Origin of the sequence: Pseudomonas sp. NY15356, from assembly GCF_048068175.1 — a bacterium.
Taxonomy (GTDB): domain Bacteria; phylum Pseudomonadota; class Gammaproteobacteria; order Pseudomonadales; family Pseudomonadaceae; genus Aquipseudomonas; species Aquipseudomonas putida_K.
This window is the reverse complement of record NZ_JBLUPW010000033.1, coordinates 1-56,200: the sequence shown is the minus strand read 5'-3', so window position 1 is coordinate 56,200 and position 56,200 is coordinate 1. Positions and strand designations below refer to the sequence as shown.

General features: G+C 61.6%; 51 protein-coding genes. 22 read left to right on the top strand and 29 right to left on the bottom strand.

Annotated elements, in window-relative coordinates; genetic code table 11:
* Positions 1–367: 367 nt before the first annotated feature.
* From ACNFCI_RS20930 to ACNFCI_RS20915, 4 genes are all read right to left on the bottom strand, one after another.
* On the bottom strand, positions 368–2,011 hold the full coding sequence (locus ACNFCI_RS20930; RefSeq protein WP_368829428.1) for an acetolactate synthase large subunit: 1,644 nt from the start codon (positions 2,009–2,011) through the stop codon (positions 368–370).
* Between the two features lie 104 nt (positions 2,012–2,115).
* The gene (locus tag ACNFCI_RS20925) at positions 2,116–3,567 is read right to left on the bottom strand and encodes an aldehyde dehydrogenase family protein (RefSeq protein WP_196155162.1); all 1,452 of its coding nucleotides are present in this window, start codon (positions 3,565–3,567) and stop codon (positions 2,116–2,118) included.
* Entirely contained in the window at positions 3,564–4,532 is a 969-nt protein-coding gene (locus tag ACNFCI_RS20920) for an NAD(P)-dependent oxidoreductase (RefSeq protein WP_368829429.1), read from the bottom strand. The genes ACNFCI_RS20925 and ACNFCI_RS20920 overlap by 4 nt, the downstream gene beginning before the upstream one ends.
* A gap of 17 nt (positions 4,533–4,549) precedes the next feature.
* Complete coding sequence (locus ACNFCI_RS20915; protein WP_196155164.1) at positions 4,550–5,941, bottom strand: NAD(P)/FAD-dependent oxidoreductase; 1,392 nt, start codon at positions 5,939–5,941, stop codon at positions 4,550–4,552.
* A gap of 281 nt (positions 5,942–6,222) precedes the next feature.
* Between ACNFCI_RS20915 and ACNFCI_RS20910 the strand changes: the two genes are divergently transcribed.
* Positions 6,223–7,194 carry a GlxA family transcriptional regulator gene (locus tag ACNFCI_RS20910; RefSeq protein WP_230381109.1) on the top strand — a complete coding sequence of 324 codons (972 nt, stop codon included), beginning with the start codon at positions 6,223–6,225 and terminating at the stop codon, positions 7,192–7,194.
* Between the two features lie 62 nt (positions 7,195–7,256).
* On the opposite strand, the gene ACNFCI_RS20905 is transcribed toward ACNFCI_RS20910, so the two are convergent.
* The 10 genes from ACNFCI_RS20905 to ACNFCI_RS20860 form a co-directional block, all read right to left on the bottom strand.
* Positions 7,257–7,601 (bottom strand): RidA family protein, encoded by a 345-nt coding sequence (locus ACNFCI_RS20905; protein WP_196155166.1) that lies wholly within the window; start codon positions 7,599–7,601, stop codon positions 7,257–7,259.
* Positions 7,602–7,610: 9 nt separating this feature from the next.
* Positions 7,611–7,961 carry a cupin domain-containing protein gene (locus ACNFCI_RS20900; RefSeq protein WP_196155167.1) on the bottom strand — a complete coding sequence of 117 codons (351 nt, stop codon included), beginning with the start codon at positions 7,959–7,961 and terminating at the stop codon, positions 7,611–7,613.
* Positions 7,962–7,996: 35 nt separating this feature from the next.
* Positions 7,997–9,346 (bottom strand): MFS transporter, encoded by a 1,350-nt coding sequence (locus ACNFCI_RS20895; RefSeq protein WP_196155168.1) that lies wholly within the window; start codon positions 9,344–9,346, stop codon positions 7,997–7,999.
* A gap of 206 nt (positions 9,347–9,552) precedes the next feature.
* Positions 9,553–10,332, bottom strand: a complete 780-nt coding sequence (locus ACNFCI_RS20890; RefSeq protein WP_196155169.1) for an NAD(P)-binding domain-containing protein — start codon at positions 10,330–10,332, stop codon at positions 9,553–9,555.
* Positions 10,333–10,342: 10 nt separating this feature from the next.
* Positions 10,343–11,662, bottom strand: coding sequence for an NAD(P)/FAD-dependent oxidoreductase (locus ACNFCI_RS20885; RefSeq protein ID WP_196155170.1), 1,320 nt, complete (start codon positions 11,660–11,662; stop codon positions 10,343–10,345).
* Between the two features lie 176 nt (positions 11,663–11,838).
* Positions 11,839–12,891, bottom strand: coding sequence for a proline racemase family protein (locus ACNFCI_RS20880; protein WP_196155171.1), 1,053 nt, complete (start codon positions 12,889–12,891; stop codon positions 11,839–11,841).
* Between the two features lie 15 nt (positions 12,892–12,906).
* Positions 12,907–14,535, bottom strand: coding sequence for a BCCT family transporter (locus ACNFCI_RS20875; protein WP_196155172.1), 1,629 nt, complete (start codon positions 14,533–14,535; stop codon positions 12,907–12,909).
* 187 nt (positions 14,536–14,722) lie between these two features.
* Positions 14,723–15,856 (bottom strand): hybrid-cluster NAD(P)-dependent oxidoreductase, encoded by a 1,134-nt coding sequence (locus ACNFCI_RS20870; RefSeq protein WP_196155173.1) that lies wholly within the window; start codon positions 15,854–15,856, stop codon positions 14,723–14,725.
* Positions 15,857–15,861: 5 nt separating this feature from the next.
* Positions 15,862–17,118 carry an aromatic ring-hydroxylating oxygenase subunit alpha gene (locus ACNFCI_RS20865; protein WP_368829430.1) on the bottom strand — a complete coding sequence of 419 codons (1,257 nt, stop codon included), beginning with the start codon at positions 17,116–17,118 and terminating at the stop codon, positions 15,862–15,864.
* A gap of 109 nt (positions 17,119–17,227) precedes the next feature.
* A complete protein-coding gene (locus ACNFCI_RS20860; protein WP_196155175.1) occupies positions 17,228–18,184 on the bottom strand; it encodes a LysR substrate-binding domain-containing protein in 957 nt (318 codons plus the stop codon).
* Positions 18,185–18,669: 485 nt separating this feature from the next.
* On the opposite strand from ACNFCI_RS20860, the gene ACNFCI_RS20855 reads away from it, so the two are divergent.
* The 10 genes from ACNFCI_RS20855 (at position 18,670) to ACNFCI_RS20810 (ending at position 31,440) form a co-directional block, all read left to right on the top strand.
* On the top strand, positions 18,670–19,830 hold the full coding sequence (locus ACNFCI_RS20855) for a glycine betaine/L-proline ABC transporter ATP-binding protein (protein WP_368829431.1): 1,161 nt from the start codon (positions 18,670–18,672) through the stop codon (positions 19,828–19,830).
* Between the two features lie 22 nt (positions 19,831–19,852).
* Positions 19,853–20,806, top strand: coding sequence for a glycine betaine/L-proline ABC transporter permease ProW (gene proW, locus ACNFCI_RS20850; protein WP_196155177.1), 954 nt, complete (start codon positions 19,853–19,855; stop codon positions 20,804–20,806).
* Positions 20,807–20,862: 56 nt separating this feature from the next.
* Positions 20,863–21,891: a glycine betaine/L-proline ABC transporter substrate-binding protein ProX gene (gene proX / locus ACNFCI_RS20845; RefSeq protein ID WP_196155178.1), complete on the top strand. Its 1,029-nt coding sequence runs from the start codon at positions 20,863–20,865 to the stop codon at positions 21,889–21,891.
* Between the two features lie 116 nt (positions 21,892–22,007).
* Complete coding sequence (gene dddP, locus ACNFCI_RS20840; RefSeq protein ID WP_196155179.1) at positions 22,008–23,336, top strand: dimethylsulfonioproprionate lyase DddP; 1,329 nt, start codon at positions 22,008–22,010, stop codon at positions 23,334–23,336.
* Between the two features lie 29 nt (positions 23,337–23,365).
* Positions 23,366–24,568 (top strand): formaldehyde dehydrogenase, glutathione-independent, encoded by a 1,203-nt coding sequence (gene fdhA / locus ACNFCI_RS20835; protein WP_196155180.1) that lies wholly within the window; start codon positions 23,366–23,368, stop codon positions 24,566–24,568.
* A 161-nt stretch (positions 24,569–24,729) separates the two neighbouring features.
* Positions 24,730–25,647 carry an ornithine cyclodeaminase family protein gene (locus ACNFCI_RS20830; protein WP_368829432.1) on the top strand — a complete coding sequence of 306 codons (918 nt, stop codon included), beginning with the start codon at positions 24,730–24,732 and terminating at the stop codon, positions 25,645–25,647.
* A 53-nt stretch (positions 25,648–25,700) separates the two neighbouring features.
* Positions 25,701–26,318: a transcriptional repressor LexA gene (gene lexA / locus ACNFCI_RS20825; RefSeq protein ID WP_324817564.1), complete on the top strand. Its 618-nt coding sequence runs from the start codon at positions 25,701–25,703 to the stop codon at positions 26,316–26,318.
* The gene (gene imuA / locus ACNFCI_RS20820; RefSeq protein ID WP_084857612.1) at positions 26,318–26,938 is read left to right on the top strand and encodes a translesion DNA synthesis-associated protein ImuA; all 621 of its coding nucleotides are present in this window, start codon (positions 26,318–26,320) and stop codon (positions 26,936–26,938) included. Before lexA ends, imuA begins: the two co-directional genes overlap by 1 nt.
* A gap of 6 nt (positions 26,939–26,944) precedes the next feature.
* Positions 26,945–28,363: a Y-family DNA polymerase gene (locus tag ACNFCI_RS20815; protein ID WP_416768167.1), complete on the top strand. Its 1,419-nt coding sequence runs from the start codon at positions 26,945–26,947 to the stop codon at positions 28,361–28,363.
* Positions 28,360–31,440, top strand: coding sequence for an error-prone DNA polymerase (locus tag ACNFCI_RS20810; RefSeq protein WP_416768166.1), 3,081 nt, complete (start codon positions 28,360–28,362; stop codon positions 31,438–31,440). The genes ACNFCI_RS20815 and ACNFCI_RS20810 overlap by 4 nt, the downstream gene beginning before the upstream one ends.
* Positions 31,441–31,530: 90 nt before the next feature.
* Here the strand turns inward: ACNFCI_RS20810 and ACNFCI_RS20805 are convergent, their stop codons facing one another.
* Together ACNFCI_RS20805 and ACNFCI_RS20800 are read right to left on the bottom strand one after the other, a co-directional pair.
* Positions 31,531–32,352 (bottom strand): aldo/keto reductase, encoded by an 822-nt coding sequence (locus tag ACNFCI_RS20805; RefSeq protein ID WP_084857617.1) that lies wholly within the window; start codon positions 32,350–32,352, stop codon positions 31,531–31,533.
* Positions 32,340–33,245, bottom strand: coding sequence for a LysR family transcriptional regulator (locus ACNFCI_RS20800; RefSeq protein WP_084857619.1), 906 nt, complete (start codon positions 33,243–33,245; stop codon positions 32,340–32,342). Before ACNFCI_RS20800 ends, ACNFCI_RS20805 begins: the two co-directional genes overlap by 13 nt.
* A 118-nt stretch (positions 33,246–33,363) precedes the next feature.
* On the opposite strand from ACNFCI_RS20800, the gene ACNFCI_RS20795 reads away from it, so the two are divergent.
* The 3 genes from ACNFCI_RS20795 to ACNFCI_RS20785 all read left to right on the top strand — a co-directional run bounded on the left by ACNFCI_RS20795 (position 33,364) and on the right by ACNFCI_RS20785 (position 36,338).
* Positions 33,364–34,062: a CoA transferase subunit A gene (locus ACNFCI_RS20795; RefSeq protein WP_043215587.1), complete on the top strand. Its 699-nt coding sequence runs from the start codon at positions 33,364–33,366 to the stop codon at positions 34,060–34,062.
* A 35-nt stretch (positions 34,063–34,097) separates the two neighbouring features.
* The gene (locus tag ACNFCI_RS20790; protein ID WP_023380384.1) at positions 34,098–34,754 is read left to right on the top strand and encodes a CoA transferase subunit B; all 657 of its coding nucleotides are present in this window, start codon (positions 34,098–34,100) and stop codon (positions 34,752–34,754) included.
* Between the two features lie 165 nt (positions 34,755–34,919).
* Positions 34,920–36,338, top strand: a complete 1,419-nt coding sequence (locus tag ACNFCI_RS20785; RefSeq protein WP_084857621.1) for a short-chain fatty acid transporter — start codon at positions 34,920–34,922, stop codon at positions 36,336–36,338.
* A 139-nt stretch (positions 36,339–36,477) separates the two neighbouring features.
* Here ACNFCI_RS20785 and ACNFCI_RS20780 read toward each other — a convergent pair whose 3' ends face one another.
* Together ACNFCI_RS20780 and ACNFCI_RS20775 are read right to left on the bottom strand one after the other, a co-directional pair.
* A complete protein-coding gene (locus ACNFCI_RS20780; RefSeq protein WP_084857623.1) occupies positions 36,478–37,401 on the bottom strand; it encodes a dihydrodipicolinate synthase family protein in 924 nt (307 codons plus the stop codon).
* 34 nt (positions 37,402–37,435) lie between these two features.
* Positions 37,436–38,218: an aldolase gene (locus ACNFCI_RS20775; RefSeq protein WP_084857624.1), complete on the bottom strand. Its 783-nt coding sequence runs from the start codon at positions 38,216–38,218 to the stop codon at positions 37,436–37,438.
* Between the two features lie 164 nt (positions 38,219–38,382).
* Between ACNFCI_RS20775 and ACNFCI_RS20770 the strand changes: the two genes are divergently transcribed.
* Both ACNFCI_RS20770 and ACNFCI_RS20765 read left to right on the top strand, forming a co-directional pair.
* Positions 38,383–38,925: a helix-turn-helix domain-containing protein gene (locus ACNFCI_RS20770; protein WP_084857626.1), complete on the top strand. Its 543-nt coding sequence runs from the start codon at positions 38,383–38,385 to the stop codon at positions 38,923–38,925.
* Between the two features lie 10 nt (positions 38,926–38,935).
* The gene (locus tag ACNFCI_RS20765) at positions 38,936–39,712 is read left to right on the top strand and encodes an AraC family transcriptional regulator (RefSeq protein WP_084857627.1); all 777 of its coding nucleotides are present in this window, start codon (positions 38,936–38,938) and stop codon (positions 39,710–39,712) included.
* Between the two features lie 11 nt (positions 39,713–39,723).
* Here the strand turns inward: ACNFCI_RS20765 and ACNFCI_RS20760 are convergent, their stop codons facing one another.
* A complete protein-coding gene (locus ACNFCI_RS20760) occupies positions 39,724–40,308 on the bottom strand; it encodes a LysE family translocator (RefSeq protein ID WP_368829435.1) in 585 nt (194 codons plus the stop codon).
* Between the two features lie 296 nt (positions 40,309–40,604).
* Here ACNFCI_RS20760 and ACNFCI_RS20755 point away from each other — a divergent pair, with 296 nt between their 5' ends.
* Positions 40,605–42,176, top strand: a complete 1,572-nt coding sequence (locus tag ACNFCI_RS20755) for a TerC family protein (protein ID WP_084857631.1) — start codon at positions 40,605–40,607, stop codon at positions 42,174–42,176.
* Here the strand turns inward: ACNFCI_RS20755 and rarD are convergent.
* Together rarD and ACNFCI_RS20745 are read right to left on the bottom strand one after the other, a co-directional pair.
* Positions 42,139–43,026: an EamA family transporter RarD gene (rarD, locus tag ACNFCI_RS20750; RefSeq protein WP_084857633.1), complete on the bottom strand. Its 888-nt coding sequence runs from the start codon at positions 43,024–43,026 to the stop codon at positions 42,139–42,141. The two genes, ACNFCI_RS20755 and rarD, sit on opposite strands and share 38 nt — an antisense overlap.
* Before the next feature lie 32 nt (positions 43,027–43,058).
* Positions 43,059–44,642 carry an EAL domain-containing protein gene (locus tag ACNFCI_RS20745; RefSeq protein ID WP_368829445.1) on the bottom strand — a complete coding sequence of 528 codons (1,584 nt, stop codon included), beginning with the start codon at positions 44,640–44,642 and terminating at the stop codon, positions 43,059–43,061.
* Between the two features lie 305 nt (positions 44,643–44,947).
* Between ACNFCI_RS20745 and hppD the strand changes: the two genes are divergently transcribed.
* Positions 44,948–46,024 carry a 4-hydroxyphenylpyruvate dioxygenase gene (gene hppD / locus ACNFCI_RS20740; protein WP_084857636.1) on the top strand — a complete coding sequence of 359 codons (1,077 nt, stop codon included), beginning with the start codon at positions 44,948–44,950 and terminating at the stop codon, positions 46,022–46,024.
* Positions 46,025–46,042: 18 nt separating this feature from the next.
* On the opposite strand, the gene ACNFCI_RS20735 is transcribed toward hppD, so the two are convergent.
* From ACNFCI_RS20735 to ACNFCI_RS20720, 4 genes are all read right to left on the bottom strand, one after another.
* Positions 46,043–46,849: a CSS-motif domain-containing protein gene (locus tag ACNFCI_RS20735; protein ID WP_368829436.1), complete on the bottom strand. Its 807-nt coding sequence runs from the start codon at positions 46,847–46,849 to the stop codon at positions 46,043–46,045.
* A gap of 129 nt (positions 46,850–46,978) precedes the next feature.
* Entirely contained in the window at positions 46,979–47,668 is a 690-nt protein-coding gene (locus ACNFCI_RS20730) for a type 1 glutamine amidotransferase domain-containing protein (protein WP_084857640.1), read from the bottom strand.
* Positions 47,669–47,798: 130 nt separating this feature from the next.
* Positions 47,799–49,388 (bottom strand): ATP-binding protein, encoded by a 1,590-nt coding sequence (locus tag ACNFCI_RS20725; RefSeq protein ID WP_084857641.1) that lies wholly within the window; start codon positions 49,386–49,388, stop codon positions 47,799–47,801.
* A gap of 85 nt (positions 49,389–49,473) precedes the next feature.
* The gene (locus ACNFCI_RS20720) at positions 49,474–50,529 is read right to left on the bottom strand and encodes a tetratricopeptide repeat protein (RefSeq protein ID WP_368829437.1); all 1,056 of its coding nucleotides are present in this window, start codon (positions 50,527–50,529) and stop codon (positions 49,474–49,476) included.
* Positions 50,530–50,663: 134 nt separating this feature from the next.
* On the opposite strand from ACNFCI_RS20720, the gene ACNFCI_RS20715 reads away from it, so the two are divergent.
* From ACNFCI_RS20715 to ACNFCI_RS20705, 3 genes are all read left to right on the top strand, one after another.
* On the top strand, positions 50,664–50,984 hold the full coding sequence (locus ACNFCI_RS20715; protein WP_084857645.1) for a YbjQ family protein: 321 nt from the start codon (positions 50,664–50,666) through the stop codon (positions 50,982–50,984).
* A 134-nt stretch (positions 50,985–51,118) separates the two neighbouring features.
* The gene (locus ACNFCI_RS20710; RefSeq protein WP_368829438.1) at positions 51,119–51,307 is read left to right on the top strand and encodes a hypothetical protein; all 189 of its coding nucleotides are present in this window, start codon (positions 51,119–51,121) and stop codon (positions 51,305–51,307) included.
* Positions 51,308–51,502: 195 nt separating this feature from the next.
* Positions 51,503–51,808, top strand: coding sequence for a hypothetical protein (locus ACNFCI_RS20705; RefSeq protein WP_084857649.1), 306 nt, complete (start codon positions 51,503–51,505; stop codon positions 51,806–51,808).
* Here ACNFCI_RS20705 and ACNFCI_RS20700 read toward each other — a convergent pair.
* From ACNFCI_RS20700 to ACNFCI_RS20685, 4 genes are all read right to left on the bottom strand, one after another.
* Positions 51,799–52,221, bottom strand: coding sequence for a group II truncated hemoglobin (locus ACNFCI_RS20700; RefSeq protein WP_084857651.1), 423 nt, complete (start codon positions 52,219–52,221; stop codon positions 51,799–51,801). The two genes, ACNFCI_RS20705 and ACNFCI_RS20700, sit on opposite strands and share 10 nt — an antisense overlap.
* Positions 52,222–52,310: 89 nt before the next feature.
* The gene (locus ACNFCI_RS20695; RefSeq protein WP_084857653.1) at positions 52,311–52,643 is read right to left on the bottom strand and encodes a hypothetical protein; all 333 of its coding nucleotides are present in this window, start codon (positions 52,641–52,643) and stop codon (positions 52,311–52,313) included.
* Between the two features lie 297 nt (positions 52,644–52,940).
* Positions 52,941–54,086, bottom strand: coding sequence for a class C beta-lactamase (ampC, locus tag ACNFCI_RS20690; RefSeq protein WP_368829446.1), 1,146 nt, complete (start codon positions 54,084–54,086; stop codon positions 52,941–52,943).
* 24 nt (positions 54,087–54,110) lie between these two features.
* Entirely contained in the window at positions 54,111–54,905 is a 795-nt protein-coding gene (locus tag ACNFCI_RS20685; RefSeq protein WP_084857655.1) for an AraC family transcriptional regulator, read from the bottom strand.
* Positions 54,906–54,985: 80 nt separating this feature from the next.
* Here ACNFCI_RS20685 and ACNFCI_RS20680 point away from each other — a divergent pair, with 80 nt between their 5' ends.
* Positions 54,986–55,972: a bile acid:sodium symporter family protein gene (locus tag ACNFCI_RS20680; RefSeq protein ID WP_084857657.1), complete on the top strand. Its 987-nt coding sequence runs from the start codon at positions 54,986–54,988 to the stop codon at positions 55,970–55,972.
* Positions 55,973–56,200 lie beyond the last annotated feature (228 nt).

Genomic DNA, 56,200 nt, shown 5'->3' with positions numbered 1-56,200 from the left:
CAAATGCCCCATCGAGGTGATGGGAGAGGTCATGCAAAATGCCATGGCAATGCGGCATGATGCTCCGGCTTCAATTCAATAACCGTGTTGCACTCAGCTCCTGCAACCGCCGTGGTTATGGGCGGAATCTGGTCGGTCACACGCAGTTGGACGCCCGAGAAATGCAAGTAACCATTTTCGAAGCCGGATAACTGGGATTATGGTTGTGGGTCGGGTGTCATGTGCAGAAAAACGGGCGCTAAGCGCCCGCGTCCCAAGAGAGACTAATTGCCACCAGAGTCCATTACATATGATCTTGATGCCAAGAAGCATATATTTAATTTCAAAACAGTTTTCAATGCCGGACTGAAGACTTCGTTATTTTTCCTTAGACAGCTGCGCTACGCTCGCGCAGGTCCATATTCAGGATGCGGTCGTTCTCGCTGTAGTCCACCGGGCAGTCGATCACATGCACACCGGGGTTGGAAATGCAGTGGTCCAGCAGGGGCAGCAAGGCATCCGCGCTTTCGACCCGATAGCCATTGGCACCGTAGGCTTCGGCGTATTTGACGAAGTCCGGGTTGCCATAGTCCAGACCGAAATCGGTGAAGCCCATGTTGGCTTGCTTCCAGCGGATCATGCCGTAGCCGTCGTCACGCAGGATCACCACGGTGATGTGCATGCCCAGGCGTACGGCCGTTTCCAGCTCCTGGCTGTTCATCATGAATCCGCCGTCTCCGCATATCGAAATCACCGGGCGGTCCGGGTGCACCAGGTGCGCGGCCATGGCCGATGGCAGGCCGGCGCCCATGGTCGCCAGGGCGTTGTCCAGCAGCACGGTGTTCGGCTTGTGAGCCTTGTAGTTGCGGGCGAACCAGATCTTGTAGATGCCGTTGTCCAGGGCCACGATGCCCTCGGACGGCAGTACGCGGCGGATGTCGGCGACCACGCGCTGCGGGTACACCGGGAAGCGGTCGTCGTCGGCGCCTTCGGCGATCTGCGCTTCGTTGGCCTCGCGGATGGCCAGCAGGCGGGTGAAATCCCAGTGCGAAGTGTCGTTCAGCGCTTCGCCAATCTGCCAAACGGCGTTGGCGATGTCGCCGATCACTTCGACCTGCGGGAAGTACACGGCATCGACTTCGGCTGAGCGGAAGCTGATGTGGATGACTTCGGTGCCGCCACGGACCATGAAGAATGGCGGCTTCTCGATCACGTCGTGGCCGATGTTGATGATAAGGTCGGCTGCTTCAATCGCACGATGTACAAAATCGCCGGACGACAGCGCAGCGTTACCCAGGAAGCGCAGGTGGCGCTCGTCGACCACGCCCTTACCCATCTGAGTGGTGATGAATGGGATGCCGGTCTTGTCGATGAGCTGCTTGAGAACCTTGGCGGTCATCTTGCGGTTGGCCCCGGCACCGATCACCAGGATCGGGCTGCGGGCGGCCTGCAGCTTTGCCACGGCTGCCTCGATGGCCTTGTGTTCTGCCAGCGGACGGCGATGCAGGCTCGGCGGGATTGGCAGCGAGTCGGTCTGTTCGGCCGCGATGTCTTCCGGCAGTTCGAGGTGCACGGCACCGGGCTTTTCTTCTTCAGCCAGACGGAAGGCTTCGCGCATGCGCGCCGGGATGTTGTCGGCCGATGCGAACTGGTGGGTGTACTTGGTGATGGGGTCCATCATGCCGCACACGTCGATGATCTGGAAGCGACCCTGTTTGGACTTCTTGATCGGCTTCTGGCCGGTAATCATCATCATCGGCATGCCGCCCAGGTAGGCATAGGCACTGGCGGTCACCAGGTTGGTGGCACCCGGGCCGAGGGTCGACAAGCTTACGCCGGTCTTGCCAGTCAGACGGCCATAGGTGGCGGCCATGAAGCCTGCAGACTGCTCATGACGGGTCAGGACCAGCTTGATCTTCGACTTGCGCAGGGATTCCAGCAGGTCGAGGTTTTCCTCACCGGGAATGCCGAATACATACTCGACACCTTCGTTTTCCAGGCATTGCACAACGACATCGGCGGCCTTGGCCATCTTGCTAACTACCTCAAAGTCATAATTGTTCGTGCAGCAGGTTTCACGAGACCGACTCCAGGGTCGATCTCGCGAATGAGCAGCTTGCGCTTGAACGGGGGACGTCAGGCCAATTGGTACGTGGTCTTGACGCGGGTGAAGAACTGCCGGGCGTGCGTGCCTTGCTCGCGAGAACCCAGGCTTGATGCACCGTTACCACCGAACGGTACGTGATAATCCACGCCAGCGGTCGGCAGGTTGACCATTACCATGCCCGCCGTGCTGTTTCGCTTGAAATGTTCGGCATGGCGCAGCGAGGTGGTGACGATTCCCGCCGACAGACCGAAGGCGGTGTCCTCGGCAGCGACAAAGGCTTCTTCGTAATCTCGCACCTTCAGCACGCTCAGTACTGGCCCGAAGATCTCCTCGCGATAGATGCGCATATCCGGAGTCACCTCGGTGAACAGTGCCGGTGTGAAGAGATAGGCGCCTGCCTGGTTTTCGATGCGCTCACCGCCACATACCAACCTGGCACCTTGTTCACGTCCGCTAGCTACGTAGGACAGGTTCTGCTCCAACTGTCGACCGTCAACCACAGGGCCGATATCGGTGGAGGCTTGCAGTGCGTCGCCTACTTTCAGCGCTTGAGTGCGCTCGGCCAAGCGCGCCACGAATGCGTCATGAATGCCCTCAGTGACGATAACGCGAGAACTTGCAGTGCAACGCTGGCCAGTGCTGAAGAACGAGCCATTGAGCGCTATGTCCACCGCCTGCTCCAGGTCGGCATCGTCCAGCACGATCAGTGGGTTCTTGCCGCCCATCTCCAGTTGCACTTTCTTCATGCCTTCAGCAGCCAGTTTTGCGATCTGACGACCCGTGTTTTCCGAGCCGGTGAAGCTGATACCGTCGACTTCTGGCGAGCGAATGAGGGTATCGCCCACGCTGCGACCCGGGCCAATAAGCATGTTGAACACGCCAGCGGGCAAGCCAGAGCGGCTGATGATTTCGGCCAAGGCCCAGGCCGAGGATGGAACCAGTTCAGCGGGCTTGAATACTACGCAGTTGCCGAAACACAGTGCTGGCGCGATCTTCCAGGCGGGGATGGCAATCGGGAAGTTCCACGGCGCAATGATGCCAATGACACCCAGCGGTTGAGTGAATACGTCAATGCCAACGTCTTGGCGCACTGATTGATATTTCTCACCCTCGGCACGCAGCGCCTCCTGGGCATAGAACTTGAACGAACGCCCGGCGCGGTCGACCTCACCCAGCGCTTCGCGAACGATCTTGCCTTCCTCGCGGGCGAGGAGGGTGGCTAGCTCTTCACGGCGTGCAAGGATTTCGGTACCGATAAAGTCCAACGCATCGGCACGCTGTTGCGGGTTGCTGCGTGCCCATGCCGGCTGTGCGCGGCGCGCGGCTGCGATTGCCTGCTCTGTGAGAAACCGGTCAGCACGCACAAAGCATTCGATCACTTCACCTGGGTTGGATGGATTGCGGTTTTCGAGGATATCGGTGCCGCTTTCCAGGGCAACGAAAGCGCCGTCGACGAAGCTGCTTTTGGTGGCGATGGTCATGCGGTGCGAGTCCTTTTCTGAGTATTGTGGCGGGCAACGAAATCGGTGATGTTGTCGACGGCGCGATCCATCAATTGCTGCATGGCATCTTCACTGCTCCAGGCGATGTGCGGGTTGAGGATGAAGTCGTCGCGATCGATAAGCTGGAACAGCGGGTTGCTTGGGTGCAGCGGTTCAACCTCAACCACGTCGAGTGCTACACCACCCAGGCGACCATGTTGCAAGGCGTCAATCAGCGCTGCCTCGTTGACGATGCCGCCGCGGCCGGTGTTGATGACCACCGCGTCGCTTTTCATGAGCGCAAGCTTCTTGGCATCGATCATGTTGTAGGTTTCTGGCGTCAAGGGCGCGTTGATCGACAGGACATCGCAACTCTTGAGCAGGCTGTCCAGCGGGCGGTTGTCCGGCCCCGGGCGTTTACCACCACGGTCTTCGAACAAAACTTCCATACCGAATGAGCGAGCTAGAGCAGCCAGGCGGATAGCGATCGGGCCGCTGCCGATGATCGCCATCTGCTTGCCTCGCACATCACGGATGCGGTGATCGAAGTAGATATTCTTGTACTCGGCCTGCCCGGCATGCACCTTACGCATCAGGCGGCTGAAGGCGGCCGGGCGACGGAACAGCTCAAGCATCATTGCCATACTGTGTTCGGCGACGGTGTTCGCGGCATAGCCAGGTACGCTGGATACCTCGATGCCGTGTGCATCGCAGTAATCGACGTCGACGATGTCGCGGCCGGTGAGTGCCAGGGAAATCATCTTCAGTTTTGGTAACTGACGCAGGTGCTCTTCACGCAGCGGCACGCTGCACGTCAGCGCTATGGTGGCGTCCTTCAGGTGCTCAAGCACTTGGTCGGGATTGGTATAGGCAAACTGCTGCCAGCTATGCTCGCAGTCAGGGCGCTTGAGTTGCGTCGACGCGGCAAGGCCGTCGTCGTCGAGGAAAACAATATGCTCACTCATGATCCTGATCCTGATACTTATTTCTTCTGGGCAGGGACATAGCCGGCGGGAGCCATCGAAACCAGCTGACGGGTGATGAAACCCGCGTCCTGGTCGTGATCCTCAAGGGATTCTTTGCGCACCAGTGCATCACGCACCATATGCGCGCCGAAGAAGCGGAAGGGCTCTGGCGGCAGCAACTTCATTTTCTGATTGACCAGGCCACAGTTGGCCCACTCATCATTGGCGTGAGTGGCCAACGACTTGATGATACGGCTGGCAAAGACTGTGGTGGCCACGCCGTTGCCCGAGAAGCCGATGCCGTAGCTGACGGTCTGGTAATGGTCGAGGTAGCCGAAGTTCGGTAGGCCTTTCATGGCGCGGTCGATCGGGCCGGTCCAGCTGCTGACCACCGGCACGTCCTGCAATTGCGGGTACAGGCGGCGCAGCTCGGCAGCGACCTTGTCGGCGGCTGGTGATGGCTTTTCGTAAAGGTTGCCGATGCGACCGGCGTAGGCGAACTGGCCCAGTGGCTTGCCGAACACCACGCGACCATCCGGGGTGTTGCGCCAGTAGTTGAGCACGGTGCGTGAGTCGGTCATGCACTCTCCGCCGCTGAAGCCGATGGCATCGAGCTTGGCTTTGACCGGCGCGGTAGCCACCATGTCGCTGGACATGATCGCAATCATGCGACGCAGCTCTGGGAACTGTGCGCCCCAAGCGTTAAGTGCGAGCACTACGTGATTTGCTTTCACCCGACCCATGGCTGTGTGCACCACCGGGTTCTTGCCACGTTCCAGGTGAGTGAACGGAGATTTCTCGAAGATCTTCACCCCGAGCTTCAGGGCTACCCGGCGAAGACCGCGAGCCAGCATTGCGGGCTGAACAGTGGCGGCGTTAGGGTCGTAGATACCACCTAGAACCAACGGCGAGCCCACGCGACCGCGAATGGTCTCTCGATCCAGCTCCTGGAATGGATTGACATCGAGCTTCTGCAGGCCGTCGGTCAGCACCTTCCAGGAGCCCATCTGCCGCTGGTTAGTGGCAGTCCACAACCAACCGTCTTTACGGTACTGGGCATCGATACCGTGCTCCTGGCAGAAACTGCCAATTTCATCGATGGCCGACTCAGCCGCTTCGCAGATGCGCCGCGCTTCGACGTCACCGCAGATGGTGCGTACCGACAGATATTTGCCCCACCAGTTCGTGGCGATACCACCGTTACGTCCACTGGCACCGGACCCGCAACGGTCGCGCTCGACGATAACGATGGTTTTTTCCGGGTGCGCCTGCTTCAGACGGATGGCCGACCACAGACCAAGGAAGCCGCCGCCGACGATGCAGACATCCGCTTGAATCGTATCCTGCAGAGCAGGGGCCAGATCGCTGTCCAGGTCGAGTGCCTGGGCATACCAGAATCCACGGTACATAGTGAGTGCCTTTGAGCATGTTGGTTTTTGTCAACATGATGCTCAGTAAACGGCTGCCTAGATATTACGCTCATGACAATTGATCGTACGCTTGCGCTTATTCGTGCCGGATGTCCTAAACTTCCTATTAGCTGAGATCGATATGATATGTAGGACCGAAGGGGTGCTTTAGAATTGAGCAGTCCAACACGCCGAGGTGATTCGCAGTGGTCCGGGGATCCGAAGAACAAAGCAGCGTTCCTGCCTCCATCAAGCCAGAGTTGAGGGTCGGCTTTGTCTTGATGAATCACTTCACCTTGGTACCCGTTGCCGGGCTGGTGGATTCCTTGCGCTTCGCGGCGGACAAGTCCTTCCGCAGCCAGCAGGTGTTTTGTCAGTGGGACTGGATGACGCTGAATGACCAGCCCATTGTGGCCAGTTGCGGCATGCCTATCTCACCGACCAAGCCCCTGAACCTCTGGGCCCAGTATGACTACATCGTGATTGCCGGGGGGCTGCTCGGAGAGACGCGCAACCCGCCGGACTGGCTGCTCGACGCGCTACGGGATGTGCATGCTGCCAATATTCCGATCATCGCGCTGTGCTCCGGTTCTTTCGTGCTGGGCAAGGCGGGGCTGCTGGATGGCAGGCGCTGTGCGCTGCATTTCACCCTGCGAGAAGAATTCAAGGAGCGCTTCCCGCTGTCCACTGCGGTGATCGACAAGAACTATGTCGATGATCGGGGGATCATCACCTGTCCCGGTGGCACCGCCATTGACCTGGCAGCCAGCCTGATACGCCGCCACTGCGGAGCCGTTCGGGCACAGAAGGGCCTGGAGTACCTATTGGTCGAGGAGCGAAACGAAGAGGAGGCGACGGGACCAGAAGGGGGGGTCTATCAAAACGACCGCGTGCAACGAGCCATCGCTTTCATGCGCGAGAATCTGGGGTCAGCCCTTACGATCCAGGCGGTTGCGAGTGCTGTCGGTACGCATCCTCGACAGTTGCATCGTGAGTTCGTAGCCAATACGCAAGAACCTCCTGCCAACTATTGGCGCAAGCTGCGTCTGGATCACGCCAGGCGCTTGCTGGTCAATACCAGTCAGAACATCACGACCATTGCGTTGGCCTGCGGTTTCTCGGACGCTTCCCATTTCATACTCTGGTTCCGCAAGCAGTACGGCGAAACGCCCTACAGCTTTCGCAAGCGTCGGCACGAGGTGGAGCGCTTTGAATGGAGCAATGAACGGGTCGGGCTGGATCCTGAGTTGTAAGTTCAGCGCAAAAAAACGCCGCAGTTTGTGGCTGCGGCGATTTCCGAGCGAACAGGCCGGTGTTACGGCATCTCGCCGAAAGCCTGGATCTCGATGAGGTATTCAGGCGCGGCCAGTTGCGCGCCTACACACGCACGTACCGGCGGCTCGTCGCCGACCCAGGCGTCGTAGACCGTATTCATGGCGGCGAAGTCGTCCATGTTGGCCAGCCAGATCTGAATGCGCGAGATGTTTTTCTTGCAAGCGCCTACTTCTGAAAGCCAGCGCTCGAGCTGGGCCAGCACGCATTGCGTTTGCTCGCTGATACTGCCTTGGGGCGCTTCGGCGACGATGCCTGAAGTTTCAATGCGTCCATTTATGAGCACCATCTGGCTGGCACGAGCGCCAGGCTTGATCCTTTCGATCATGAATCCTCCTTAGAACAGCACGTAGGTTTTGCGCAGAGGTTCGCGAATGTCCCAGACGCCTTCACAGTTCTCCGGGAACAGCACGGCATCACCCGCGTGCAGCTCGACAGGCTCGCCGCCGTCTGGGGTAAACGTGCACCAGCCGCTAACGATGTGGCTGAATTCGCGGTTCTTCAAATGGCGGCGGAAAACACCGACGCTGCTCTCCCAGACGCCGATACTGGCCCCGACCGCTTCATCGGTCTGTGCCTGGCCGGTGGCGGCGACGGCGACGATTTCGCCGATTGGCAGCTTGGCTGGGGAGGTTTCACCCAGCGCCGATTCAACAGCGTTTCGTACAACGGTAAGAACTTGGGTCATCAGGTGCTCCTTGGTGTCTCGGTGGATCAGGATAATTAGTAGCTGCCTGCTTTGGCGGCGGTCAGTGAAGAAGCCTGTTGCAGATCGAGCTTGCTCGTCTCAGGGGCCAGCCACCAGGAGATGAGCGCGCCGAACAGCGAAATGACAGCCGCTGCGAACATGGTGTTGGCAATGCCCAGCGACGCGAGAGAAATTGGCACCAGGTACGTTCCAACTGCGGCACCAATTCGTGATAGCGACGTTGCAAGCCCCACGGCAGACGCGCGGATCTCGGTCGGGAAGAGTTCATTGGGGTATACATATTCCAGTACCTGAGCCCCGCCGATCATGACCGCGTACCCGCCAAACAGGATAAGCACCAAGGTAGGAGAGGCATCTGGGAACATGCCCAGCAGCAGCAGGGACAAGCCTGACCATAGGAAGCTGTGGATCAGCATCTTGCGCCGACCCATGCGGTTGATCAGCTTGGTTGCCAGTAGGCAGCCCAAGGTAAACAGGAACGTAATGGCAATGGAGCCGTAGCTGGCCCAGTCACCTGTGAGTTTCAATGCTTGCAGAACTTTGGGGGCAAACGCATAGATGGCGAACAGGGGGACAATGGCGCAGGTCCAGAACAGGGTGATGAATGCCATGCGCTTGCCGTAGCCGGAGTGGAACAGCGACCACACGGAAGTTGGCTTTTCGCTTACGGCTTCTGGCAGATCACTAATGGAATATGAGGACCCGTATACCTTCTTGATCACCGCATCTGCTTCAGCCACGCGCCCTTTGTTCAACAACCAGCGTGGTGACTCCGGAGTACCGGAGCGAGCGATCAGGAACAGTGCGCCTGGTACCACCGCACTTGCCAAGACCCATCGCCAACCATCATCACCCATGACACGGAGCAAGAGTTCACCCACCAGATAGGCGACTGCGGCGCCTGCGAACCACATAAGCACCATTGCAGCCAGCAAGGGGCCACGATGCTTGCGGGGCAAGAACTCGGCCAACAGGGATGTGGCGATCGGGTAGTCAGCGCCGACAGCGATACCGATTAGCAAGCGCCAGGCAAACAGCGCCCACGCAGACTCGACCCAGAACTGCGCGACCGAAAGGCCTACGATGGCGATCAAATCAACAAGATACAGAATCTTTCGACCGTACTTGTCAGTGAACCATCCACCCAAGAAGCCACCTAGAAAGACACCAATCAAGGCGGACGCTGCAATCAGGCCTTCCCAAAAGGCAGTAAGGGAGAGGGCGCCTGAAATCTGCACCATGGCAACGCCGATAATGCTTAATACATAGCCGTCAAGAAACGGACCACCCGATGAATACACCGCCAGTTTGCGGTGAAATGCATTTAGCGGAGCATCCTCAACAGAGCGTTTTGAAACTGACATTTACCACCTCTTGTTTTTATTGCGCGCACAGTTACCGGCCGCGATGGCGGGTTAACTATGCGGGTTATAGCGAGCGGGGGAGGCGCCTTGCCCAATCGGTGACTTGCGCACCTTGGCATCCTGCCGTGCGTCACTATGGCATCGATTGCTAACAGGCCATATAACGCACAGGACAAGTCATAACAGTAATCGGGCTTTTCGATGCTTTACCGCGGAGGTCGAGTTCGAGTCAGAAGTGCGTCCAATACAACTTCACAGGCAGCCCCCCAATTGGCACTTACCGGTTGATGCATCAACACGGCCAGCCCTTCTGCAGAAAACGTCCCCGGAGTGGCGATCGCCCAGCCCAGCGACTGGAGACTCTTGCCGGGATTGGATTCCGCAGAACCTACACAATCTTTGATATTGCCTAGCACCAGGGCGCGAGCCTCATCAGCGGGCAAACCTTTTTCGCTCAACCATTGCTCCAGATCGTGCAGCAAGAAGTAAAACCAGCTGTTCATGCACGCCGCGACAGTTGCAAGTTCGAAAGAATCTTCATCTTTCAGAATCACCAGCTGGCCCAACGTTTCGAGAGCGTTCGCTGTCGCCGCATCAGGCGGGCAGATGACAACCGTCGAGTGGTTGAGCTTGGCTGCGCATGAGAGCATTGCCCGCACGCAGTCGGCTTGCGGGAAGTCGGTGCGCAGCTGCTTCAGGCTTATGCCTGCCGCAAGCGAGATCAGCTTTTGCCCGGGCTTCAGATGGACTTCTTTTGCCACGCTCCCGATATGTTCTGGCCGGACGCCGAGGAGCACGATTTCGCTGCAGTCAACGACCGCCTGATTGTCTTGCAGAACCTGGCACGCGCAATCTGCAGCCAGAGACTGGGCGCGTTCCGTGTTTCGCGGAGACACCATGATCACGCCGGTAAACCCGCCTCTGCGCAATCCGCGAACGATGCTTTCAGTCAGTTCACCTACACCGATAATGCCCAGGCTCTGCATGTCGTCCCCTTTAGCTTTCCATTCCCGCGCGGTGCTGGCCCCAGCGCAGATTCAAGTTGACGCCAACGCTCAGAAACGGTTCGGGAGGGTTGCGATTCGGCCCTTCGGCACTCAACAGGAAATCAATCAGCTCATCGCGTTCGCCAGCGAGCCAGTTGGCCAGCAAGGTGCCGGTCACGGTGCCCCGGGTGATGCCCAGGCCGTTGCAACACAGAGCCCCATGTACATTGCGCGCCAGTGAGCCGAAGTGCGACATGTGATTACGCGACAAGCACATGGAGCCACCCCAGGTGTACTCGAACGGCAGGCCTGAAAGCATCGGAAAACGTCGTTCGAACGAGTCCCTGTGCTGGCGCCCGGCACGATCCAGATAACGCTGGTGGGCACGACCATCGGCATTGAAACTGAAGCTGTTGCGCACGAGCAGGCGTTGATCGGGGGTACGACGTAATGTGCTACCGAACGGATCTGCGGGGATCACGCCCCAGGTTTCCTTGCCGCCAAGTCGCTGCTGCTCCTCTGCCGTCAGAGGGCGAGTCATGCTCGCGTAGGTGAAGATAGGCAGCAGGCGGCCCGGCAGGAAGCCGAAGTGCGAAGCAAAGGCGTTATTGGTGAGCAGCAATTGGTCGGCGATGATCTCGCCGGCATCGTGCCTCAGCGTGACGCGGTCGCCCTGTTCGATAGAGGTGATGACCGTGCCCTCGTAGAGGGTAACGTTGGCCGGCAGCGTCTCTGCGAGCCCTTTGGCCAGGGCCGCTGGCTGAAGTAGTTTGGTGCCGGGGGTATACAACGCTTTTTTGTAGAATGATGTACCCAGATGATCAGGAAGATCTTGTGCGTCGATCATTTCATAGGGTTGGTCAAGCTTTTCGAGGCCACTGCGATACGCCTCCAACACCGCAAGCCCCTTGGCTTCCACGGCAGCTTGATACTTGCCATCTGGCCTTATCTGGCAATCGATGCCGTGCTCTTTGATCAATTGTTCAAGGATGCCCTGCGCCCGAAGATTAAGCTTCAGATTCATCCGGGCAGTCGGCAGCGGTCCAATATAGTCCGCAGCACCAATGTCATGAGGCAGATCGATGGCGAAGCCGGAGTTGCGCCCGGACGCACCGAACCCCACGACTTGGGCCTCGATCAGAATGATTTCGTCTGCTGGATAATGGAAGGCGAGTTGGCGTGCCGCAGCGAGTCCGGTGAACCCTGCGCCCAATACAACCCAGCGTGCAGAGCTACGACCTTTATGGCTGGGTTTTGGCGTGCGGGCTGGGCTCAGGTGGAACCAGCCACAGCCGTTGTCATCCGCGGGGGTGGAGGTGCTTCTGTACATGCGAATCTACTTTTAAGTGTTGTTTGAATCACTATCGCACCCCTTGCCGCGGGAAAATATAACGGCCGGGACGACTCATGGAACGTTCTGGCTGCGCCTGCATTGCGCCCGGCTGCAAGCACGCCGCGGTCCAATCGGGTTCGCGGCGTGCCCACCTGAAAGCTTGAAAGTTGCTGTCAGGCCCAGATGTCGCCGATGGTGAATCCTTCGGTGAATGGATCGTCATGATCCAGTACGAAAGTGTTCAGGCCGTAAATCCAGCTTTTACCGGTAATAGTCGGAACCACCGCTTTATGACTGCCGATGGTCGTTTCGTCGATCAGGCGACCGGTATAGATGTTGCCGATGATGCCCTGGTGCCGGAAGTCTTTGTTGAGCGGTAACTCGCCTTTGGCGTGAAGCGTCGCCATCTTCGCGCTCGTGCCGGTTCCGCATGGACAGCGATCTAGGGCACCGGTCCAAGTAGCCGGGTCATCCCAGGAGAAGTCACCCGAAGCCATGGTCACGACGTTCTTCCAATCGGCTTTGGGGTCATCGGTAGGCCCCGACAACTGCGAGATGGTGATGCCTACACCTGGATAATCGGGATGCGCCACCGGCAATTGCTCGATGGCCGCTTCCCTGATCATCGAAGAAATGCGCGCGATCTCACCGCCGTGCTGTGGAATCAGCTCGAGCCCCTTGAATTGACGTACGTCCGCGATCACGTAGAACATGCCACCCCAGCCAACATCGACCCTCACTTTGCCCAGGTGCGGAACGTCGATGACAGCGTCCAGGTGCGCAGCGAAGGCCGGCACGTTCTGGAAAGTAACGCCTTTGACCTTGCCGTCCTTGCACTCTGCTTTGATGCGAATCAGCCCAGCCGGGGCTTCGAGCACAAGTTCGGTCAAGGGCTCTTTCATGGGCAGCAAACCCATTTCCAGCAATACCGTTACGACAGAAATGGTATTGCCGCCAGACATGACCGGGTACTCGATCTGCTCCATGATCACGTAGCCCGCATCGGCTTCCGGATGGCAAGGCGGAACGATGATATTGCAGCAGTGCGCAGGGTAGCCACGAGGCTCACGCAACATCAGTTTGCGCAGCTGGTCGTCATTTTCCTCAAGCCACTTCATCTTTGCATACACAGTGTCGCCGGGCACATGAGGTACGCCGCCTGTAATCACCCGCATTGGGGTGCCGGCGTGAGTGTCTACCGCGTGAATCGTTCGCTTGAAAGACATGATGGGTATTCCTTGTTATTGGCTAACGCGTTTCGGGGAGCGACGACGGTTGGTCTCGACGACTGCGGGGGCGTCGATCACGTCCTTGTTCGAGAGCAGGCTGCGGCAAAGTGTGTAGGCGGTGAGCAGCATGTACACAGCGATCGGCAGGCCTACCACGATACTGGCCATTTGAATGGCCAGGAGCCCGCCCGCAATGATCAGGCTGCCCGCGATGGCACCTTCAAGTACGCACCACATGATCCGTATCCACTTGGGTGGGTGTAGCGACCCAGAGGAGTTCAACGTCGATATCACCTGCGTCCCGGCATCGGCAGCGGTGACGAAGTGCACGGCAAGCAGCAGGCATACAACCACGCTCAGGATGCCGCCCACGGTTGGACCGTCCAGTCTTCCCAGGAACGTGAACATGGCGGTGGTGGTTTCGCGACGGGTTTCTTCAAGGATCGGGCCGCCTTTGAACGCACCGGCTGCGGACTGCTCCGCTACTGGCAGGTTGGCGTAGGCATGGCGCGCCTGTTGTTCGTCTTTCAGGGCCGTGCCACCAAATACCGACATCCAGATGAGTGTGACAATGGTGGGCACCAGTAGCGCGCCGAAGACCAGTTCTCTGACGGTGCGGCCTCGCGAAATCTTGGCGATGAACAGCCCCACGAACGGCCCCCATGTCATCCACCATGGCCAGTAGAACGCGGTCCAGGTTTTCTGCCATTCGCTACCGGCTTGAGCGTCAGTCCAGAAACTCATGCCTACGATGTTCTGCAGATAATCACCGGTCGTTTCGAACAGCAGGTTCATGATGAAATTGGTTGGTCCCAATGCCAGCACCACTGCGACCAGCGCCAGAGAAATCCACATGTTCAAGGTGCAGAGGCGTTTCATCCCCTTGGACACACCCGCAATCAGCGATAGGGATGCGATGATCGTCACCACGACGATGATCGACAGCTTGAAGGTCAGGCTGACGGGGAACCCGAAGACGTGGTGGAGCCCCATGTTGATTTGCTCGACACCGAGGCCGAGTGCCTGGGAAACACCGAAAGCTGTGACGACAGCGCCCACGATATCGACCGTGTGACCAATCGGGCCGTAGATCCGGTTACCGATCAAGGGATAGAGAATCGAGCGCAGCGCCAAGGGTAGGCCTTCGCGGTAGGCAAAATACGCCAGACCCAGCCCAATGATGGTGAAGATCGACCACGGATGTAGGCCCCAGTGCAGCATGGTGATGCGCATCGCCATGCTGGCAGACGCATCAGTGAACCCTGGGGTGAACGGGTTGCTCGCATAGTGCAGGACAGGTTCGGCTACCGACCAGAAGATAAGGCCTACACCCATGCCGGCACTGAACAACATGGAGATCCATGCCGCGAAGCTGTATTCCGGTTTCTCGTCTGGGCGCCCGAGGCGCAGCGTGCCGTATCGGCTCATGGCCAACACCGCCAGCACCAGCAAAACGCCGCTTACCAGGGAGATATAGAACCATTTGAAGTTATCAAGGATGGCGTCCGAGGCGAGTTTGAAAACGCCCGTGGCTGATTCTCCATAGATACCGCAGAAAATGACGAACGCCATGACCAGGGCAAGTGACCAAACGGTCACGGTGGGATTCAGGCCTTTCAAAAGGCCTTGTTTTGCACGCATCGGCTATATCCTTTTTATTCTTGAAAGCTGCAAGTCAGCTCGGCATATCGATGATCGAAACGTAATGAAAAAAGCTGATGCGCGGCGCTCGCCGCGCACCAGCCAAAACCAGGATCTCCTGGAAGGTTGATGATCAGAGTTTCCAGAAAGGGGCGCCGCTGTTTGGCAGGACGGCATCCGGTCAGTGTCAGAGGTCGACAACCAGGTTGGATGTCGGTCGGCTGCAGCAAAGCAAGCGCAGGCCTTTATCAATTTCGCGTTGACGGATGCCACCGTTGTGGTGCATCTCCACAGTGCCTTCCAGAACGGCGGTCTTGCAGGTGCCACATACGCCCTGACTGCATGACGACGGCACCACTGCACCCGCCTTTTTCGCAGCAGCGAGTACGGTTTGGTCGGCGGTCATGGTGAATTCCTTGCCTGACCGTGCGAGGCGCACTGTGAAGGTGTCCGTCCCGGGTGCAGCTTCGACCGACGCTGTAGTTTCAGCGCCCACCACGACTTCGGCGTTGATATCGAAGCTTTCCTGATGGTAGTGGCTCATGTCGAAGCCGCCGGTTTGCAGCAGAGCCTTCACTGCGTCCATGTAGCCTTTCGGGCCGCAGGTGAATACTTCCCGCTCGAGGAAGTCTGGGACCAGCTGTCGGAGTTGCTCTACCGACAACCGGCCCGTTGGCCCCTGCCAGTCAGGTTCGTCCCCATTGCTCTCGCAGAAGAAGAAAGTCTTCAGACGTGGCATGGATCGTTCGAGGCGCGACAACTCATCGCGGAAAATGATGTCTTTCGGGGTGCGGGCGCTGTGCACGAACACGATGTCCAGGTCGGCGTGCAAATCCGCAGCGGCGCGGGTCATGGCCATCACCGGCGTTACGCCCGAGCCCGCCGAGAGGTATAGCAACTTTCTGGCAGGCGCGGCTACGGGCGTGAAGATGCCGGCCGGGCCGGAAGCCATGAGCGCATCACCGGCACGCAGGTTGTCATGTAGCCAGTTGGAGACGATGCCACCCGGCACCCGCTTCACTGTGATGCTGAAGGTGAATGGGCGCGTCGGCGTCGACGAGAGGGTATAGCACCGGGAGATGCTTTCGCCGTTCACGACAGGTGACACCGTGAGGAACTGCCCTGGTTCGTATGCCAGCGCGTGGTAATCAGGGCAATGGAAGACAAATGTTTTGACATCGTGGGTTTCGTCCACGACGGTCAAGCATTCGATCCGTTTACTTTCACCGCTCGCCCACTGGACGCCAAACGTCGCCCAGTGGTCAGTGTCGGCAAAGCGCTGATCAGCTCGCAGGCTGGCAATATTCTCGATCATGCCCATCACCGTTAAATCCCGTGAGCCGCGAGGCGAGTGGAGTACCAGCGTGCAAACTGGTCAACATACGGCTCGGTGAATTGAGAGTAGGGCCCAGGTACGAATGCCGGATCTTGAGTGCCGCTGTGCGTGATCGCGACGAGGCTTGCGTCCTGTTGGGTCGTAGCGACCCAGACTTCGGTCAGGCGCTGGAGATCGTAATCGACGCCTTCGACCGCATCCTTGTGAACCAGCCATTTGGTGCGGACCAGGGTCTTGTCCGGCGACAGTGGGAAGATCCAGCTGATCATGGCGTGGTCGCTCATCACATGGGTCCAGGCGTTGTTGCCCCACATATGGGTGTCGCCCAGATCCTTGCGGGTGAGGTTGCCAAGCAGCTTGGTGCACGCCACCTTGGTGTCGAGGGTTTGCGACTCGCCGGAACCCGCGATGATCATGCGCTGAGTGCGGAATTGGGTAGGGGCATCGTCTGCCAGGTGTTCTACCGTGGCATAGAGCAGGCCGTCGCTTTCCCAGTTGGCTTCGATACCTGCTTTACGAATCTGATAGGCATCGTAGGAAGCCCGCTGCTCTTCGGTCATTTCCTCCAGGCTTACACCCAGGTCTTCCGACTGGTAGGAAACGATCAATTCAGGGTGAGTCCCTTCACAGTGATAGCATTCCCGGTTGTTCTCCATGACCAGTTTCCAGTTCCCGTTCTCGACATAGTCGAGTTCATAGGCAATCTTGGTATTGGTCAGGTCAAAGGGTTCGAAGCGTGGGCGCATGGTGTCCGCCAGGACCTTGATGTCCTCTGGCGGTGTATCGCTCAGGCAAACGAACACGTGGGTGCCAATCACTTCGCAGTTGACGGGAATCAGGCTTCGGCATGAAGGATCGAAATCGGTGCCCATGTGCTTGGCGTGCTTGAGGCTGCCGTCCAGGTCATAGGTCCACTGGTGGTAAGGGCAGACCAGCATGCCGACTGTGGATTTGCCGGCCTCTTTCAGACGTGCACCGCGGTGGCGGCAAACGTTGCGGAATGCACGGACCTGCTCGTCATCATCACGCACGACAAGGATCGACGCTTTGCCGATATCAACCGTGTAAACATCGCCAGGCTCAGCGACGTCAGCGGTAACGGCAACCAGAATCCAGTGCTTATGGAAGAAGACTTCAAGATCGTTTTCAAATACGTCCTGGCGACTGTAGAGTTCGCCAGGCATACCGAAACCAGGCTTGCGCGAGTCCAACAACTCACGATGCGTTTTGATAGGGGAAGTGCTCATTGTAATCCTCACGGGCTCTTATTTTTAGTTCGCCATGAACGCCAGTGAATTATTTGAGCACTCCCATATCTCGTCAACGCACCAATTCTTACGCTTGCATAACCCTAAGTTATTCAGTGACGATTTTCTTGGTAGGTGGCACCGCTTTACTCTGCAGCCACTGCACCACGGCGGTCACGTTCGCTGTTACGGGACGACCTTTTGGAACGATGAGGTAGTACGACTTCTTGGGCCTGACGACGAAAGGTTCAAGTTTGACCAGTTCACCGCTGTCAATCAGGTGATCGACCATCCTTCCCCACCCCAGTGCGATGCCGTAACCGTTGACTGCAGCTTGAATGGCATCGGTGTAAAGGCTGCAACGCAGGTTAATGGTCAGCTTCGAGTAGCTGGCGCCCAGCTCTTTGAACCAAGCCGGCCAAGTGATCCAGCCTTCCGATGTGGCTTCGGCGTCCAACAGCCCAGCGGTGGTCAGATCTTCAAGGGTTGACGGCATAGGGTTGCGAGCCAGCCAGGCCGGAGAGCACACCGGAAAAACTTCTTCTTCGAACAAAAGGATGGCTTCACCGTCATCCCAATGACCGTTGCCGAAACGGATGTCCATGTCGAAATCCGGCGCCTTGAGGTCCCCCAGAAACATCTGGGTCGACAGCCTGAGCCTGACGTGGGGCAGGGCGTCTACCAGCGTATTCAAGCGCGGCATTATCCGGAACTGGGACACGGGAGCGGTGGAAGACAGGACGATCTCCTCTTTTTCATTCCCTTCCAGAATCTGGTCGAACCCGCTGGCAATTTTCTGCAACGCCTCCGAAATAATGGCAAACAGGGTCTGTCCTGCTTCGGTCAGGTAGATGTTGCGATGCATGCGTTGAAATAACTGAGTACCGACATTTTCTTCCAGAAGCTTGATTTGCTTACTGACAGCGGCTTGGGAAACCCCCAGCTCTGCCGCGGCGAGCGTGAAGCTGTTGTGACGCGCGACGGCCTCGAACTGTAGCAGGGCGGTCATGGATGGGATGATGCGTCGGTAGCCTTTATGATTGTTATTCGTTTCGTGGTTTTTCATACGGGTTCCGAGCGAGGTGCTGAAGAGGAGCTTCGTCGAGAAGTAAAGCTAAGCAGGGCATAGCCTAGCGGTACAGCACGTCCGAATACGTCTAGGCTCAGTCATGTGCGCGGAACAGATTAAGACGCCATTCCGCGCGTCGCTACAAAAAAATCACTGGGGTTCCAAGTTATGCCTGGGTGAGTTGTAGTTATGCAAGCCGCTTTGCTTGTATGTTCTATCGCATCTGCCTGGACATTACATTTTTTGACTGAGGCATACAATGAGGCCCGCGCAGTCTGGCCTAAAGTGTGTTTAAGTCGAGATGAAAATGGATTGCAAGCTAAGTAATTGACTCACGGAAGTCCTGCGCATCAGTGCCCGTGCTCACCGAGCAGGTCACCTCGTCTAATTTATCGCTCGCACCTGCAGAGCGACCTGCCAGTTATGTGGCGACTCGTGTAACGAGTCGGCAAATTGGTCACAAATATAATAAAGAGGGTCGTATGAGTGAAGGCAACGAAATCCTTTCGGTAAAGAATATCTTCAAGGTATTCGGGCCGCGTCCTGAATCGGCCATGGATATGCTGAGAAAGGGCGCGCACAAAGATGAGATTTTCAAAAGCACAGGGCATGTGGTTGGTGTATTCGACGCCAGTTTTTCCGTCAAACGCGGTGAGATCTTCGTCATCATGGGGTTGTCCGGATCAGGCAAGTCCACCATGGTGCGGCTGTTCAACCGACTGATCGAGCCCACTTCCGGCAGTATCCATCTCAACGGCAAAGAAATCACCGGACTCTCTGATAAAGCGCTACTCGATGTTCGGCGGAAGGAAATGGGCATGGTGTTCCAGTCATTTGCCTTGATGCCGCACATGAGTGTGCTGGAAAACACCGCCTTCGGCCTGGAAATCGCCGGTGTGTCCGAAGCCGAGCGTCACAACCGTGCACGTGAAGCGCTTAGCCAGGTCGGCCTGGCCGGTCATGAGCATAGCTACCCGCATCAGTTGTCTGGCGGCATGCAGCAGCGCGTAGGCCTGGCCCGGGCGCTGGCCAACGACCCCGCCATCCTGCTCATGGACGAGGCCTTCTCCGCGCTCGACCCGCTGATTCGCAGCGAGATGCAGGGCGAACTGATTCGCCTGCAAGCCGAGCAGCAGCGCACCATTATCTTCATTTCCCACGATATCGAAGAAGCCATCCGCATCGGTCATCGCATCGCCATCATGGAAGGCGGCCGCGTGGTGCAGATCGGCACCCCGCAAGAGCTGATCAACCAGCCGGCCAACGACTACGTGCGCACTTTCTTCAAGAGCTTCGACAGCTCGCGGGTGCTCAAGGCCGGCGATGTGGCCAAGTTCGACCCAGCCGTGGTGTGCAAGGTCAACGGGAAAGCACCGAGCTTCCAGGCCGGTGTGCCATTCGGCTATCTGGTGGACGACCGCGGGCAATTGCTGGGCGTGGTCGACACCGATGGCAACGGCGCCACCACCAGTGATCGCTATAGCCTGCACGAGCAGCGCCCGGTGTACATCGACACGCCGTTGCACGAAGTGCTGGGTATTGCGGCCGACCTGCCGTACCCGGTGCCAGTACTCGACCGCCAGGGTGCCTTCAAGGGCACGCTGTCGAAGAACGAGCTGCTGCAGACCCTGAGCCGCAATTAAAACAACAAAGAGGTAAGCCCTCATGTCCGAATTCAGCCTTCTCGACCCGTTCCAGGCGGCCACGATCCCACTGGGCGACTGGGTCACTGCGACGCTCAACTTCCTGGTGCACAACTTTCGCGAGGTGTTCCGCGCTATCCGCTGGCCAATCGACCAGGTGCTCAATGGCATCGAGTTCACCCTGCAGAGCATTCCACCCACCATCGGGATCATCCTGTCGTCGTTGCTGGGTTGGCAGCTGGCTGGCAAGCGCATGGCGCTGCTGTGCTTCATCACCCTGACCTTGCTCGGCCTGATCGGCGTGTGGTCCGAGTCGATGACCACCCTGGCGCTGGTGCTGACCGCGGTGTTCTTCTGCGCGGTGATCGGTATTCCGCTGGGCATCGTCTGCGCCCGCAGCAACCGCCTGGAAAGCATCATCCGACCACTGCTCGACGCCATGCAGACCTTGCCGGCGTTCGTTTACCTGGTACCGGTGGTGATGCTGTTCGGTATTGGCAACGTGCCGGGGGTATTGGTGACCATCGTCTTCGCCCTGCCGCCGCTGGTGCGCCTGACCAACCTGGGGATCCGCCAGGTGCCGGAAGACAAGATCGAGGCTGCCCGCGCCTTTGGCTGCACGCCACGGCAAATGCTGACCCGCGTGCAACTGCCGCTGGCCACCTCGACCATCATGGCCGGCCTCAACCAGACCCTGATGCTGTCGTTGTCGATGGTGGTGATCGCCTCGATGATCTCGGTCGGCGGCCTGGGCCAGATGGTGTTGCGCGGCATCGGTCGCCTGGACATGGGCCTGGCCACGGTTGGTGGGGTCGGGCTGGTTCTGCTGGCGATTTTCCTCGACCGCCTGACTCAGGCCATGGGCGCCCGCACAAGTGCTGACCCGAGCCGGCGTTGGTACCACACCGGCCCTACTGGCCTTGTCCTTCGCTTGTTCAACAAAAACCCGCTACGCGTTCGGCGTGAGACCGCCTGAGCTGCTCTGTTCTATCTGCCGCAGTCCATCCAATAATCCTAAAAAGGTACGCGAAGATGTTCGAGTCCAAATTTGCCCGTCAGTTCTTTCACGGCACCTGCGCCGTGGCATTGAGCTTGTTCTGCCTGGGGGCCAACGCTTCAGCGGATAAGCCAGGGGAGGGCGTAAAAATCACCCCAGCGTTTCCTACCGTCGATGAAGAACGTTTCCGCGGAGAAGTTGCCCTGGCGGGTTTGCGCGAGCTTGGCTACAAAGTTCAACAGCCCAAGGAGACTGAGTACGCCACCATGGTGCTGGCGGTCGGTTATGGTGATGCCGACTTTACCGTGAATGCCTGGGATAAATTGCACGCTGCGTTCTACGAGAAAGCCGGTGGCGACGCCAATATGATCAAGGTTGGCAACATCCTGCCTGGAATTTTGCAGGGTTACCTGATCGACAAAAAAACAGCCGATCAATACAACATCAAGTACATCACCGACCTAAAAAAACCAGAAATCGCGAAGCTCTTCGATGCGGATGGCGACGGTAAAGCGGATATGACCGGCTGCAATCCCGGTTGGGGTTGCGAGCTTGTCATCGCCCATCAGATGAAGGCATATGATCTGGAGAAAACGGTTCATGTCAATCAGGGGTCATACTTCGCGCTGATGGCGGACACGATCTCTCGCTTCAAGGAAGGTAAGCCGGTGCTCTACTACACCTGGGTTCCGCAATGGGTAGCGGGTGTGCTGGTGGAAGGGCGGGATGTCGTCTGGCTGCAGGTACCCAAAACTGACCTGCCGGGCGGCGATAACACTGTCAACACGGTTTACGAGGGTAAGAACCTCGGCTTTGCGCTGGACAAGGTGCAGGCGTTGGTCAATCGCGATTTCGCCGAGAAAAACCCTGCAGCAGTCAAGTTCCTTTCCGTGATGCAGATTCCGGCTGCTGACGAAAGCGCGCAGAACCTGAAAATGCAGCAGGGGGAGAAATCCATGGCGGATATTCAGCGTCACACCAAAGAATGGATTGCCGCCCATCAACAAGAATTTGATGGCTGGTTGCAGGCGGCCCGCGCCGCTGCTGCCCAGGCAAGCAACTGACCGAACCCTGCCCACACCGAACGGCACCAACCGCGTCGCCTGGGGCCAACGAATCCAGGCGGTTGCGCTACGGGTGCCTAGGTGAAATGACAAGAACATCAGGACAACCGTGAGCTATGGGAAGTACACCATTTTCCATTTCTGCCAATAGCCGACGTATCGATCCTACCCGACATCGTCCGGACGGCTCTTCAGCAAACAACGACCGTACTGAAATCGGCCCGACGCCATTGGCTTTCGCTGAATGGGCAGAGTCATCGCTGGAGGTGCCGCATCTCCCTACGATGCGCGAGTATCGTCTGGGACGTCTGGTCCAGCAGCTCCAGGCCCGTGACCTTGCCGGCATTCTGTTGTTCGATCCGCTTAACATTCGCTACGCCACTGATACGACGAACATGCAGTTGTGGACCACTCACAACCCGGCCAGGGCCTGCTTTGTTTCTGCCGGTGGGCATGTGGTGCTGTGGGATTTCCATGGTTGTGATCACCTCTCAGCCCATTTACCACTGGTCAGCGAGCTGCGTAGCGGAGCCTCGTTTTTCTTCTTCGAAACGGGCGATCGCACCGATCAGCATGCCAAGCGTTTTGCTGGGCAAGTGGACGAACTCCTACGCACGCACGGGGGCGCCAATCGTAGGCTGGCTGTTGATCGCATCGAGGTTGCCGGCCTTCGGGCACTTGATGCTCTCGGCGTGGAGGTTTGCAGCGGCCAAGAGGTAACCGAGTACGCGCGGGTCATCAAAGGGCCCGATGAGATCAAGGCCATGCGATGTGCTGTGGCTTCCTGCGAAGCATCCATTCGCGAGATGCGCGAAGCGATGCATGCGGGGGCGACGGAGAACGACGTCTGGGCGGCACTTCACGCAGGCAATATCCGTCGTGGCGGCGAGTGGATCGAAACGCGCATCTTGAGTTCTGGGCCACGCACCAACCCTTGGTACCAAGAGTCGGGGCCGAGGGTCTTGAGTGACGGAGACCTGGTGTCCTTCGATACCGATCTGATCGGCGTCTATGGCATGTGTGTAGATATGTCGCGTAGCTGGATCTGCGGGGATTTGCAGCCTACTGCAGAACAGAAGCGGCTCTATCAGATTGCCTTCGAGCACATTCATCACAACACCGAGCTGGTTCGTCCAGGTGTTGGATTCACTGAACTGACCAAGCTCGGGCATCGTCTGCCCGAATCATGCCGCGCCCAACGTTATGGCGTGATGTTCCACGGGGTCGGCTTGTGCGATGAGTACCCATGCATCCGTTATCCCGAGGACGTCGAGTCGTACGGTTATGAAGGCGTACTTGAACCGGGCATGGCGCTCTGCGTGGAGGCTTACATCGGTGAAGTGGGGGGGCGGGACGGCATCAAGCTTGAAAACCAGTTGTTGGTCACGGATGACGGCTGTGAGGTACTCACGCGGTATCCATTCGAAGATCGATTTTTGAAGTGAACGAGTTATACCCAAAAAAGAGGTAGTAGATGAGTGCAAATAACAGAGGTGTGGTGTACCTGGGCGCAGGGAAGGTCGAGGTGCAGCACATTGACTACCCGAAAATGCAGGACCCGCGCGGCAAGAAGATCGAGCACGGCGTCATTCTGAAAGTGGTGTCGACCAACATTTGCGGCTCCGACCAGCACATGGTTCGCGGCCGCACCACTGCCCAGGTCGGCCTGGTGCTGGGCCACGAAATCACCGGTGAAATCGTAGAGAAGGGCAGCGATGTCGAGCGCATGCAGATCGGCGACCTGGTGTCGGTGCCGTTCAACGTAGCCTGCGGCCGTTGCCGCTCCTGCAAAGAAATGCATACAGGTGTCTGCCTTACCGTCAATCCGGATCGCCCGGGTGGTGCTTATGGCTACGTCGACATGGGCGACTGGACCGGTGGCCAGGCTGAGTATGTGCTGGTGCCGTACGCCGACTTCAACCTGCTGAAACTGCCTGATCGCGACAAGGCCATGGAGAAAATCCGTGACTTGACTTGCCTGTCCGACATTCTGCCGACCGGATACCACGGCGCTGTAACCGCAGGCGTCGGCCCAGGGAGCACCGTTTATGTCGCAGGTGCCGGGCCGGTCGGTCTGGCGGCTGCCGCGTCGGCTCGTCTGCTGGGGGCTGCTTGTGTGATCGTTGGCGACCTGAACCCGCTGCGTTTGGCGCATGCCAAGTCGCAAGGATTCGAAGTGATCGATCTGACCAAGGACACCCCGCTTCACGAACAGATCGCCGATATTCTGGGCGAACCAGAAGTAGACTGCGCGATCGATGCGGTAGGTTTCGAAGCGCGCGGCCACGGTCACGAAGGCGCTAAACAGGAAGCGCCAGCTACCGTGCTCAACTCGCTCATGCAGGTCACTCGTGTGGCCGGCAAGATTGGTATTCCCGGCCTCTATGTGACAGAGGACCCGGGCGCGCACGATGCGGCTGCAAAGTTGGGTGCCTTGAGCATCCGCTTCGGCCTGGGCTGGGCAAAATCGCACAGCTTCCACACCGGCCAGACGCCCACCATGAAGTACAACCGTCAGTTGATGCAGGCGATCATGTGGGACCGAATCAACATTGCCGAGGTAGTCGGTGTGCAGGTGATCAGCCTGGATCAAGCACCTGAAGGCTACGGTGAGTTCGATGCTGGTGTACCCAAGAAATTTGTTATCGATCCCCACAAGATGTTCAGCGCGGCTTGATCAGGCAGGCTAGCTAACCGCGGCGTGGAAGCGCTGTGGCAGAGCATGGCCGCAGCCTCCTTTTCACAGCTTGGCGCATTGCAGCAAATGAGCGCCGTGGCCACTGGGCCACGGCGTTTTCATTTGTGCAGCCGTTTAGTACCTACCATGAGATTTGAACGATGCGAATTTATGATGCTGAAACCATCGCCTCCTTTCTGGACTGGGGGAGGGTAATTCAAGCACTTCACGATGCACATCAGGGCCAGCGCCCAGAAGGAGAAAGTTTCTTTATCGGTGATAGCTGCTACGGACTGTTGAGTCGAGGTGTGGTGCTTCCCGGTTACGGTGCAGGGTTGAAGGTGTGTTCCATCAACCCTTCCAATAGCCAGTTGCAGCCGCCATTGCCGGTAGAACAAGCCCGTTTTCTGGTCATAGATGAGCAGAGTAAAGCGATCGTTGCGTTAATGGATGGCCCTGAAATCACCCGGTGGAAAACTGCCGGCGATTCCGCGCTGGCGGCTTCTTTCCTGAGCAGAGCGGATAGCCGCACGCTGCTTGTGGTCGGGGCTGGCCCCATCGCTCAGGCGCTGTGCGAGGCCTACATGCATGTGCGGCCCTCGATCACACATGTTCTGCTTTGGAATCGATCCCCCGAAAAGTGGCGGGCGGCAGTGCCCACATTCGGCGATGACGTGTTGGTGGAGGTAGTGACTGACCTGCCGGCAGCGATCGCAAAGGCCGACATCATTACCTGTGCTACAAGCGCCACGGAGCCGGTGATCTCCGGCGCCTTGGTCCGTCCCGGCACGCATGTGGACCTGGTCGGTGGCTTTCGTGAGGATATGAGAGAAGCCGATGATGACCTGTTCATCAACGCCCGGGTGTACGTCGATGATTTCTCGACTGCGCAGGTGAGCGGCGATATTTGCGGGTCGAAGAAAACGGGCGCGTTGAGAAGAATAGAAGGTGATCTGTACGATCTTTGCCGCCCTGAACCCTTTTTCCGAGCGGCAGAGGACATCACTGTCTACAAGAACGCCGGTGGTGCGCATCTGGATCTTGTGATCGCACAGACGGTGCGTAGTTTGCATATTTGAGTCGCCACCTAGCGACGAAGGGGACTGTTCAGCATTCCGTGAAAAGAGTACAAATGTACTCCATGGACAACATGACCCCCAAACGCCGCGCCATCCTCGCGTTCATCCGCGAGCGCATCGCCGATCACGGCCAGCCCCCGAGCCTGGCCGACATCGCCCAGCGCTTCGGCTTCGCCTCGCGTAGCGTGGCACGCAAGCACATCGTCGCCCTGAGCCAGGCCGGCCATATCGACGTGATCCCCAACCAGGCCCGTGGCATCCGCCTGGCCGAACCGCTGCGCCGCCCCGAGATCCTCGAGATCCCGGTGCTGGGGCAGGTGGCGGCCGGTGCGCCGATCGGCCCCGACCTGGGTATCCACGAGCAACTGCTGCTCGACCCCAGCCTGTTCCGCCGAACCCCTGACTACCTGCTCAAGGTGCGCGGCGACTCGATGATCGACGACGGCATCTTCGATGGCGACCTGGTTGGCATCCGTCAGCAGGGTGAGGCCCGCGACGGGCAGATCGTGGTCGCCCGGCTGGATGGCGAGGTGACCATCAAGCGTCTGCAACGGATACCGGGTGGCTACCGCCTGCTGCCGCGCAACCCCGCCTATGCACCGATCGACGTGGCGCCGGACCGGGATTTCGTCATCGAAGGCGTGTTCTGTGGCCTGTTGAGGCGCGACTGATGGGCGCGGTAGTCGACCTCGACGGCCTGCTCGACCAGCGCCGGGTATGGCGTGGGCGCCAGGCCCAGGTGCGGCCGCAGGGCCTGCAGCCCACCGGCCATGCCTCCCTTGACGAGCGGCTGCCCGACGGAGGCTGGCCGGCGGCTGCGCTCAGCGAGTTGTTGCTGGCCAGCCCGGGCTGTGGCGAGCTGCAGCTGCTCTGGCCGAGCCTGGCACGCCTTACCGGCGAAGGGGGGCGGGTGGTGCTGGTGGCGCCGCCGTTCATTCCCTATGCACCGGCCTGGCAGGCGGCCGGGGTCGACCTGCGCTTGCTGGTCCAGGTCCAGGCAAGGCCTGTCGATGCCTTGTGGGCAGCCGAGCAGTGCCTGCGCTCCGGCAGTTGCGCAGCAGTGCTGTGCTGGCCCGAGCGCGCCGATGACCGCGCCCTGCGGCGCCTGCAGGTGGCTGCCGAGACCGGCCACGCTCTGGCCTTCGCCTGCCGGCCGCAGCAGGCCGCGCACAACCCGTCGCCTGCGGCTTTGCGCATCGCCATCGATACCCGCCCTGCCCAGTGGCGGGTCCTCAAGTGCCGTGGCGGCCTGCCACCGGCCACGCCCATCGCCTGCCCGGGGCGGGGTTGATGATCCATGCTCTGGGCGTGCATCGTCTTTCCACAGCTGGCACTGGACAGCCTCCTACGTGAGCGTGACGACCCCGACACGCCCCTGGTGCTGATCGGCGGGCCGCAACAACGGCGTATCGTGCAATCGGTCAACCCGGCTGCGGCCGCGCTCGGCCTGCGTGCCGGGCAGACCCTCACCGCCGCCCGTGCCCTGGCCGATGGCTTCACCTGCGTGGAAGCCGACCCGGCGCGCATCGAGCAGCTCCAGCAGTTGCTGGCCGCCTGGGCCTACCGCTTCAGCGCCCAGGTCAGCCGGCACTACCCGCGGGCCTTGTTGCTGGAAGTCGGCTCCAGCCTGGGACTGTTCGGGCCCTGGCCGATGTTCGAGGCGCGCTTGCGCCAGGAGCTGGATGCGCTGGGGCTGCGCCAGCGCATTGTCCTGGCGACCAACCCGGTGGCCGCGCGCATGCTCGCCAACGGCCATGACGGCCTGGCCGTGACCACGGCCGAGCAGGCCCGGGCGGCCCTGGCCAGCATGCCGGTCGGCAAGGTCGGGCTGCCTCCGACGGCAGCGGAGGCCTTCGCCCGCATGGGCCTGCGCCGGCTCGGCGATGTTCTGGCGCTGCCGCGCGATGCCTTGGCCCGGCGCTTCGCCGCCGACGTGCAACTGCACCTGGACCAACTGCTCGGCCTGCGTACCCTGGGGCTGGCGTTCTACCAGCCACCGGACCGGTTCGAGGCACGGCTGGAGCTGAACTTCGATGTCGAGTCGCACCAGGCGCTGCTGTTTCCCTTGCGCCGGTTGATCAACGACCTGGCGGCGTTTCTTGCAGGCCGGGATTGCGGCGTGCAGCGTTTCAGCCTGTACCTGGAGCACGCCGAAGGGCCGGACACCGAGCTCAAGGTCGGCCTGCTGGCTGCCGAGCGCGAGGCGGCGATGCTGTTCGAGCTGGCCCGGGGGCGCCTGGAGCTGCTGCGTATCCCCGCACCGGTGCGCAACCTGCGGCTGCTGGCCGAAGACCTGCCGCCTTTCGTTCCCCAGCACCAGGCATTGTTCGCCCCCCGGGCGCAGCAGGCCCAACCTTGGGAGCAACTGCGTGAACGCCTGCGTGCACGGCTGGGCGATGATGCGGTCACAGGACTGTGCGCTGAAGCCGACCCTCGCCCCGAATGCGCCTGGCAGGCGGCCGAGCAGGGCACACCGGGTGTGCTGCCGGTCGCGCCGGGCAGCCGCCCCGGCTGGCTGCTGCCTCAACCCCAGGCCCTGCCCGAGGCGGGCGTGCAGTTGCTGGCAAGGCCCGAGCGCATCGAGTCGGGCTGGTGGGATGGTGGCGATGTCCGCCGGGATTACTACCGCATCGAGACCCGCGATGGCCTGCGCGGCTGGGCCTATCGCGACCTGGCCCAGCCAGGGCCGTTGTGGTTGCAGGGCTGGTTCGCATGAGCGCGCCGGCCTATACCGAGCTGCACTGCCTGTCGAACTTCAGCTTCCAGCGCGGCGCTTCCAGCGCCGACGAACTGTTCAAGCGGGCCAAGGCCCTGGGCTACGAGGCCCTGGCCATTACCGACGAGTGCACCTTGGCCGGTATCGTCCGGGCCTGGCAGGCCGCCCGGCAACATGAGCTCCGGCTGATCATCGGCAGTGAAGTCCAACTGCAACAAGGGCCCAAGCTGGTGCTGCTGGTCGAGGACTTGACGGGTTACCAGAACCTCTGCGGCCTGATCACTCAAGCGCGGCGGCGGGCGCAGAAGGGCGAATACCAGGTACTGGCCGAAGACCTGCAGGAGCGCTGCCAGGGCTTGTTGGCACTGTGGGTCGCCGATGCCGACGACGACCCTGCCACCGGCCAATGGTTGCAGTCGCTGTTCGGTCAGCGCCTGTGGCTGGCGGTGCACCTGCACCGCGGTTGCGATGATGCCCGCCGCCTGCAGCGCTTGCGCAGCCTGGCAGGCCGCTTGGGGATCCGCGCGGTGGCCTGTGGTGACGTGCATATGCATGTTCGGGGGCGCCGCGCCCTGCAGGACTGCATGACGGCGATCCGTCAGCACTGCACGGTGGCCCAGGCCGGGCGCTACCTGTTCGCCAATGGCGAGCGCCACTTGCGCACGTTGGCCGAACTCACCGAGCTGTACCCGGCCGACCTGCTGGCCGAGACCCAGGCCATCGCCGGTCGCTGCCACTTCGACCTGGGCGAACTGAAGTACCAGTACCCCCGCGAACTGGTGCCCCAGGGCCATACGCCTGGCAGCTGGTTGCGTCACCTGTGCCAGCTGCGCCTGCCCGAGCGCTGGCCCCAGGGGCCGAGCGCCGAGGCGCTGGCGACCTTGGAGAGGGAGCTGTGCCTGATCGAGGATCTGGGTTACGAAAGCTACTTTCTCACCGTCCATGACATCGTCGACTTCGCTCGCAAGCAGGGCATTCTCTGCCAAGGCCGTGGCTCGGCCGCCAACTCGGTGGTGTGCTTCGTGCTGGGCATCACCGAGCTGGACCCGATGGAGCACCGCTTGTTGTTCGAACGCTTTTTGTCCCGCGAGCGCAACGAGCCACCGGACATCGACGTGGACTTCGAGCATGAGCGCCGCGAGGAAGTGATCCAGTATGTGTTCCGCCGTTATGGCCGGCACCGCGCGGCACTCACTGCGGTGGTCAATACCTACCATGCCGCCGGTGCCGTGCGTGACGTGGCCCGTGCCCTGGGGCTGCCGGCTGACCAGGTGGATGCCCTGGCCAAGTGCTGCGGGCGCTGGAGCGACCGCATTCCCGATGCCCAGCGTCTGGCCGAGGCCGGTTTCGAGGCGCAGAGCCCGTCGCTGCGGCGCATCCTGGTGCTGGCCGGCGAGCTGATCGGCTTCCCTCGGCATCTGTCCCAGCACCCTGGCGGCTTCGTCATCTCCGAACAGCCGCTGGACCACCTGGTGCCGGTGGAAAACGCCGCCATGGCCGAGCGCACGGTGATCCAGTGGGACAAGGACGACCTCGACCTGGTCGGCCTGCTCAAGGTCGATGTGCTGGCCCTGGGCATGCTCAGCGCCCTGCGGCGTTGCTTCGACCTGCTGGCCCGTCACCGTGGCCGGCACCTGACCTTGGCGACCATCCCCAAGGAGGACAAGGCCACCTACGCCATGATCAGCCGCGCCGAGACCATGGGCGTGTTCCAGATCGAATCGCGGGCGCAGATGGCCATGCTACCCAGGCTCAAGCCGCAGACGTTCTACGACCTGGTGATCGAAGTGGCGATCGTCCGGCCTGGGCCGATCCAGGGCGACATGGTCCACCCCTACCTGCGCAGGCGCCTGAAGCAGGAGCCGGTGACCTACCCATCGCCCAAGCTCAAGGAGGTGTTCGGGCGCACCTTGGGCGTGCCGCTGTTCCAGGAGCAGGTGATGGAGCTGGCCATGGTCGCTGCCGACTACACCCCAGGCGAGGCGGACCAGTTGCGCCGCAGCATGGCGGCCTGGAAGCGCCATGGAGGCCTGGAGCCGCACCGCGAACGGCTGCTCGAAGGCATGAAGCGCAATGGCTACGAACAGGCCTTTGCCGAGCGCATCTTCGAGCAGATCAAGGGGTTTGGCAGCTATGGCTTCCCCGAGTCCCACGCCGCCAGCTTCGCCTTGCTCTGCTACGCCAGCAGCTGGCTCAAATGCCATGAGCCGGCGATCTTCACCTGTGCTCTGGTCAACAGCTGGCCCATGGGCTTCTACAGCCCTGACCAGCTGTTGCAGGAGGCACGCCGCCAGGGCATCGAGGTGCGACCGGTGGATGTGTGCCACAGCGAGTGGGATTGCACCCTGGAGCCTGTCGGACAAGGCGCGCTGGCGATCCGCCTGGGGTTGCGGCAGATCCGCGGCTTCAGCGAGGCCGATGCCCGGCGCTTGGAGCAGGCGAGGGCGCACCGGCCCTGGCGGGATGTCGAAGACCTGTGCCTGCGCGCCGAGCTCGACAGCCGCGCCAGGGCCCGTTTGGCTGATGCTGGCGCCTTGCGAGCCCTGGCCCGCGACCGTCACCAGGCGCGCTGGCAGGTTGCGGCAGTGCAGGCGCAATTGCCCTTGTTCGCCCAGGTGCAGGGCGCGCCCGAGCTACCCGTGGCCTTGCCGATGCCGACGGTGGGCGAGGACCTGTTCGCTGACTACGCCACCCTGGGTACCACGCTCGGGCCGCACCCCCTGGCCCTGTTACGTCGGCGCTTGCGAGCGCTGGGCTGTCGCAGCTCTGTGGAGCTGGACGGGGTCGCGCACGGAGACAGCGTGGCGGTGGCCGGGTTGGTGGTGGGGCGGCAACGGCCGCAGACCGCCAGCGGGGTGACCTTCGTCACCCTCGAAGATGAACATGGCATGGTCAATGTGGTGGTCTGGCGCGACCTGGCCGAGCGCCAGCGCAGGGCCTTGGTGGGTTCGCAGCTGCTCAAGGTGAACGGGCGGCTGGAGCAGGAGAAGGGCGTGCGCCATTTGATTGCCCGGCGGTTGGAAGACATCAGCCCCTTGCTGCAGGGGTTGGATGTGCGTAGCCGAGATTTTCACTAGCCCCTAAAGCCCAATCGCCGGCAAGCCGGCTCCCACTGGCCTTGTGTACGAAACGCCAACCCTGTGGGAGCCGGCTTGCCGGCGATGAGGTCACACCATCGCCAGGTGCTGCTTGCGCGTCGGTGCCGGAAACGCCTTGTCGATCGCCTGCAGGTCCTCAGGCAGCAACACCAGTTCACCCGCCGCGGCATTGAGCTGTACATGCAGCGGGTCCACGGCTTTAGGAATAGCGATCACCCCGTCATTGCGCGTCACCCAGGCCAGGCTCACCTGGGCCGGGGTGACGCCATGGCGCTCGGCGATCTCGGCCAGCACCGGGTGCTGCAACAAACGCCCGGCCTGGGCCAGCGGGCAGTAGGCCATGGTCGGCAAACGGTGCTCGCGGCTCCACGGCAGCAGGTCGAACTCGATGCCGCGCTGGGCCGGGTTGTACAGCACCTGGTTGGTGGCACAGTCGTCGTTGCCCAGCTCCAGCAGGTCATCGACGTCGAAGTTGGAGACACCCCAGCGGCGGATCTTGCCTTGCTCGCGCAGGCGTTCGAAGGCTTCGACCGTCTCTTCCAGCGGGTACTGGCCACGCCAGTGCAGCAGGTACAGGTCGATGCAGTCGGTACCCAGGCGCGCGAGGCTGCGTTCGCAGGCCGCCGGTACGCCACGCCGGCTGGCGTTGTGCGGGTACACCTTGCTGACCAGGAACACCTGGTCGCGGCGCCCGGCGATGGCCTGGCCGACCACCGTTTCAGCCCCGCCCTCGGCATACATTTCCGCGGTGTCGACCAAGGTCAGCCCCAGGTCGATGCCCTGTTGCAGCGCGGCCACTTCAGCCGCCTTGCGGCGCGGGTCCTCGCCCATGTACCAGGTGCCCTGGCCGATGGCCGGCACCTTCGAACCTGCCAAATTCACGAAACGCATGTCACCTCCTGTGGGTCGGTGTGGGAAAGCACGACATCGAGCAGCGCCTGCGCTGCAGTGGAAAGCTTGTGGTCGGCCAGGGCGATGACGCCGATGCGCCGCTCCACGCTGGGCTCGACCAGGGGTACGCAGCGGGCGCCAAGCTCCTGCATCTGGTTGACGCACAACGCCGGCACAGCGCTGACGCCCAGGCCGTTGGCGACCATGCGGCCGATGGTGGAGAGCTGGTGGCTCTCGAACGCCACCGCCAGCTTGCCGTGGCTGGCCGCCACGTTCTGCTCGAGCAAAAGGCGAACGGCCGAGGGCCGTTGCAGGGCGATGAAATCTTCGGCGAGCAATTGCCGCCAGCTTACCTGGGGTTGCTCGGCCAGGGGCGAGTCGGCAGGCACCACGGCCACGAAGCGATCGAGGTAGAGCGGATGGAAGCGCAGGCCGTCGAGGTTCTCCGGCTCGAAGCCGATGCCCAGTTCGACGCGGCGATGGCGCACCAGTTCCAGCACTTGTTCGTTGATCACATCGTGCACCGTGACATTGACCCGCGGGTAGCGCTGGCGGAACACCTTCAACGACCGCGGCAGCAGGTTGCCGGCAAACGCCGGCATGGCCGCCACCGAAACCCGCCCCAGTTGCAGGGTGAAGCGCTGGCGCAGCATTTCCTCGGTGTCGTCCCAATCGGCCAGCAGGCGTCGGGCCAGGGGCAGCAGCACTTCGCCCTCGGCCGTCAGGCTGACGCTGCGGGTGGTGCGGGTGAGCAGGGCGCCGCCGAGGTTGTCCTCCAGCGCCTTGATGGTCAGGCTCAGCGCCGGCTGGGAAACATGCAGGTGCTCGCCGGCCTGGGCGAAGCTCTGGTACTTGGCCACGGTGACGAAGGCGCGTAACTGCTTGACGTTCATGGCGAACCTGTTTTGTTTTGGAAAAATTATCAATCGATGACGAAAACAAAATTAACAAATCAGTCGACAGCGGTGAAGATGCGTCCACGGTTCCAACAACTACAAAAGGCGACTGAGCATGGCCGGACTGGACAAGCGCGTAGCAACCTATGAAGAGGCCCTCGCAGGCCTGACCGACAACATGACGGTGCTGGCCGGTGGTTTCGGCCTGTGCGGTATCCCCGAAAACCTCATCGCCGAAATCAAGCGCCGTGGCGTCAAGGGCCTGACCGTGGTCTCCAACAACTGCGGCGTCGACGGCTTCGGCCTGGGCGTGCTGCTGGAAGACCGGCAGATCCGCAAGATGATCGCTTCCTACGTGGGCGAAAACGCCGAATTCGAACGCCAGCTGCTCAGCGGCGAGCTGGAAGTGGAACTGACCCCCCAGGGCACCCTGGCCGAAAAGATGCGCGCCGGCGGTGCCGGTATCCCGGCCTTCTACACCGCCACCGGCTACGGTACCCCGGTCGCCGAAGGCAAGGAAGTGCGCGAGTTCAAGGGCCGCAAGTACATCCTCGAAGAATCCATCACCGGCGATTTCGCCATCGTCAAGGGCTGGAAGGCTGACCACTACGGCAACGTGGTGTACCGCAACACCGCGCAGAACTTCAACCCGCTGGCCGCCACCGCCGGCAAGATCACCGTGGTCGAGGTCGAGGAGATCGTCGAGCCGGGCGTGTTGCTGCCCAGCGAGATCCACACCCCGGGCATCTATGTCGACCGGGTCATCGTCGGCACCTTCGAAAAGCGCATCGAGAAGCGCACCGTCAAGGCCTAACGCGCCGTCCACAGAACAACAAAGAGATCCTGACCATGGCACTGACCCGCGAACAGATGGCGCAACGCGTCGCCCGTGAACTGAAGGACGGTTACTACGTCAACCTCGGTATCGGCATACCCACCCTGGTGGCCAATTACGTGCCCGCCGACATGGACGTGATGCTGCAGTCCGAGAACGGCCTGCTCGGCATGGGCGAGTTCCCCACCGAAGGCACGATTGACGCCGACATGATCAACGCCGGCAAGCAGACCGTCACCGCCCGCCGCGGTGCTTCGATCTTCGATTCGGCCCAATCGTTCGCCATGATCCGTGGCGGCCACGTCGACCTCACCGTGCTCGGTGCCTTCGAAGTGGACGTGGAAGGCAACATCGCCTCGTGGATGATCCCTGGCAAGCTGGTCAAAGGCATGGGCGGCGCCATGGACCTGGTGGCCGGCGCCGAGAACATCATCGTCACCATGACCCACGCCTCCAAGGACGGCGAGTCCAAGCTGCTGCCGCGCTGCAGCCTGCCGCTGACCGGTGCCGGCTGCATCCGTAAGGTGCTCACCGATCTGGCCTACCTGGAGATCGAGAACGGCGCCTTCATCCTGCGCGAAACCGCACCTGGGGTCAGCGTCGAGGAAATCATCGAGAAGACCGCCGGCAAGCTGATCGTGCCGGACGATGTGAAGGAAATGACCTTCTGATATCAAAGGTTGTAACCCACCCTGTGGGAGCGGGCTTGCCCCGCGATAGCGTCAGGCCAGGCAACATCATCGCCTGAGCGGACGCTATCGCGGGGCAAGCCCGCTCCCACAGGGTTTTGTGCTTGTTTTTGAAAAAAACATAAAACCAATAAAAGGAAGACTACCGTGGCCGCTGAAATCCAAGACAGCCGCTCCGCCCGCTTCGCCTTGCGCTGCTCCAACTGGGCCGAACGCTGGTTCCCCGACTCCTGGGTGTTCGCAGCCCTGGCCGTGGTGCTGGTGTGCCTGGGCGCCATGCTCATGGGCGGCAAGCCCACCGACACCGCCAAGGCCTTCGGCGATGGGTTCTGGAGCCTGATCCCGTTCACCATGCAGATGGCCTTCGTGGTCATTGGCGGCTACGTGGTGGCCAGCTCGCCGCCCGCTGCGCGGCTGATCGACCGCCTGGCCCGCTTGCCCAGCAACGGCCGTTCGGCGGTGTGCTGGGTGGCGCTGATCTCGATGCTCGCCTCGCTGCTCAACTGGGGGCTGTCGCTGGTGTTCGGCGGCTTGCTGGTGCGCGCCCTGGCACGTCGCCAGGACCTGAAGATGGACTATCGCGCGGCCGGTGCCGCCGCCTACCTGGGCCTGGGCGCGGTCTGGGCGCTGGGGCTGTCGTCCTCGGCGGCGCAACTGCAGGCCAACCCGGCCAGCCTGCCGCCTTCGATCCTGGCCATCACGGGGGTGATCCCGTTCACCGAAACCATCTTCCTGTGGCAGTCCGGCGTCATGCTGGCGGCCCTGGTGATCGTTTCGCTGATGATCGCCTATGCCACCGCCCCAGGCCCGAACAGTGCTCGCACCGCCGAACAGTGTGGTGTGGACCCAAGCTTCAGCGCGCCGCCACCGGCTCAGCGTACGCGCCCGGGCGAGTGGCTGGAGTACAGCCCGATCCTGACCTTGCTGCTGGTGGCCCTGGCCGCAGGCTGGCTGTACCATGAATTCGCCACCAAGCCTGCCATTACCGCGATCTCGGGCCTGAATACCTACAATTTCCTGTTCATCATGCTCGGCGCCTTGCTCCACTGGCGCCCGCGCAGCTTCCTGGACGCAGTGGCCCGCGCCGTGCCGACCACCACCGGGGTGTTGATCCAGTTCCCGCTGTATGGCTCGATCGCGGCCGTCCTCACCCAGGTCAAGGGCGTGGACGAGCAGACCCTGGCCCACCACATTTCCACGTTCTTCGTGCAGATCGCCTCCCACGACACCTATGCCGTGCTCATGGGGGTCTACTCGGCGGTGCTGGGCTTCTTCATCCCGTCCGGTGGCGGCAAGTGGATCATCGAGGCGCCCTACGTGATGCTGGTGGCCAACGACCTGCAGTACCACCTGGGCTGGGCGGTGCAGATCTACAATGCCGCCGAAGCGCTGCCGAACCTGATCAACCCGTTCTACATGCTGCCGCTGCTGGGTGTGCTAGGGCTCAAGGCGCGGGATCTGATCGGCTTTTCCTTCGTGCAGTTGCTGGTGCATGTGCCGTTGGTGCTGGTGCTCTTGTGGGCGCTGGGCACGACCTTGCAGTACGTGCCGCCGGTTATGCCATAGGTGTAGGAAAGCCAGAAGAGGGCGGTAGGAAACCGCCCTTTTTTTCGTCTCGATGAATTATCGATAACGATTGTTCTACAAGTCCGGGGCAAGGGCGTGGTGATGGAGTGCTTCGAGGCAAGTCCATCACCGTGGCCCGTCAGCCAGGGTGCCTACTCGTTGGTCGATCTGATGGCCCGTTACCGGTTCGCATCAACAGCGCCTCCAAGGCCCGGCGACCTTGCTCGTCCAACCCGAACACCGGCCGCCGAGGTTCGCCCACGGGCAGCCCGGTCATGGCCAGCCCGGCCTTGATGGTGGCCGGCAGGCCGCCCTTGAGGATGAAGTCCAGCAACGGCAACTGGCGATAGAACAATGCCTTGGCCTGTGCCAGGTCGCCCGCCCGTACCGCCTGGTACAGGCGTTGGTTGAGCTCGGGGATCAGGTTGGCGGCGGCGGTGCACCAGCCCTTGGCACCTGCCACGAACGCCTCCAGCGCCAGCGGGTTGCAGCCGTTGTAGAACGGTACCTGGCCTTCACCGAGCAGGTGCAGCTTGTGCATGCGCTGGATATCGCCGGTGCTCTCCTTGACCATGGTGACGTTGTCGACCTCACGGACGATGCGCAGGATCAACTCCACCGACATGTCGGTACCACTGGTGGCCGGGTTGTTGTAGAGCATGATCGGGATGTCGATCGCCGCACCGATGGCCCGGTAATGCTGGACGATCTCGGCCTCGCCGAGCTTCCAGTAGGCCGAAGGCAGCACCATCACGGCATCGGCGCCGTGTTGCTGGGCAAAGCGGGCGCGCCGTACGGCGCTGGCGGTGGTCAGGTCGGAGACGCTGACGATGCTCGGCACGCGCCCGGCGATGCGCGCCAGGCTGTACTCGGCCACCTGCCGCCATTCTTCGTCGCTCAGGTATGCACCTTCGCCGGTGCTGCCCAGCGGGGCGATGGCCTGGACCCCGTGGTCGATCAGCCGGTCGATGGACTGGCCCAGGGCAGGCAGGTCGAGCTGTTCGCCGTCGGCGCTGAAGGGGGTGATGGTGTAGCCGATGATGCCGTGGAATTCTGTAGTCATGGTGAAAAGGCTCCGCAAGCAAGGTGTTCAGGGTTCAGTTCAGGCAGTCGGCGTGCCGGCGCAGGCTCTGCCGGGCGAAATAGGTGAAGGCCGCGCCATGACGTTTGGGCCGGTCGATCCAGTCGTGGGCCTCGCGGCCAAGCGACGGAGCGATGGGTTTGATGGTGCCCGCGGACATCGCCAGCAACTGCAGGCGTGCGGCCCGTTCGATCAGTTGGGCATAGACGCAGGCCTGCTCGATGCTGTCGCCGGTCGACAGCTGGCCGTGGTGCGAGAGCAGGATCGCGCGCTTGTCACCCAGGGCCTGGCTGATGATCTCGCCTTCTTCGTTGCCCACCGGAACCCCTGGCCAGGCCTCGAGGAAGGCACAGTCGTCATACAGCGGGCACAGGTCCATGTGCGAGACCTGCAGCGGCACTTCCAACATCGACAGTGCGGCGACATGGGTCGGGTGGGTGTGGATGATGCAGTTGACGTCCGGGCGTGCCCGGTACACCCAGCTATGGAAACGGTTGGCCGGGTTGGGCATGCCCTGGCCTTCGAGTACGTCCAGGTCTTCGTTGACCAGCAGCAGGTTGCTGGCGCTGATCTCGTCGAAACCCAGGCCCAGCTGCTGGGTGTAGAAGGTGCCCGGCTGCGGGCCGCGTGCGCTGATCTGCCCGGCCAGGCCTGAATCATGGCCATGGTCGAAGAGAATTCGGCAGGTCAGGGCCAGCTTTTCGCGCACGGTCCACGTATTATCGGCGAGCGAGCCCTGCATCTGTGTCAGGGCTTGGCGGACCAACTGGTCCTTGCTGTGTGTCAGGGTCTTGGCCATGGGGGGTATCCTCTGTGGCGTAATGGACGATGTCGGTGCTTGTCGCCTCGCCACCTGCTGCGTGGGGTAGTCCGGTGGCGGGGCGGTCAAGCGAATGACACAAATAATCCTATATGACACAAAGTGTCATAAGCAAGTACGTTCGCCCGGGAAAACCGCGTCACATGTCTATCCGACTGAAATTGCTGAGAAAAAAGCTGGGGATCACCCTGGAGTTGCTGGCCGAGAAATCCGGCATGACCAAGAGCTACCTGTCCAAGGTGGAGCGCGGCCTGAACACCCCGTCGATCGCCGCGGCGCTGAAACTGGCGCGGGCGTTGAACGTGAATGTCGAGGAGCTGTTCGCCGAAGACCAACACGCCCAGGCCCGCTACAGCCTCGTGCGTCAGGGCGAACGCCAGGCATTGGTGGGGGATGGTCAAGGGCCGGGATATACGGTGCTGACCTCCCAGGTCGGCCAGCGCAGCCTGTTGCCGTTTCTCATCCAGCCGCCGACCGAGTTCAGCGACCCGACCTTCAAGGAGCATCAGGGCGAGGAGTTCCTGTTCGTGCATGAAGGGCAGGTGGAAGTGGACTTCATGAACGAGCGGGTAGTGCTGGAGCAGGGCGATGCCTTGCACTTCAATGCCCAGACCCCGCACCGCCTGCGCTCGGTCGGGCCGCGCCAGGCACAGTTGCTGGTGGTCGTGCAGGGCGGCGGTGAATGAGGGCAGGGCGATGATCGAGGTGTCGCGGTTCTGGCGGGATCCGGCATTGCCCTTCGTCGAGGCCCGGCGCGTCGGTGATGGGCGTCAGGTGTGTTACGCGGCCCATTCTCACGAGAGCTTTTCCATCGGCGTGATCACCGGGGGGCGCAGTACCTACCTTACCGGTGGTACCCAGCGGGAGGTGAGCGCAGGCGCCACGGTTTTGATGAACCCGGGCGTGGTGCATGCCTGCAACCCGATCGAGGGTGAACCCTGGTCCTACCTGATGCTGTTCGTCGACTTGCCATGGCTGCAGGCCCGCGGCTTCGTGTTGCCCGAGGCCACCTACAGTGCATCGCCTGCGCTCTACGGTCGGCTGCTGGCGCTTTTCGCTGCACTCTTCGATGCCGAGACGGTCGACCGGGAGGCGCTGTTGGCCCGTTTCTTCGAAGACCTGCCGGGTTATCTGCAGCGCGCCCCGGCCAGCGGGTTGCGGGCCCATCCACGCCTGGAGGCCGCTGCCGCATTCATCCGTGCGCACCGGCTCGACCCCCTGACCGTGAACGATATCTGCGCGGCGGTGGGCCTGTCGCGCGCCTACCTGATACGCGCGTTCGGCCAGCGCTTTGGCCTGACGCCCCACGGTTACCTGCTGGACCAACGCGTGCAGCATGCCCGGGCGCAGTTGCGCCAAGGGCGGCCGATCGCCGAGGTGGCGATGGAGGCGGGGTTCGCCGACCAGGCGCATCTGCAACGGGCATTCAAGCAGCACCTGGCGGCGACACCGGGGCATTATCGGCAGGGCTAGCCGGGGCAGGTTCACCCCAGCAGCAGGTACAGGGCACTGGCCGCCAGCAAGGCTGCTAACGCACGGTTGAACGCACGCATGTGTCGTGGGTTGCCCAGGTAGTGGCGAATCACGCTGCCTGCCCAGGCCCAACTGGCAATCGAAACGAAGCATATCGGCCCGTAGATCCAGGCGAACAGCCACAGCAAGTGCTGCTCGCCGCCAGTATAGGCCCCGACCCCCGCGATCGCCGCCAGCCAGGCCTTGGGGTTGAGCCATTGCATGAGGGCGCCGTGCCAGGCCGATGGCGCGCCTTGTGGATGTTCGCTACCCAGCTGGCCATCGTCGCTGGCCAGTTTCCAGGCCATGTACAACAGGAACGCCACGCCGCCGCCGTGCAGCACCTGGCCCAGGCGCGGCCAGCGCAGCAGCAGTTCATGCAGGCCAAGACCGACCAGCAACAGCAGCAGGCAGAAGCCCAAGGTGGCGCCTGCGGCGTGGGCCAGGCTGGCGCGCAGGCCGTGGCGGGCACCGCTGCCCAGGGCGACGATATTGACCGGGCCGGGTGAAATGGAAGCCGCCAGGGCGAAGGCGGCCATGGACAATGACAGGCTCATGGTGGGTATTCCTTACAGAAAGAAGGAGACCATGTTGGGGCAGGGCGCTGGGGTGAGTATTGAAGAAAAATCCCCATCCTGTGGGCGCGGGCTTGTCTGCGATGGCCGCTACACGGCCCCGGTTACAGCTTTTGTAATAGTTTCCCGCTGTCAGTAAACACCTTGCTGGCTGTAGGATCTTTTTCCCAATTTGCTATCAAGGTCCCCATGAGCACCTTCTCGGAGCCCCCCAGTCCCCGGCCGTCCTGGCCTTCTTCCCCGCGTCCCGGTGACGCCTTTGTCGTGAGTACCTCGCAATGGAATGGCTAGCCGACCCCACGGCCTGGCTGGGCCTTGCCACGCTGATCGTGCTCGAACTGGTACTGGGTATCGACAACCTGGTCTTCATCGCCATCCTTGCCGACAAGCTGCCGCCGCACCAGCGCGACCGCGCACGGGTCATTGGCCTGAGCCTGGCGCTGATCATGCGTCTGGGCTTGCTGGCCAGCATCTCCTGGATGGTCACCTTGACCGCGCCGCTGTTCGAAGTGTTCGGCAAGAGCTTCTCGGGCCGAGACCTGATCATGCTGTTCGGCGGTGTGTTCCTGTTGTTCAAGGCCACCATGGAGCTGCACGAACGCCTCGAAGGGCACGTTGCGCATACCAGCGGCGTGACCCGCCATGCTGCGTTCTGGCCCATCGTCGCGCAGATTGTGGTGCTGGATGCGGTGTTCTCCCTGGACGCGGTGATCACGGCGGTGGGCATGGTCGAACAGTTGTCGGTGATGATGATCGCCGTGGTCTTCTCCATCGGTATCATGATCGTCGCCAGCAAGCCACTGACGCGTTTCGTCAACGCCCACCCCACGGTGATCATGCTGTGCCTGGGCTTCTTGATGATGATCGGCTTCAGCCTGACCGCCGAGGGCCTGGGCTTCCATATCCCCAAGGGCTACCTGTACGCGGCCATCGGCTTCTCGTTGCTGATCGAGCTGTTCAACCAACTGGCCCGTGCCCGTCGCAAACGCAGCCTGCAGCAGCATCGACCGCTGCGTGAGCGTACCGCCCATGCCGTGCTGCGCCTGATGGGGGGCCGCGCCGTGGCGGCCGATGAGGTGGGGGAGGAAATTGCCGACCTGGTCGAAGGCAGCGACGACCAGGTGGTCTTCGACCGACGTGAGCGGGTGATGATCAGCGGTGTGCTGAACCTGGCCGAACGGCCGATTCGCACGGTGATGACCGTGCGCGCCGAGGTCGACGCCATCGACCTGGCGCAACCGGCCGAGGCCATTGCCCAGGCCTTGGCGAACTCGCCCTATTCGCGCCTGCCGCTGATCCGCGACGGCCGGATCGAAGAGCCGCTGGGCTTCGTGCACAAGAAGGAATTGCTCAAGGAGCTGTTATCCGGCGGCCAACCGGAGCTCGAGCGCCTGGCTCGGGCTCCGTTGAACCTGCTGGAAAGCTTCAGCATCCTCAATGCACTGGAGCAGATGCGTGCCCAGTCGACCCACATTGCCTTCGTGGTCAATGAATTCGGCGACTTCACCGGTGTGCTGACCATGACCGATATCCTTGAGTCGATCGCCGGTGAACTGCCGGATGCCAGCGAAGTCGCCGGCCCTGGGATCGTCGAGGAAGAAGGCGGTTTTGTGGTCAGCGGTGCCTTGAACCTGAGCCAGGTCCAGGCACGCACCGGTTTCGGCGCGCGCCCTACCGAGGACTACCAGACCCTCGCGGGCCTGGTGATGAGCCTGCTCGATCGCCTGCCGGTGATCGGTGACCGCCTGGTATGCGACGGCTGGACCCTGACTGTGGTGGCGGTCGAGGAGCGCCGGGTTCGCCAGGTGCGTCTTACACCGAGCGGCGACGTTGGCGCAGCAGGTGCTTGATCCCTTCAAGCACAAGTACCAGTACCGCGGCCCAGATCGGCAGGTAGGTCAGCCACTGGTCGGGGCCGATGGTCTCGCCCAGGAGCAAGGCGACGCCGACCAGCAGCACCGGTTCGACGTAGCTGAGCAGGCCGAACAGGCTGAAGGGCAGCAGCCGGCTGGCCAGCACATAGGCGATCAGGGCCGAGGCACTGATCGCCCCGAGCAACGGAATCAACCCATACAGCGCCGGGTGTTCGGCAAGGTCGGCGGCGGTCAGCGGGTTCTGCAGCACGAAATACAACGCCCAGGGCAACAGCAGGCACATGTCGCACCACAGCCCGCCCAGGTGGTCGGTGCCGCAGCGGCGACGCAGGACGAAATAGATCGGGTAGCCAAGGGTCACCACCAGGGTTTCCCAGGCGAAGCTGCCGTTCTGGTACAGCTCATGGCCCACGCCGAGAACGGCGCAGGCCACCGCGACCTTTTGCAGGCGCGACAACCGCTCGCCATACACCAGGCGCCCGGTGAGCACCATGGCCAGCGGCAGCAGGAAATAGCCCATGGACACTTCCAGGCTGCGGCCATGCAACGGCGCCCAGAGGAACAGCCACAGTTGCACGCCCATCAGCCATGAGGTGCCGATCATGCCCAGCAGCAAGACAGGTGCCTGGCGCACCCGTGCCAACAGGCCGCCGACCAGCTTCCAGTCCTTGGTGGCCAGCATGAACAAGGTGAGGCAAGGCAGCGTCAGCAGGGTGCGCCAGCCAAAGATCTCCTCGCCATCCAAGGGCGTCATCAAGGAGGTGTAGAAGTACATCACGGCGAACAGACAGGACGCCACGACCGACGAGAGAATGCCTTTTGACACGAATGCCTCGGTTTACGAAGTTGAACAGGTGATCAGTTCGGCATGATCTCAGGGCGTACGTCGTGGGGCAACCGCGTGCTGCCCGGACGGGCGGCCAGGGCTTGGAGAAAGTCGCCAACAGGCATCGGCCGGCCGAACAGGTAGCCTTGCTGGAAGTCCACCTGATGACGTGCCAGGTAATCGCGCTGGACCTCGGTTTCCACACCCTCGGCAACGATCCCCAGCCCCAGCTTGCCCGACAGTTCGATGATGGTATCGAGGATATGCTGGGAAAGTGCGTCGCCACCGATCATCGCGACGAAGCTCTGGTCGATCTTCAGGTAGTCGACCTTGAACTGGCGCAGGTAGTTGAGACTTGACTGACCGGTCCCGAAGTCGTCCAGGGCGATCATCACACCCATGTCATGCAGTTTTTCGAACAGCTCCAGGGTGACCGGCGTGGCTTCGATCAGCTTGCGTTCGGTCAGCTCCAGGGTCAGCACCACGCGCCCAGGCGGGAAATGCTGGAGAAAGGTGCGGCAATCATCCAACAGGCCCAGGTCGCGGCAGTGGTCGGCGGTGATATTGATACCGATGTGGAAACCATCTTCGAGCAGCGCAGCATAGGGGGCCAGCCCCTGGGCGGTATGCAACATCAGGGCGCGGGTCATGGGGACGATCTGGCCGCTGTGCTCGGCATAGGGAATGAACAGGTCCGGGCGCACCAGACCTTCGCGCGGGTGGTTCCAGCGCATCAGCACTTCGACACCGGCCCAGCGGTAATCGTCCTTGCGCACCACGGGCTGGAAATAAGGCAGGAACTCGTCGGCTTCCAGCGCGCGCTGCAGCTCGGCGCGCGGCGACAGGGCGCGGCGGACCTGCCAGCGACAGACCACACCTGCCAGCACCCCCAGGATCAACAGCAAGCTGAGCAGGGCCGGGTAGTGCTCGGCCATGTACTGGCTGTGCTTGCCCGGTGCATAGCCCCCATGAACGCTGAAAGGGTAGCGGGTCGAGGATTGTACCACCGCGGCGATGGCGGCCTGCGGCGGCGTGCCCGTATGGACCACGCCTTCCTTGCCTATCCAGTTGTTACCGACCTGAAGTTGCAGCTCTTCCTCCGGGCCGATCAGCTTCAGGGCGGTGACCAGGTGGTCGCTGTCGACCACGGTGATGGCGCCACCGTCGCCTTTGCTGAGGCGGTAGGCCAACAAGGAATGGCCCGGGGTGACCGCGTTGCCCTTCATCAACCACAGGCGGCCCTCGGTGTAGTCACGAGGGTCCACCGGTTCGTCGAAATTGCCGAACAATGAAGAACAGTAGAGGGTATGGTGCTGGAACAGGTTGGTAGAGCGCACGAAGGCGTTGCGGGTGACCTGCCCGCGCAAGGCCACGTCGATCTCGTTGCAAGGACGGCCCACCAGGGGCAACAGTTCCGTGGCAGCACCAGAGAGGTTGTCGAGAATATGCTCGACTTGCTTGACCACTTGTCGGGTTGTGCTCTGGCTGCTGTTGTGCAATTCGCGCTGGGCTTGCCATTGCATGACCCCCAGGCCACAGAGCAGCGGCAGGGCCCCTATGCCCCAAGGGAGAAGGGAGCGCCAGCTCCAGCGGGCGCGTTTGACCGATAAAGGCATGCTCATCCAATCTGTTTGAAACCAATTCGCAGAGGATAGCCGTTTGTCGGGTCAAGCGGTGAACTAAAGCGCGACAAATGATTTTACGCCCTGTAGAATCGGTTTACGAATACAAGAATAAGGTTCTCCGTGCCCCGGGGAATCAAGCCCGCCGAGAATGGGTCCATATGACATACCATGGGTTCAAGCTGATCATTGGTGACTTCCTTGCCCGCAGCGTGCGCGGCATCCCGTGCTCGCCACCACGCCTGTCCGACATCCAAAGCACCTGACACCATTTTTCGCTTGCTGATGAGGACACACACATGGCTGATATCTTCGACAACCCGATGGGCCTGATGGGCTTCGAGTTCATTGAATTCGCATCGCCGACCCCTGGCGTGCTGGAGCCTGTATTCCAGATGCTCGGCTTCACCAAGGTGGCCACCCACCGTTCCAAGGATGTGCACCTGTATCGCCAGGGCGGCATCAACCTGATCCTGAACAACGAGCCCAAGAGCGTCGCCTCGTACTTCGCCGCCGAGCATGGCCCGTCGGTATGCGGCATGGCGTTCCGCGTACGCAATGCCCATGAAGCCTATGCCCGTGCCCTGGAGCTGGGCGCCCAGCCGGTGGAAATCGAAACCGGCCCGATGGAACTGCGCCTGCCGGCAATCAAGGGTATCGGTGGCGCGCCGCTGTACCTGATCGACCGCTACGAGGAAGGCAGTTCGATCTATGACATCGACTTCAAGTTCATCGAAGGTGTGGACCGTAACCCTGTCGGCGCCGGCCTCAAGATCATCGACCACCTGACCCACAACGTCTACCGTGGCCGCATGTCCTACTGGGCGGGCTTCTACGAGAAGCTGTTCAATTTCCGCGAGATCCGCTACTTCGATATCAAGGGCGAATACACCGGCCTGACTTCCCGTGCCATGACCGCGCCGGACGGCATGATCCGCATCCCGCTCAATGAAGAATCCTCCAAGGGCTCGGGGCAGATCGAAGAGTTCCTGATGCAGTTCAACGGTGAAGGTATCCAGCACGTGGCCTTCCTCACCGACGACCTGCTCAAGACCTGGGACGCCCTGAAAGGCTACGGCATGCGCTTCATGACCGCGCCGCCACAGACCTACTACGAAATGCTCGAGGAGCGCCTGCCAGGCCACGGTGAGCCGGTGGACCAGCTGCAATCGCGCGGCATCCTGCTCGACGGTGCCTCCGAAGCCGGCGACAAACGCCTGCTGCTGCAGATCTTCTCGGAGACCCTGTTGGGCCCTGTGTTCTTCGAGTTCATCCAGCGCAAGGGCGACGATGGCTTCGGCGAAGGCAACTTCAAGGCCCTGTTCGAATCCATCGAGCGTGACCAGGTTCGTCGTGGCGTGCTGAACGTCGAGTAATCGCAACGGCAGGCTGCCTCAACGTCTGGGAGAGGTGGCCTGCCGGCCTTTGTTGCGCGCTCTGAATATCACCCAATAGGTAATCGCTCCGGTCAGCAGCCCTACCAGCGCCAGGGAAGGGAGTATCTGCAACATCGACTGGCGTATCTCGCTTGCCGTGAAGCCCTCCGGGTACCCGCCTCTTACCGTATATCCGTGCTTGCTCGAGATCGCACTGCGGAAGAACTCCGATTGCGAAGGCTCTTGCGGATCACGGCTGTCTCCCATCTCCCAGATGTATTTCTTGCCAAACTCCAGTACCAGCACCATGCCATCCTGGAAGCCGCGCAGCTCGTTGCGTAGCTCGATGCCATAGGCGGTTGCGATCACGCCTGGGTTGGCATAGGCAAGACGCAATTCGACGACGACGCCGTTGGGCGTGATGGGCGAATCGAAATTCAGCTGTACCAGCGCACGTGGGCTGTAGAACGTCGGGCTGTCGGTGATGGTGGTCTCGATACTGCTGCAATACGACTGGCCGTTCCTGGTGAGGATGAGCGAGCGGATCCGTGGGTCCCCAGCGGCCAGCACTTCCAGCGGCTGCGCGGCTTCGCTACAGGGTTGGCCCGCCAGGGGCAGCGCGTTGGATGCGGCGCTTTGCAGGTTGTCCAGGACCTGGTCGATGGCAAAGATGGCCTCCTGGACCGATACCTGGGCATTTTCCTCAAGCTTGCGTTCCAGTTGGTAGATCATGACCAGCAGGCCCGATGCCATTGGGACCAGGCTGATGGTCAAGATAAGCAACATCTCCAGTAGGCTGCGCCCTGCATGGGTGAATTTCGACATGATCGCAGCCCCTCCTGGCAGCTTGTCCGACAGTGGACAGGTTGCAGGCGAGGTTACTTGGGCCTGAGGCGGTTGGACTGTAGCCGCTATCTGCGAATGTTGCGGGTTATCGAGCAATCGCCCGTGGGATCATGCGGGTTTCTTCAGGCGCGTCAGTACGTGCTCGGCCACCAAGGCGCTGGAAGCCGGGTTCTGCCCGGTGATCAGCCGGTCGTCACTGACCACGAAGCCGGCCCACGGGTCGTCATGCTTGCTGTACTTGCCGCCGCGGGCCACCAGCTCGTTTTCCGTGAGGTAGGGCACCACATTGTCGAGTTCTGCAAGTTTTTCCTCGGTGTTGGAAAAGCCGGTCACCTGGCGCCCTCTGACCAGCAGGCTGTTATCGCTGAGCTTGATGTTCAGCAGGCCGACGGCGCCATGGCATACCGCTGCCACCACGCCGCCGGCTTCATAGATGCCACGGGCCAGCGCCTGCAGGCTGGTGTTCTCCGGGAAGTCCCAGATCACGCCATGGCCGCCGGTATAGTAGATCGCGCAGTAGTCCTCGGCCTTGACCTGGCCTGGCCCCAGGGTGGTGCCGAGGCGGTTCATGAAGGCCTTGTCGTCGTACCATTGCCAGTCGAGCTCGGGCGCCATCTGCAGGCTGTGGGGGTCGATCGGCACATAGCCACCGGCAGGGCTGACATAATCGACGGCATAGCCGGCCTTCTGCACCTTGTCGACGAAGTGGACTGCTTCGCCCAGCCACAAACCGGTGGCGCGCTTTAGCGTCGGGTATTTTGCCGTGTTGGTCAGCACCACCAGGATCTTCTTGCTCATGACCACGCTCCACATGCCTGGAAAAGGCCCGGATTCCCCGGGGCAGAGGAAAACCTAATGAGCATAGCCGCCCATGGGCGGAAAGCCATGCGTGGGCGCGTCGGTGGTCCGGCAGGCGTGTGCAGCAGGTTCAGCCGCAGGTCTGCTTGTCCAGCATCTGCGTGACCCGGGCCTGTAGTTGGCTCAGTTCGAAAGGCTTGCTGATCAACTGCATGCCTGGGGCGAGGAAGTCGTCCTGTGCCATGGCCGTCTCGGCATAGCCCGTAATGAACAGAACCTGCAGGTTGTCACGCAGTGTGCGTGCAACCTCCGCCAGTTGTCGACCGTTCATGCCGGGAAGCCCCACATCGCTGATCATCAGGGCGAGCGGCTGGGGCGATTGCAACAGCTGGAGGGCTTCTTTGGCATTGCAGGCCGCATGGCAAGGGAACCCTTCCTCGCGCAGCGATTGACAAAGCAATTGGCGCACTTGCGGGTCGTCTTCGACCACCAGGATTTCCCGGCAGATGCTGACGCTGGCAAGGGGCGGTGGTTCGCTTTGCGGGCGTGCCTGGCCGATGTAGCGCGGCAAGTACAGGTCGACGCGGGTACCCTGGCCGATCTGGCTGCGCAACCGCACATGACCGTTCGATTGCTTGCTGAAGCCATAGACCATCGAAAGCCCAAGGCCAACCCCCTGGCCGACCGGCTTGGTGCTGAAGAACGGCTCGAAGGCATGCTCGAGGGTGCCTTGCGACATGCCTTGGCCGGTATCGCTGATACTCAGGCACAAATAGTCGCCACTGGGCAGCGCGCCGTCACCGGTGGATGCGCTGTCGATGCGTTGGTTGCTCGCCTCGATATCCAATCGGCCGCCCCAGGGCATGGCTTCGCAGGCATTGAGCAACAAATTGCTCACGGCTTCCTTGAGCTGCTTGTCATCCGCTTCCACCAGCCACAGGTCGGTTGGCAGGGTGACCTGCAAGGTGATGGAAACATCCAGGCTGGCCCGGAGGTCATCGGGGTGCAGCAGGTTGTGCAGGTCGACGACCTGACTCTGCAGGGACTGGCGGGAAGAAAACGCCAGCAGGCGATGGGTCAGGCGTGCCGCCCGGGCCACAGCTTCCTTGCCCATGCGCAGGATGCCGTCGAGCTGCTCGCTCCGCCCTTGCTGCAAGCGTTTGTCGATCAGTTCGAAACTGCCGCCGATGCTGGTCAGCAAGTTGTTGAAATCATGGGCGATGCCTCCTGCCAGTTGCCCGATGGCCTCCATTTTCCGTAGTTGGTGACGTGCCTGTTCATCGGTTTGGTGTTGTTGCGCCTGGCGTTCCAGCTCGCGCATGTAATCACGGGAGCGATATTGGCGGCGACGGCTGCTCAGGGCGACCTGGCTGAGGTGAAGCAATTGCGCGGCGTCCAGTGGCAAGGGTAGGGGCAGCAGGTGACCGAGTGTCGGTTCGGGTGGGCCGGTGGTGGGGCCGGTCAGCAGGACGATGGGCAGGTCAGACCAGGCCGGCTGCTGGTCGATAAACGATTGCAGCACCGAATGCGGGCCCGGTAGCGTACTGGCGGCAGCGATTACCATGCCGACCCCTTCGGCCAGCCAGGTGCCAAGGCGCGCGGAATCGCTCGTGCACAGGCAGGCAAACCCTGCCCCTGTCAGCAAGTGCGAGGCGTGAGCAGCGATCTGCGAAGGTGCCAGGATCAGCACGCGTTCGTCCAAGGGTAACGCAGCGGCCAAGGCATCTCTCCTGTGCCAGTGGGCAACCGATACCCACTGGACCGCGGGAGTGACACCTGGGTTCAACCCCGGGTGTGCAGATCGTCTATAAGCCTTGCTGGAGCAGCGGATCGTCGGGGTTTTGCCGCTCCAGCTCGGCCAATAGCACCTGGACATTCTGCAATTGGCCGGTTTCCTTCCAATATTGGATCAACAACAACCGGGCCCGGCGATTGGCCGGTTCTTTGGCGAGCACGGTTTCCAGCTGTTTCTGGGCGGCTTCCACTTGGTCCAGGTCGTGCAAGGTCATGGCCAGGACGTAGCGGTAGTCGGTATTCTCCGGTTCCAGTTCGACAGCTCGGGAAAATGCCAGCAAGGCGTACTCCTGTTGCTCGTGACGGACCAACCAGAGCCCCAGTTCATGCTGGAGGAAAGCCGAATCCGGGCGTAGCGCCAAGGCCTTGGCCAGCACTTGCCGAGAGGCATCATGCTGCCCCTGGCGTTCCAGTAGGCGCACCTGCATGGCCAGCGCGTCCAGCCCGTGCGGGGCGATTCGCAGGCTGCGTTGCAGGGCCGCGCCGGCCTGTTCGTAAGCATCTTCATGCAGGTAGAGGCGCGCCAGGTGAACCTGCGCCTCGGCATCCTGTGGTTGCGCTTCCAAGGCCTGCTGATAATGCTCCAGGGCGTCCTGCAGCGGGCCGAAATACAAGCCTATCGCATCGGGGTCCAGACCCAGCAAGGCGTCCACCGCCGCGAAACGTACGCTCTGCTCGTCGTCTTCCAGTAACGGGCCCAGCACCAGGCTGCGCTGGGCGGGCGGCAGGAGGCGGCGAATACTGGCGATGGCCGCCCGGCGAACCAGCGGGTCGCCATGGTCCAGGTCCTGGCGAGCCAGCTTCAATGCCTGGGGCGATGGGTAGTGCGGCAGTTCAGCGTAGAGCGCGGCGCGGCGGATTGCCGGCAGGTCGTCGCGCTGTAGTTGCTGGTAGAGCACCCGCGCCGCGCCTGGCTCGCCGTTGTGCGCCTGGCGCAAGGCCTTGGCGTAGCTGTGTGGGTGCTGGGCAGGTGCAGCGGGTGGGTCGCCATGCCACAGGTAGCCGATAACGCCCGACACCAGGATCAGCAGCAGCAGGGCGACCAGGTAACGGTGATGGTTGGGCATTGGGTGGTCCGTGACAGCGTGAAGGCAGAGCTTGGGACAGGTGGCCGGCAAATGCAACGGGCTGCCCGGCTATCAAGGTCTATGGCGCGGTCTGTTAAGATCGGCCCTTTTTACCAAGGCGAGGGAGCCGACTCATGATCATCACCACGACCAGCCAGCTCGAAGGCCGCCCGGTAGCCGAATATCTGGGGGTGGTCAGCGCCGAATCGGTGCAGGGTATCAACTTCGTGCGGGACTTCTTCGCCCGTTTCCGCGACTTCTTCGGCGGTCGGTCGCAGACCTTGGAAAGCGCCTTGCGTGAGGCTCGCGAGCAAGCCACCGAAGAGCTCAAGGCGCGGGCACGTCAATTGCAAGCCGATGCGGTGGTGGGGGTGGACTTCGAAATCAGCATGCCATCTGTCCAAGGTGGCATGGTGGTGGTGTTTGCCACCGGTACGGCGGTTCGCTTGAAGTAGCGCCTGCCGCTGGTCGGCCTCGAGGATTCTGTCTAGATGGTCTGTAAATGACCGACTAGTCTCACCGGCAGGTCATTGCTTGTCCAGGGAGGCATGTTGCCTGCCGGCGTGGCCGACAACCGGGGAACCAGGGCATGAGCGAATCCTTTTTTGAAGATATGAACGATGCATTCCCGATCAACAGCCAGGTCCGTTGCGGTCAAGCGGCTGTACGCCTGGGCTTCGCCAACATGACCTTGAACGACTCGGAGCAGTTGCAGCCACTGCATCTGCAGCGCAGCAAGAAGGGGCGCTTCACCCCGCGTATTCCCGCCAGGAAATGACCAGGCGATGCATGAAGAACCCCGGGCTGCATGTGCAGCCCTTTTTCATGAACGGCGTTTGGTGAAGTGCGTCACGCCCAGCGGTAGCTTTTATCCGTATTCATTGATCTTGCTCATGGCAACGGCGAGTCGCCCTCGCCGGGAGAGCAAGGTTGTGTTTTTCTTGCGCGGATTCAGCACAAGGAGGAAAGATCCATGCGCGTCAGGGAAGAAACCTATTGGCAATGGGCCGATGCCAACCTGCATGCCCGCTGCCATGACGAAGTGCTCAGTGACGGTACTACCCTGGATGTCCAGGTGCGTCTTTCCAGGCAAGGTGCCACGCAGCTATTCCTTGGGTTGTATACCCGGGAGGGCCAGGCTCTGGTGGAGGAATACTATCCGGCCCGGCCGGGCGAGACCATGACCCGCGCCCTGGTCTGGGGCGTGGAGCGGGCCCGGGCGCTGGCTACCGGTGCCTTACCACTGCCGCCCCGGGTCGCCCATCGGCGTCAGGCCTGAGCACGGCGGTTGCGGCTGGCCTGGACGATGCGTTCGGCCGGCACACGCAACTGGCGCAACAGGTACTCGGCAAACGTCGGGGCCCAGGGTTGCAGGGCAATGGCATCGGCCATGCAGGCAAGCCAGAGTTCGGCATGGGCTTGATCGATCGGCCATTGGGCATGGAAGGCTGGAATGGCGATCGAGCCGAAGCGTTCGCTGTACAGGCGTGGCCCACCGAGCCAGCCGCTTAAGAAACAGGCCAGCTTGTCTCGCGAACCTTGCAGATCGTCTGGGTGCATCTGCCGCACGCTGGCCGCTTCCGGGCGTTCATCCATCAGCCGGTAGAAGTCGTCGACCAAGCGGCGCAGGCCCTCGATGCCGCCAGCGGCCTGGTAGGAGGCATCGCCGGTGCCATAGGCGGGAGTACTCATCACGCGGCTCCGCAGGAACAGGGGCAGGCATTATAACAGGCATGAAAAAGCCCGGCCTTGGGGGCCGGGCTCAAGAGGCGGTGTACCACTCAGTTCAGTGGGTCGATCACCTTGACTGCCTGCCGCTCACGGGCGGTAGGCCATTCTTGTTGCAGGGTCTGCAGGACGCGGCCGACGAACTCGGTGTCGGCGGCGGCCTTCTTGCCGACGTAGCCCTGGCCACGGCGGTAGACCTTGAAGCGGGCGCGCATGCTGGGCATGTGCGTTTCGAATTCATCTTCGACCGTATTGGGCGGCAGGCGGTCAAGGCGTACCTCGCCGGTCTGGCTGACCCACAGCAGATGGTCGTCGAGGCTGTCCTTGCGTGCGGCGAACAGCTGGGCCAATTGGTCGATCGTAGGATTGTTGTTCAAATTCATCATAAAGCCCCCATTACCCGTCAGTTAGTGATTTCACACTCGGCGCCACGACATGTAGCGCACTACCAAGGCTGCTACAGCAGCATCGCAACAGGGGCTTTCTCACGCTGCCTTTTGGACAGTTTCCCTCTCCACGGACGGCCTGCGTTACCGCGCAGGCCGTCTGGAACACCCTTGCCACCGCTCCCGATCAGGGAGACGGCCTCATCATGCCCAAGGCCGTTCGGCGGCGTCAACCGTTTTGTAGTGAATATTTTTCGTCACTACATTTTGTCCGACAATCCTGCCGGCGCGCGCATTTCACCGTGCCAGGTTCGAGAGAATCTTGTAGGCCGCGCGCACGCGCGCCTCGTTGGGGTAGTTGCGGTTGGCCAGCAAGACGATGCCCAGCCCCTCGCTCGGAACGAATGCGTAATAGGCACCGAAACCACCGGTCGCGCCGGTCTTGTTGTACCAGGCCGCCGGTGTGGCCGGTTGAGCAGGCTTCAGGCGTACGGTCGGCTGGGGGTGCAGCGCCATGGTCGATCCGTTGCCCTCGAGCAGGGTGTCCAGGGCGACCGGATACGGATAGCGTTCCCAGCCCAGGCCCTGGGTCATGGCGCCGACCTTGAAGTAACCTGACTGGGTCACGGCAATGGCCTTTTGCAGTGAGGGGGAGAGCTGCGTGGGGCGCAGTTGCAAGTTTACGTAGTGTGCCGCATCGGTCAGGTTGGTCTTGATGCCGTAGGCTTCATCGGCCAAGGGCCCGGGGTTGACGCGAACGGGCTGGTTGTTGGCGTCATAACCTTGAGCGTAGTGCTCACGAGCACTGTCGGGCACCTCGAGGTAAGTATGAGCCAGGCCCAGGCCCGGCAGCAGCCGCTGCATCATTACCTCGGCGAAGGGCTTGCCCTGAGCCCGCGCGGCCAGTTCGCCGAACAGGCCAAGGCTTGGGTTGGAATAGCAGCGCTGGGTGCCGCGCTGGCTACGTGGGCGCCACTGCTGGTAGAAGGCCAGCACCTGATCGGCGGTCCGCACCTGGTCTGGGAACTGCAACGGCAAACAATCGGCACTGTAGGCGCCCAGCTCGAGCACGCTGGCCTCGCCCAGCGGTGTATCGCCCAGTGCCGGTTGGTAGCGCTTGGCGGGTGCATCGAGGTCGAGCTTGCCTTCGGCACTGGCCTGGGCGACGAGGGTGGCGGTGTAGGTCTTGCTCAGCGAGCCGACTTCGAACAATGTCTGGCGGCTCACCGGCTGCCCATCGGCCTTGCTGGCCACGCCATAGGTGAAGTAGTGCGTCTTGCCATCGGCGATCACCGCCACGGCCATGCCGGCGATGTCATGCTCGCGCATCAGCGGCTCGATGATGCCATCGACCTGGGCTTGCAGCGAGTCGGCCAGGCTTGGGGCTGCAACCGAGGCCAGGCCGAGGGCGAGGGCAAGTCGGCAGAGGCGGGCGGGGAACATCATGCAAAAGGTCCTTTTCGAGCTTCAGGAAAGGTGGTTGCGGCGCAGGAATTCGCCAGGCGATTGGCCGAAATGTTCACCGAAAGCGGCGATGAACGCCGACAGCGAGGCATAGCCGCAGGCCAGTGCCACATCGGTGACGCGCTCGCCGCGCTCAAGGGGCGGCAAGGCGCTGAGCAGGCGTACCCGCTGGCGCCACAGGCGAAAGGTCAGGCCCGTTTCGCGCAGAAAGCGCCGGCTCAGGGTCTTTTCCGACACGCCCAGGCGCACGGCCCATTCGGCCAGGCTGCGCGTGTCGTCGGGAGTGGCCTGCAGACGGCGGCATACCTGGCGCAACTGGCGATCATGGGGCAACGGCAGCAGCAGGGGCTCTTCCCGGGCGCAGGCCAGGCGGTCGAGCAACACCTGCACCATCCGGCCATCGGCGCCCTGTTCATCGTAGGTTACCGGCAATTGCGAAAACGCCTGGATCAACTCGCCCAGCAGGGGGTCTACCGCCACCACCCGGCAGGTGGCGTCAGGCCAGGGCAGGGCGCTGGGCTCGATGTACAGGCTGCGAATACAGGTATCGGCCTCGCACGCCACCCGATGCGGCACACGCGCAGCGATCCATACGGCGCGCTGGGGCGGTACCAGGTAGAGACCTTGGGGCGTCTGTACGCGAAGGATGCCACGACGTGCGTGGGAAAGCTGGCCCCAAGGGTGCTGGTGGCGATAGCCCAGGGCGATATTGGGAAGGCTCTGTGCATGCCCGTACACCGGGCGTGGCAAGCGTTCGAGCTGGTTGAGCCGGGGCTCGGGGTGTCCGTTCGGCGACACTGGTGGGGGTTCCGGCGTTAGCGGTTGGAAAGGCCAGACCTTATCGTTTGCCTCTGCATAATTACAAGACGGAAGATTCAATGAAGTACGTGCGAAAAGTCCTAGATAATTTCACCCTGGCCTTGCTTGCGGTGGTGCTGGTCGCCACCTTGCTGCCATGCTCGGGGGATGGGGCGGTGTTGTTCGGTTGGCTGACCAACCTGGCCATCGGCCTGCTGTTCTTCCTGCATGGGGCCAAGCTTTCGCGCGAAGCGGTCATCGCCGGTGCTGGGCACTGGCGGCTGCACCTGCTGGTGTTCGCCTGCACCTTCGTGATGTTCCCGCTGCTGGGCCTGGCGTTCAAGCCGCTGTTCGTGCCGCTGGTGGGCAACGAGCTGTACCTGGGCGTGCTGTACCTGTGCGCCCTGCCGGCCACGGTGCAGTCGGCAATCGCTTTCACGTCGCTGGCCCGCGGCAACATCCCGGCGGCAATCTGCAGTGCGGCGGCCTCGAGCCTGCTGGGCATCTTCCTGACGCCTGTGCTGGTGATGCTGCTGCTGGGGGCCGAAGGCGAGACGGGCTCCGGGCTCGATGCGGTGCTCAAGATCACTTTGCAGTTGCTGGTGCCGTTCGTGGCGGGGCAGTTGGCTCGGCGCTGGATTGGCGGGTGGGTACAGCGTAACGCGCGCTGGCTGAAGGTCGTCGACCAGGGGTCGATTCTGCTGGTGGTCTACACGGCATTCAGCGACGCCGTGGTCACGGGGCTATGGCACACGGTGTCGCCGCAGCACCTGGCCGGGTTGTTCGTGGTGTGTGGTGTGTTGTTGGCGGCGGTTCTGTTCGGCACGCGGTTGCTGGGACGTGCGCTGGGCTTCAGCCTGGAGGACCGGATCACCATCCTGTTCGCCGGCTCGAAGAAGAGCCTGGCGACGGGCGTACCCATGGCACAGGTATTGTTCGTGGGTGGGGGCATCGGAGCGATGATCCTGCCGTTGATGCTGTTCCACCAGATCCAGTTGATGGTGTGCGCGGTGCTGGCACAGAAGTACGCGGCGCGGGAGGTCGAAGGGGCTTCGGTCGCATCTTGAAGGGTATGGGGTTGAAAAAAAGCCCCGCAAGCCAACGGCAAGCGGGGCAAACGGTTGGGGGAGGATCCAACCAAAGGAGTCGTTGAAACCTCAGCGAGCGCTGGCCACCGCCTCCGGCGGAAGTGTCAGATTTTTTGTGTGCGGGCCGGTAACGGCCTGCCGTCAGGCAGGCCCTGATTTTCACCAGGTCGGCCTGATGAACCGATCTCCGTACAAAATCGCGAATTG

Coding starts and splice junctions, on each gene's coding strand:
- ACNFCI_RS20930 (WP_368829428.1), bottom strand. CDS start 2,011: ATGGCCAAGGCCGCCGATGTCGTTGTGCAATGCCTGGAAAACGAAGGT.
- ACNFCI_RS20925 (WP_196155162.1), bottom strand. CDS start 3,567: ATGACCATCGCCACCAAAAGCAGCTTCGTCGACGGCGCTTTCGTTGCC.
- ACNFCI_RS20920 (WP_368829429.1), bottom strand. CDS start 4,532: ATGAGTGAGCATATTGTTTTCCTCGACGACGACGGCCTTGCCGCGTCG.
- ACNFCI_RS20915 (WP_196155164.1), bottom strand. CDS start 5,941: ATGTACCGTGGATTCTGGTATGCCCAGGCACTCGACCTGGACAGCGAT.
- ACNFCI_RS20910 (WP_230381109.1), top strand. CDS start 6,223: ATGAATCACTTCACCTTGGTACCCGTTGCCGGGCTGGTGGATTCCTTG.
- ACNFCI_RS20905 (WP_196155166.1), bottom strand. CDS start 7,601: ATGATCGAAAGGATCAAGCCTGGCGCTCGTGCCAGCCAGATGGTGCTC.
- ACNFCI_RS20900 (WP_196155167.1), bottom strand. CDS start 7,961: ATGACCCAAGTTCTTACCGTTGTACGAAACGCTGTTGAATCGGCGCTG.
- ACNFCI_RS20895 (WP_196155168.1), bottom strand. CDS start 9,346: ATGTCAGTTTCAAAACGCTCTGTTGAGGATGCTCCGCTAAATGCATTT.
- ACNFCI_RS20890 (WP_196155169.1), bottom strand. CDS start 10,332: ATGCAGAGCCTGGGCATTATCGGTGTAGGTGAACTGACTGAAAGCATC.
- ACNFCI_RS20885 (WP_196155170.1), bottom strand. CDS start 11,662: ATGTACAGAAGCACCTCCACCCCCGCGGATGACAACGGCTGTGGCTGG.
- ACNFCI_RS20880 (WP_196155171.1), bottom strand. CDS start 12,891: ATGTCTTTCAAGCGAACGATTCACGCGGTAGACACTCACGCCGGCACC.
- ACNFCI_RS20875 (WP_196155172.1), bottom strand. CDS start 14,535: ATGCGTGCAAAACAAGGCCTTTTGAAAGGCCTGAATCCCACCGTGACC.
- ACNFCI_RS20870 (WP_196155173.1), bottom strand. CDS start 15,856: ATGGGCATGATCGAGAATATTGCCAGCCTGCGAGCTGATCAGCGCTTT.
- ACNFCI_RS20865 (WP_368829430.1), bottom strand. CDS start 17,118: ATGAGCACTTCCCCTATCAAAACGCATCGTGAGTTGTTGGACTCGCGC.
- ACNFCI_RS20860 (WP_196155175.1), bottom strand. CDS start 18,184: ATGAAAAACCACGAAACGAATAACAATCATAAAGGCTACCGACGCATC.
- ACNFCI_RS20855 (WP_368829431.1), top strand. CDS start 18,670: ATGAGTGAAGGCAACGAAATCCTTTCGGTAAAGAATATCTTCAAGGTA.
- proW (WP_196155177.1), top strand. CDS start 19,853: ATGTCCGAATTCAGCCTTCTCGACCCGTTCCAGGCGGCCACGATCCCA.
- proX (WP_196155178.1), top strand. CDS start 20,863: ATGTTCGAGTCCAAATTTGCCCGTCAGTTCTTTCACGGCACCTGCGCC.
- dddP (WP_196155179.1), top strand. CDS start 22,008: ATGGGAAGTACACCATTTTCCATTTCTGCCAATAGCCGACGTATCGAT.
- fdhA (WP_196155180.1), top strand. CDS start 23,366: ATGAGTGCAAATAACAGAGGTGTGGTGTACCTGGGCGCAGGGAAGGTC.
- ACNFCI_RS20830 (WP_368829432.1), top strand. CDS start 24,730: ATGCGAATTTATGATGCTGAAACCATCGCCTCCTTTCTGGACTGGGGG.
- lexA (WP_324817564.1), top strand. CDS start 25,701: ATGTACTCCATGGACAACATGACCCCCAAACGCCGCGCCATCCTCGCG.
- imuA (WP_084857612.1), top strand. CDS start 26,318: ATGGGCGCGGTAGTCGACCTCGACGGCCTGCTCGACCAGCGCCGGGTA.
- ACNFCI_RS20815 (WP_416768167.1), top strand. CDS start 26,945: ATGCTCTGGGCGTGCATCGTCTTTCCACAGCTGGCACTGGACAGCCTC.
- ACNFCI_RS20810 (WP_416768166.1), top strand. CDS start 28,360: ATGAGCGCGCCGGCCTATACCGAGCTGCACTGCCTGTCGAACTTCAGC.
- ACNFCI_RS20805 (WP_084857617.1), bottom strand. CDS start 32,352: ATGCGTTTCGTGAATTTGGCAGGTTCGAAGGTGCCGGCCATCGGCCAG.
- ACNFCI_RS20800 (WP_084857619.1), bottom strand. CDS start 33,245: ATGAACGTCAAGCAGTTACGCGCCTTCGTCACCGTGGCCAAGTACCAG.
- ACNFCI_RS20795 (WP_043215587.1), top strand. CDS start 33,364: ATGGCCGGACTGGACAAGCGCGTAGCAACCTATGAAGAGGCCCTCGCA.
- ACNFCI_RS20790 (WP_023380384.1), top strand. CDS start 34,098: ATGGCACTGACCCGCGAACAGATGGCGCAACGCGTCGCCCGTGAACTG.
- ACNFCI_RS20780 (WP_084857623.1), bottom strand. CDS start 37,401: ATGACTACAGAATTCCACGGCATCATCGGCTACACCATCACCCCCTTC.
- ACNFCI_RS20775 (WP_084857624.1), bottom strand. CDS start 38,218: ATGGCCAAGACCCTGACACACAGCAAGGACCAGTTGGTCCGCCAAGCC.
- ACNFCI_RS20770 (WP_084857626.1), top strand. CDS start 38,383: ATGTCTATCCGACTGAAATTGCTGAGAAAAAAGCTGGGGATCACCCTG.
- ACNFCI_RS20765 (WP_084857627.1), top strand. CDS start 38,936: ATGATCGAGGTGTCGCGGTTCTGGCGGGATCCGGCATTGCCCTTCGTC.
- ACNFCI_RS20760 (WP_368829435.1), bottom strand. CDS start 40,308: ATGAGCCTGTCATTGTCCATGGCCGCCTTCGCCCTGGCGGCTTCCATT.
- ACNFCI_RS20755 (WP_084857631.1), top strand. CDS start 40,605: ATGGAATGGCTAGCCGACCCCACGGCCTGGCTGGGCCTTGCCACGCTG.
- ACNFCI_RS20745 (WP_368829445.1), bottom strand. CDS start 44,642: ATGCCTTTATCGGTCAAACGCGCCCGCTGGAGCTGGCGCTCCCTTCTC.
- hppD (WP_084857636.1), top strand. CDS start 44,948: ATGGCTGATATCTTCGACAACCCGATGGGCCTGATGGGCTTCGAGTTC.
- ACNFCI_RS20735 (WP_368829436.1), bottom strand. CDS start 46,849: ATGTCGAAATTCACCCATGCAGGGCGCAGCCTACTGGAGATGTTGCTT.
- ACNFCI_RS20730 (WP_084857640.1), bottom strand. CDS start 47,668: ATGAGCAAGAAGATCCTGGTGGTGCTGACCAACACGGCAAAATACCCG.
- ACNFCI_RS20720 (WP_368829437.1), bottom strand. CDS start 50,529: ATGCCCAACCATCACCGTTACCTGGTCGCCCTGCTGCTGCTGATCCTG.
- ACNFCI_RS20715 (WP_084857645.1), top strand. CDS start 50,664: ATGATCATCACCACGACCAGCCAGCTCGAAGGCCGCCCGGTAGCCGAA.
- ACNFCI_RS20710 (WP_368829438.1), top strand. CDS start 51,119: ATGAGCGAATCCTTTTTTGAAGATATGAACGATGCATTCCCGATCAAC.
- ACNFCI_RS20705 (WP_084857649.1), top strand. CDS start 51,503: ATGCGCGTCAGGGAAGAAACCTATTGGCAATGGGCCGATGCCAACCTG.
- ACNFCI_RS20700 (WP_084857651.1), bottom strand. CDS start 52,221: ATGAGTACTCCCGCCTATGGCACCGGCGATGCCTCCTACCAGGCCGCT.
- ACNFCI_RS20695 (WP_084857653.1), bottom strand. CDS start 52,643: ATGATGAATTTGAACAACAATCCTACGATCGACCAATTGGCCCAGCTG.
- ampC (WP_368829446.1), bottom strand. CDS start 54,086: ATGTTCCCCGCCCGCCTCTGCCGACTTGCCCTCGCCCTCGGCCTGGCC.
- ACNFCI_RS20680 (WP_084857657.1), top strand. CDS start 54,986: ATGAAGTACGTGCGAAAAGTCCTAGATAATTTCACCCTGGCCTTGCTT.